The sequence below is a fragment of the Dolichospermum sp. FACHB-1250 genome (assembly GCF_014696335.1).
Lineage (GTDB): Bacteria > Cyanobacteriota > Cyanobacteriia > Cyanobacteriales > Nostocaceae > Dolichospermum > Dolichospermum planctonicum.
The window spans coordinates 57,672-115,342 of record NZ_JACJPZ010000001.1 but is presented as its reverse complement, the minus strand read 5'-3'; the positions used below and the strand labels follow the sequence as shown (position 1 = coordinate 115,342).

Below are 57,671 nucleotides of genomic sequence, written 5' to 3'. Positions count from 1 at the left end.
AAATATACCCAATGTACTAAAGATAATCAAGGTGGGAGTAGTATACATAGGCGATCGCGCAACAGGTAAGACTCACTTGGCCCTAGAGTTGGTCAACCCCAAAGGTGAATATGTCAAAGTTGCCAATCTCGATTATGACAATCTGAGGGTGCAATTGTTGGATGAGAACTCACAGCCCTACGCAACACCTCGGCAAATGCCACACCCCAGGTATTTGGAGATGGAGGTGCGGCTACCGTCTGGTAATAAGCAAATGGTGGTAGATTGGATTGATACAGCGGGGGAGGTGTGGGACAGGAATTTGCAAAAGGATGGTCCTGAAAGATGGAATCAATTTTTACAAACTCTTCGTAACAGTGAGGGCCTGTTGCTGATTTTGCCACCCCATCGGGGCATGGATTTACAACCAGGTATAGACGTGGAGCAGTTTGCCACGCAAAAACAATGGTGTAATCGTTTTGATAGGTGGGTAGAATTTTTTCATCACCAATGTCCTAATGTCAGACATTTAGCGATTTGTATCAATAAAGCTGATTTATTTTGTGATTTGACCAAGGAAGGTGGTAAACTAGCTTATAAGCCCTATGGTAGTTCCCTCAACTGGCAGCAGCGGCATATTTATGTTTTACAAAGATATTTTCGTCCGATTTATTCCCAATTAGAACAATTAAATAATGGTCTTTCCGGTGGCTCGGTGCGGTGTTTCATTACATCTATTCATCATCGAGGTTTATTAGAATTACCTTGGATTTATTTGGGTAGTTTTTTAGCGAAATAGGTGGGAATTGTGTTAAACAAATTTTTTCAGGTTTTTTCAGGGATTGAAACCAGCACCGGTCATGAGAAATCCCATCTACACAGGCAAAACCCGCCGGTACGGATTGGAAATTCATCATTTATTTAGTCCACTTTCTGCGGACTTTGTTTGTATAGCCGCGAGTTACAGCAGTTTCGGATATTGTGAAGTACAGATATTAATAATAAAACTCTTGTGGTGCGGGCATCTTGCCCGCACAAGGTGTACCTCACTCAAAGCTACTTGCTGTATATTGCTGGGACTATCTTCATCATTCTCCGTTGTTGAAATAATTAAATAATTAATTAGTTAAAAGGGTGTAACATGAGCAACATTCATATCATCGGACCACAGGCTTCTGGCAAAACTACTTATTTAGCGGCTTTGGCTTATCAACCACGAAAAGCAACATGGAAAAAGAAAAATTTTAAAGTGCAAGCATTGAATGAAGAAACCAAAGAATTAGCAGACAAAGCGGAAAACATTATTTTAGAGGGTGCATCCTTAGAACCTACTCAGAAATATGTGAAATCAATTGATGATTTGAAAGTCTATTCATTCATGATTGAAATTCAGAAAAAATGGCGAAAACTAGAGCAGCTAAACTTAGCTGTGCGAGACTATCCAGGAGAGGTTTTTAAAGAGTTAGAATCAGTCTCTACCGATCCATTACATGAAGAATTTATGAATGAGTGTTTAAGTAAAGATACTCAAGGGTGTTTAATTCTATTAACAGAGTGGAGACAAGGAACGGATAAATTTTATAAACGAGTCTTTAAAAGGTTTATAGATTTAATGGATAAACAGGGAAGATTGCATGATTTACGGTTAGCTGTAGCCATGAGTAAATGTGAACGGGGGGAACTGTGGCCTGGTCGTTTAGATCCTGAAAATGATTTATTTGCTATTCATTTCCCGGAAACTCTGTCATTTTTAAAAGACAATATTTCTCATAAAAATTTACAGTTTTATGCCATATCTACCTTTGGGGTTTTAAGAAATAAAGATCCGCGCCCCAATCGTAAGGAAGAATTAGGACAAGGGGGTAGATATTCTGTGTTACGAGAAACCGATAACTGGTCGCCCTATGGCATGATTTCACCTCTCTATTGGTTAAGTACAGGTAAGAGGATGAAAGAAGATGTTTAATTTATTTAAGAATAAAAATCAGCCCCCATTACAAAGTAGTGCAGTATTACGAATTATAGGCGATCGCACTTCTGGAAAAACCACATATATGGCCTCCTTAGCCCGATGGCCAAATGCTGATCCTGATAGTCCAGTGCAAGCTGTAACCGCAGTGGACGAAGGGGGAGAAGACCTGATCAATAAAGCTCAAAATATCTTAGAACAAGGTTTACAATTAGAACAAACTGATTTAAGTAAAAATGTGTCAGAGGTGAAAGATTGCACCTTACAAATTACGCTCAAGGAAAAAAAATTAGGTGCTAAATTACTGAATTTAAACGTCAGTTCTAAAGATTATGCTGGGGAATTTTTTACAGACTTGCTGCATAAAGTCAAAGATCCTCTATTAGATGAATATTTAGAAGACTGTTTACAGTGTAATGGTATTCTGTTTTTAGTTGATGGTAGTAGTCGGCGCAAAGACTTAGAATATGCCAATGGTTTAGATAAATTGCTGTTAGCACTAGACCGGAATGATCTGGGTGCAAGTAAGCGGCGCATTGCCTTAGTTTTGAATAAATGTGAACAATCTGATTTGTGGGTAAATCGAGATAAACCAGCATTTTTAGCATCAGCAAGGTTTCCCCAAGTTTGCAGAAAATTACAATCATGGCAACAAATGGGAGGGGGTAACATAGAATTTTTTGCAGCTTCAGCTTTTGGGATGTTGGGTAGTAAATATCCTGAACCAAATGTTAATTTATTAAGTAGAAATAGGGGAGGGGTAACAGCGGTAATTAAAAATCCCAAACTTTGGCGGCCTTTTGGTTTAGTTGCTCCCATTTATTGGCTTTGTACAGGTTCACGTCATCCAGAATTAGATAAAGGTTAAAAACATGAGTTCACCAAATATTGAAATTCACGAATTTAGTACAGGTATTCACGTTCAAGAAAGGGCTAATGGTTGGGTGTCTCTGGGTTTTACCGGACAATACATGAACGCTACTATTAACCCTATTCCTCCAGTGGTAGAAAGGTCTATTGCTAATCAGGAATTTGCTTTAACTGAAGGATCTTCTACGGAAAAGCCAGCAATTATCGGCCGAATAGTAGGAAGTGGTGATGATGTTTGGTCTGTGATGGCTGTTGTCACACGAGGACAGGATGAAGTGGGACGCAGTGCGGCTTTTTATCGTTATTTTTTGTGTCAGGGAGATCATAATTTACGGTTTATATTGGCTTGGTGGGAACAAAACCAAAAACCAACATTTAACCCCTTAGATTTTCAAGATAGTCCTTTTTTATTTATGAGAGAATCAGGTCAACCGCACCTGACAAAAGAGGATGAATCTTTACCGTTTGCACAAGATCAAGCAATAGTATTACCAGCAGAAAATCAACATGATTTATATACTCTTAACGCCCTAGCAATCACAAAATTTAACAAGTCTAAAAAAGTTTTACCTGTTGCGTGGGCTTTTAATGTAGAAGCATTGGAAAAACCAGAACGGTTTCAGGTAATTCAACCAGCATCACAAAAGGCTTATGAAGGATTAAAACGAGCTATTGCTAATGCAGGTCAGGTTGTTTCCGCAATAAATGTTGATGAAGCAGCCTTAAAATCTGCCATTCGCAGTTTAATCAATAGTTCCACTGTCAAGCCAGAAGTAGTAGAGGAAATTGTTAAAGGGTTAGAAAATAAAGAAGTTACCGCTGAATATTGGGAAAAATTATTTAATGCTCAAGGTGCGGAACAAGCCATTAGACAAAAAATTTATAGTCCCCAAATGGTGCGGTTAATAACCCTAAGAGCAATGGTAAATCCAAAAACATTACCGCAGTTTTTAGCATGGTTGAATATTCAAGGGGGTAAAAAACCTGACCAGCATCAAACTATATCTTTAGAATTGCAAAAAGCTATTCGGGGTTTATTACCTAAGGAACAACTTGCAAAAGGGATTAAATATCTACTATTAGATTTATTAAATCAGAAAATATCTGTAGATAGTCTTTGTTGGTTATTAACAACAAATGGTAGTGCTTGGGTTTATGCACAAAGACAATTTATTGCTGATATTCAGGCTGATTTACAATTAATTGATGATCATTTTTCTAGTCCTAAGACTGCATACAAAAGCAGTTCTTACCCTGATCCTAATTCAGTATTGACTACCAGTTCTTCTGTGGGTTCTGAAAATGATTCACAACTCCATCATCTTCAACCACCAATTAAAAAAGATTCATGGCAAAATAATTTTAAATGCCAAAAGCAAATTTGGGCAACTTTAATAAGTAATTGGCAAGGTATTCGACAAGGATACTACAAAGGGGAAGAATATCAACCTTTGGCTGAATTATTTAAAAAGTTCAGACAATATGATTTAGCTGCATATTTTTATCAAGTGAGTGATGGAATAGTTGACAAAGATTTATATGATGAAGTAGCTAATCAACAACATCGTCGCTCACCTGTTGTTTTTGGTTTACGTCTTGAACCGAAAAAGAATTTAATTGATCATGTCCTTGATTTTATCACCCAGGAGTATATTGTGCCAATTCAATTTGTTATTCCTCTTTCACTATTAATCTTAGTCAGTGGTTGGTTTATCGGTACGAAAAATTGGGAATCTTATACTAGTGCAACTGATATTGAAAAATCTTTGTGTAGCAAGACTTCCCAAAATGATCAAAACAAAGATATTAAAAACTGTCAGGTTATAGTTTTAAATCCAGGTTATAGTTTTAGTGAAATCAAGCAATTAATTCCAGCGGTTGTAGAGGATGTTGTTAGTGAAAAAACAAAACAAAATCCAGGAGCAGTAGAAAAAATAAAAGAAGATATAAAAAAACAATTCCTAGAAAAGTTAGAAGGTTTCACAGAAAGTACAGGACTTAAATATGAGGATTTAGACCCTGGTAAAGAACCGACAGATTTAAAGATTCAAAAGCAATGGATGACAGCAATTTATAATTATCAAATTAAAAAGAATGTAACATATAAAAAAATTATTGCAGATGCAGGTAATGGTAATAAAAGCAATGAATGTAACCCGCAAATATTCGGGAGATGTTTATGGCCATTGGGACAGAACACTACTACTAGTGATGGTGTTAATGAAAAAGATTCTGACCTTTACAAAAAATTGAAAGATGATATAAAAGCTATGAAATAAAAACAGCCAAAAGTCAATAACAAAACCAATCCGTGAGGTAGTAGAGTTAAATTACGCCACCTAGTCCCCCGGATGTATTGGTGGGAGATTGTTCCCTTTGCAAAAAGGTGGGGTAAAAACGAGATTTTGTTGTAATTCACTGTGTCCACACCGTAGCGGGGAATTAATTCCCCGTCTGACTGATTGACTGACGGGCTAAAAAAAATTACTAAAAGCTAATTTACGAAATCAATGAACTTAGAAACATCACTAAGACCAGCCATAAGGAAATTAATCCACAGTTCCCAAGTCAAACCGGAAGCGGTGGGGGTAATTGTAGCAGGGTTAGAAAATGAGAATGTCACTGCTGAAGACTGGGAAACTCTATTTAATAAAGAAGGTGCTGAAATTGCCATCAAACAAAAAATTTATAGTCCCCAATTGGTGCGGTTAATAACCCTAAGAGCAATAGTAATTCCAGAAACATTACCGGAGTTTTTGGCATGGTTGAATATGCAAGAGGTTAAGAAACCTGACCAGCATCAAACTATATCTTTAGAGTTGCAAAAAGATATTGGGCTTTTATTTCCTCGTCCTCAAGAGCAACTAACAAAAGGGATTAACTATCTAATATTAAATTTATTGAATAAGCAAATATCGGTAGATTGTGTATATTGGTTATTAACCACAGATGGTAGTGCTTGGTTTTATGCTCAAAAAGAGTTTATTACCGATGTTAAATATGATTTACAATTAATTTGTGATTATTTTGCTGGACAACTGGACCAGAAATTTTTTAACCGTCTTAAAAGTCGAAAGCAAATTTGGGCAACTTTAATAAGTAATTGGCAAGGTATTCAAAAAGGAAATCATAAAAGCGAAGAATATCAACCTTTAGCTGAATTATTGGCAAGGTTAAAAGAATATGAGTTAGCTGCATATTTCTATCAAGTGAGTCAAGGCAATGTTGCTAATGATTTATTTTATAAGATGGCTTATAAAAAATATCTCCAAATTCATCCCCATCCTACTAATGTACCTTATCAAAAATACCGCAACTCTCATATTACTGTTTACGGCTTACAGATTAAACGGAAACCGACATTGGTTGAATTTATAGATCATGTTCTTTATTTTATTACTCTGGAGGTTGATATGAAAATTCGATTTGTTGTTCCTATTTCACTATTCATCTTAGTCAGTGGTTGGTTTATCGGTACGAAAAATTGGGAATCTTATACTAGTGCAACTGATATTGAAAAATCTTTGTGTAGCAAGACTTTCCCAGATGATAAAAACTGTCAGGTTATAGTTTTAGAGCCAGAGAAAAGTTATAGTTTTAGTGAAATCAAGCAATTAATTCCAGCAGTTGTGAATGATGTTGTTAGTGAAAAAACAGGAGGTAGCACATATCAAGAATCAGGAGAATCAACAACATCATCAACAGTAGAACAAACAGAAGAAGATATAAAAAAACAAGTCCTAGAAAAGTTAGAAAGTTTAACAGGAAGTACAGCACTTCAATATGAGGCTTTAGACCCTGGTAACGAACCGACTTTAGAGATTCAAAAGCAATGGATGACAGCAATTTATAATTATCAAATTAAAAAGAATGAAACATATCAAAAAATTATTGCAGATGCAGGTAATGGTAATAAAAGCAATCAATGTAACCTGCCATTCGGGATATGTTTATGGCTATTGGGACAGAAAAATGATACTAGTAATGGTACTGATGATGTAAAAAGTTCTAACCTTTACAAAAAATTGAAAAATGATATTTCAGCAGCCATGAAACCACAACAGTCAACAGTCAAGAACAAACCCAAGCCGTGAGGTAGTAGAGTTAAATTACGCCACCTAGTCCCCCGGATGTATTGGTGGGAGATTGTTCCCTTTGCAAAAGGGTGGGGTAAAAAAGAATTTAATTGATCATGTTCTTGATTTGATTACTTTGGAGGTGGATATGAAAATTCAATTTGTTGTTCCTGTTTCACTATTAATCTTAGTCAGTGGTTCGTTTATTGATGTCAAAAATTGGCAATCTTCTACTAGTGCTATTGATATTGAAAAATCTTTGTGTAGTAAGACTTTCCACGATGATGAAAACTGTCCGGTTAGAGTTTTAGAGCCAGAGACAAGTTATGCTTTTAGTGCAATCAAGCCATTAGTTCCAGTGGTTGTAGATGATGTTATTGATGAAAAAACAAAACCAAATCAAATACCTAACAACATTAACAAAAACGGTCAAGAAATATCACGAACACAACTAAGACGAAAAAACAGAAGAACATATACGAGAAGAGGTCCTAGAAAAGTTAGAAAGAGTTTTAACAGGAAGTACAGGCCTTAAGTAGGTTGGCGTTAAAAATTGTCGTTATGACAGGGGAAGAGGTGACAGTGGACAGGTGACAGGTGACAGTGGACAGGTGACAGGGGACAGGGGAAGAGGTGACAGGTGACAGGGGACAGGTGACAGGTGACAGGGGACAGGGAAGAGGGAAGAGGGAAGAGGTAAGAGGTAAGAGGGAAGAGGTAAGAGGTAAGAGGGAAGAGGTAAGAGGGAAGAGGTAAGAGGGAAGAGGGAAGAGGTAAGAGGTAAGAGGGAAGAGGTAAGAGGGAAGAGGTAAGAGGTAAGAGGGAAGAGGTAAGAGGTAAGAGGGAAGAGGTAAGAGGGAAGAGGTAAGAGGGAAGAGGGAAGAGGTAAGAGGTAAGAGGTAAGAGGGAAGAGGGAAGAGGTAAGAGGTAAGAGGTAAGAGGGAAGAGGTAAGAGGGAAGAGGTAAGAGGCTTCGCCGTGAGCGTCAGCCGAACGGTTTTGGGTAACTTTACTTTTCGTTACTTATGTCGGTTTTTTCCGTTCACCTACTTAGTTCGTAAAAAAGTTCCGTAATTTTACCCCACGAAAGTCCCCCTCAAGGAGGGAAATAAGAAAATCTGGTTTTTTTCTATAAGGGGGGAAATCAGAAAATACTGAATTGTTGTACAATGTGGGGGGATGTTTTAAACGTGGTGTCCGGTAATTTTACTCCACGAAAGTCCCTCCCAAGGGGGGAAATAAGAAAATCTGGTTTTTTTATAAGGAGGGGAAATAAAAAATACAAAAAATACTGAATTGTTGTAAAATATAAATACTGCATTGAAAATGATAAATTGCAAAAACGCCACAGTGAAACCATCATTTCCTGGGGAATGCTACCCTAAGGAAGTTTGTAAATTTATAGGTTTCCTTTCCTTACTGACAATAAGAGGATAAAAAAATGAATACTAAATTACTTGATTCCCTGATTCAAGTTATTAACTCTTTAAATGATGAAGAAAAAAAGATCATCTCTCAAAATATAACTACATCGTTTCCTGTGCAGCAAAATAATTCTATAAATTTAGAAAATGAACCATTTATTGGCATGTGGAAAGATAGAAAAGATATGGAAGATAGTAATCAATGGTTGCGTCAGTTAAGACAAAATCAGTGGAAATAGAAGATGAATAACATTATTGTTGTAGATACCGATATTTTAATTGACTCTGCTAGAAGTATTCAAGTTGCTATTGATAAACTTGAATCATTAAATTGAGTCATGGGCTATTAATTCCTGACGCTTTTATTGCAGCAATAGCAATTAGTATTAATGGTTATTTACTAAGCAAAAATCAAAGTGATTATCGCTTTATTAACGAACTCAATTTACACCCTTATCCCTAAAAATTAATCTAAAAATTAATATTTAAGATTAATATTTAAGCAACTAAAGGATACAGCAACCATGAGAATCTACCTTTACATACTAGCCGGCATGACATCGGCTTTACTAGGCTGGAATATAGGTCAATTTTTCCTCACAGATTTGGGGTTATTTACACAATTTCCCGAAATTACCCTTTTTCCCTGTATAGCGGTTTCCCTGGCTTTTGGTATGGTAATGAATGAAATATTTGTCAGTAACCCCACCAGACCAAAACGCAGTTTTCAAACGGCACAAAAGCCCCTATTAATAGCTTTGGGTTTAGGGATACTTTCTGGTTTAATTGCTGGTATTATTTCCCAAATCCTGTTTTTACCAATTATTAGTGTACCGACTCCCATTGTGAGAACATTAGGATGGTTATTAATTGGTAGTTCTGTGGGTATTGCAGAGGGTTTAAGTTGGCGTTGGTACAGCATGGAGGCGGGGAGTAAAAAACGCTTTCAACAAAGACTAAAAACCAGCTTCATTGCTGCTAGTGGGGCAAGTCTTGCCGCAGCAATTATATTTGAGATCATTCGCGTTATGTTGGGGACAATGCCGGCACAATTCAAGGGTGTAGAAGATCCTATTGGTTTTTCTATTTTAGGTTTATTACTGGGTGGGGTTTTTAGTCTCACCAATTCCCCTAGTTATCTCGCGGCTTTGCGGGCTGGTCGTGGTTTTGAATATAGGGAGATTAAACCAGATATTAAACCAAACATTCAACTAAACATTCAACCAGACACTAAAAATCATGATCAGGACTCGGAACTACCCACCCTTAACCAATCTTATCCCTACATTAATAAATCGGTGCTTTCTTTTGTCACACCACATGATAGCTTGAATGAGGATGAAATAGAAGAAGGTTTATCTATCTCATTACCGGGAAATCAGACTATTACCATTGGTTCTAGTATTGACAGCACTATTTCTATTCCTGGTCTACCTCCCCACCTGGCCGATATTCAATTAGAAAACCGGACGGCGCTGCTTATTCCTGATAAACAGTTCTTTTATGCCATAGAAATAAATAGTGTCCGTACAAAATCTCGAAAGATGATCCCCTTGAAGCATAATTATGTATTGACCTTTTACACCATTGAGGGAGATGAGATTAATGAGGAAAAATATTATCGCTTTGTCTACTACAACCGCTTTTTGGACCCCCAGGCTTAGTCTATCCTTGTTGTTGCTTCTGACTATGGTTTGTCCTAGTTTAGCCCAGGTAAAAAAGGCAGAAATCATTGGTAGTCCCACATTCAAAGATGACAGGGTAACAATTAGAATTAAGGTTAAAGGTGGAGATGATAGGCCTGTCATGGGTTTGGAAGATACTAATTTTAAATTGACGGTTGATAAAAAGGAGGTCAAGTTAAAACCTAAAGATTGGAAAAGCCCAGAAGAGACTGTACCTCCTCCCGCTTGGATTGTAGTTCTACTAGATTTTAGTGGCAGTATGAATCAAGTAGATAGTGGTGGCACTAAAAAAATAGCGGGTGCGATTAATGCAATTCGTGAATTTACTAAAATTTCTGCTGAACGGGGTGGAAATACTCAAATTTCTATTGTTCCTTTTGGTAAAGCTGGTAGTAAGTGTCCCGAATCCCCTGTAAATAAAGAAACTCTGGATAAATTTTTGGCGGCCAATGATTTTAAACTGCAAAATAATCTGGATTATCTCAAAAGTTTGACTCCCTGTGCGTCTACAGATTTATATGAACCTTTAACCAAAGCGGTGAAGTTTTTAGGTAATTCTGAGGACTCCCGTTTTTCTTTACCAGAAAATTCTTTCCAACCACAACCTAGATTATCAATAATTCTCCTGTCTGACGGATATCACAATGTACCTAATGAGGGGGCTGATTTTGCATCTTTAACTAAGTTGCTGAAAAGACATGAAAATATTACGGTACATACTTTAGGTTATGGGTTGACACCGGAACAATTAGGTGTAAAATATAAATTAGGCAGACCTGCTACTCGTGCTGATTTGAAAAAGGGTAAGGTACCAGAGGCAGAATTTGTAGACCAAAAAAGACTGGGGGAAATTGCTAAATTAACGGGGGGAATTGCGGAGTTTTCTGGTAATGCGGAAAGGATAGCCGAGAACTTGCAATTATTTCTGAATGCGTTGTTAGGAGAGTATGAAATTACCTTTACTCAACAGGACGCAGAACGGGGTTCTAAACATCAGGTGCAGGTGGAAGTGAGTTCTCAAAAAGGTAAAGCTAAGGAGTCGCAAATCATAGAATATATTATGCCTGTCTTTGGGCGATCGCTGCCTTTGGGAGTACGTCTGATTATGGTCATATCGGTGTTATTAATAGTTATAATTGGTGGGGTAGTCCCTTTTCACTATTGGGGAAAATATCTCAAAGCAGAAGCACAAAGAGATTAATAATATGGGTGTATTTGCAAAATATGGGCGAATATGTTTATTTTCTTTGAGTCTTTATTTTCTCACTGCTTGTTCTCAAAATCAGCTAGGAAATCAAGTCATTACTTCCCAATGTCCTACTCAACCAACAGCAGTTTTAGAAACCAACAATGTTAAAGCTATTTCTCTAGGTTCTCAGGCTATTAAGGAAACAGGTATGGTGACTAATAATAAATCCCTTGGTTATACTTTTACGGCTAAATCAGGTGACAAACTGGTTTATCAAACTAATCAAGATGTTTGTATTTGGGTTTATACACCAAATAATCAATTAATTACTAATTCTATTTTACCTCTTGATGGTAAATATACTGTTCAAGTTGCTGCTATGAATGGTTCTACTACCTTTGATTTAGGATTGGAATTAGAAAACGATGCAGATAAATCATTATCATCAGTAGAACCAACACCTTTAAAAACTAGTCAAACACCTTTAGAAACCAGTCAAACTAATATAGAAAATTCACCCAGAAAAGATGCGGCTGATTTTATTAGAAATCATTATTTATCTTTAAACAACCGTGAATATAGTCAAACGAGGAATCAACTATCAAATCAGTTTAAAAATAAATATTCTGGTACTTATGCAGAATATCAACAATGGTGGGATAGTGTGAAAGAAATAAAAATTGGTGATGTTAAAATTGTCAATGATAATGGTGATAATGTTACTTTAGATGTAGAATTATGGTATTATATGAATAATGGGAAAACTGTTCAAGATTCTCGCAATCGTATTTATTTAATCTGGAATCAAAATGATAGTAAATGGTTAATTAATGATAAATCCGCACCATGATGAAAATTAATTCTTGTTTAGCAAACCTGAGATGATTTAATATGTTGAAAAATTTGGTTGTGTACTCTACCTGTTTATCAGTTATCGGTTGTCAAACAATAGAAAATCCTCTAGCCAATGTTTCCTCTAATGCTATCAGTTCCTCTGGTTGTGGGGAAAAACCCATGGTTTCCTTGAGTGGAAAAGATGTAGAGGAGGTTGTATTAAATGAAAGTACAGTTACTAAGTCTGGTCAGGTTAGCGCTAATAAAAATGTTGGTTATACCTTTACAGCAACAACAGGACAAAAGTTAAGTTATAATACAGATGCGGATGTTTGTCTTTGGGTATTTACTCCAGATAATACAATTTTCAAAGGTGGAGAGTTACCCAGAAATGGTAAATATATTATTCAAGTTGCTGCACCTCAAGGGGTAAAAACCTTTGATTTAACAATGGGTTTAGGGGTTTTAGAGACTGCTGCTAGTATCCCTACTGTATCACCCACTGATACTCCTGAAGCAACTTCTGAAAGGACTTCTGATAATAATAATTATCAATCTAGTTCAGAAAAAAATAATATCCAACCGGAAAATGATATTTCTCAAGAACAAGCATTAGAATTAGTCGAGAAATGGTATGCAGCTAAACCCCGCATATTTGCACCACCTTTTGATAGAGATTTATTAAATGAACTAGCCACAGGAAAACTTTATCAAAGGGTGGGAGGTGAAGATGGTTCAATAGACTGGTTACAAAAATATAATTATTACTATACATATAATAAATCAGCAATTACAAATATTATGGGTTTTTCTAATTCTGGAAGCAGACCATATATTAAAGTTAGAATTGTAGAGGAATTATATTTACAGGGTGAAAAAGGAATTGATCAAACAAATTCTGGTGAATATCAAACTGATTATATTTATTTCTTTGCAAAAGACAATGGTACATGGAAAATATATAATAATGAAAAAATATCTGATGCTGGTTAATAGTTTCTATTAAAAAACAATCTTTAATAAACGGTATGCTTAACCCATTTAAACGCTTAAAAAATAACAAACCCCTACTATTTGGAATATACGGTGCTAGTGGATGTCTCACAGCCGCAATTCTATTAGGAGAACCATTTTTGGACTTAACCGAAGGTAAATCAAACCCACCTGCTTCCGTCACTCCCCAAGCCATAGTTTTATTAATTGACACATCTGGAAGTATGAGTGATGGAAAATTAACAGAGGTGAAAACAGCAGCTAGTAGATTTATAGAACGTCGTGATTTACAAAAAGATCAACTAGCAGTAGTCAGTTTTGGAGGGGAAATTAAAACCGCTACCCCACTCACACAGGACGCTAACACCTTAAAAAATGCCGTTGATACTCTATCAGAAAGTGGAGGTACACCAATGGCTGAAGGTATTGACGCGGCTTTAGGAGAATTACAAACAACTGCATTAAATAAAAATATCATTTTATTTACCGATGGTGTACCAGATGACCCTAATTTGGCTTATAATTCAGCCTTAGTTACCACAAAAACAGGAGTAAAATTAATTGCAGTTGCTACTGGGGATGCGGATTTAAGTTATTTAACTCAAATTACAGGCGATTCCTACGGAGCGCTTCGCTATCGCTCCTTAGTATTTTATGCTAATTCTGGTCAATTTGAGCAAGCATTTCGCAACGCCGAAGCCGCAATTTATAAACAATTACTGGGATCTAATTCCGGCGAAAACTACAGTATCATTGCTTTAGTATTAAGCACTGGTGGTTGGACAGCATTTTTAGCCATGGGAATATCCCTGGCTTTAATTATGGGACAAAACCGCTATACGCGCTTGCCGTTATTAACAGTACGTAAAGGCATTATTAGCACCTTTGGTAGTCTAGCTGCGGGTATGATAGCAGGTGCAACCGGACAAATTGTATTTTTACCTTTCTCCAGTATAGCTGGGTTAGAAATAACTGGGTATATTGTCGCCTGGGTGATTCTGGGTGCATTAGTAGGAGGAGGGACTAGGTTTTTTGTTCCCAATTTAAAACTAAAAAATGCTTTATTAGGTGGAACAGTTGGGGGAGGAATTGGTGGTAGTGGTTTCTTAATTACACGCAGTATTTTTGGCGATGTTTTGGGGCGTTTATCCGGTACGTCTATGATCGGGTTTTTCATTGGTTTAATGATCGCCTGGATAGAACAAAAGCAGTTAGAATCACAACCTTATCTATTAGTAAATTGGACTGCAACGGAACAAACCACCTATTTATTAGGGACAAAGCCAATTTTAATTGGTAGTTTTTTAAATGTAGAAATTCCCTTAAATGCCTCCGATGGATTTACACCGATTACTGCTAAAATCTTTAAAGAAGGAGAAAACATTATTATGCAGTTTGATCAAGAGTATGCAGCTAGAAAAAATATGAAAAAAACCAGTCAAGCTCTAAAAGTTGGTGATACCCGCAAATTAGGACAAATCACTATAGAAGTTAAAGATAAGACTGTTACTGCGAATGGTTAAATATACATTTCATCTGCAACCTAAGGATTCACCAGAACAATACAGTTACACTTTAGATCTAAACCCAAGTCAAGAAGATATGCCAGAACAGATTTTTACCCCCGCTATCAAAGAAGATATCCGCGCAACCTTGCAAAAACTCAGCCTGTCAGCTATAAAAGATCATCAACTCAACAACATTATTCAAACTTGGATCAAGGATATTAGAGAAGGATATAGATTTAGTTCTCTGACTCTCAACTTGCGGTTATTAATAGAGGAAAATATTGACCAACTCCAGGAAATGGGAAATCAAGAAATCCCGAAAATAATTGACCCGGATTTATCGGATCTAGAACCTGAATTTGGGATGCTTCCCCCTTTAAATTTTATTTAATTATTCAATTAGGAAAGAAAAATGCAGAATAATATTAACATTAATATTACTCCCCACCGGGAATTTATGCCAGCAGATACAGCAGCACAAAAATTATTTGTGATGTTGAAATTACGTCCCACCAAAGATATAGCTACCAGTCGTCCCTCCACAACCTTTACCTTTGTCATTGATACTAGTGGATCAATGTATGAGCTAATATTAGGAGAGTCAAAACCAACGGGTATTATTTATGAACAGGATGGTAAAAAATATGAAAAGGTTATCGGTGGAAAATCGAAAATAGATCTAGTCATTGAATCCTTATTAGCATTAGTGCGTTCAGGAAAATTGACAACTAGCGATCGCATTGCTATAGTCCAATTTGATGATCATGCTTCCCAAATTATTGGTTTAACCAGTGCGACAGAAATCAACCACATAGAAACGGCCATTGAGAAACTTCGGGAATTTTCTGGTGGTACACGCATGGGACTAGGATTACGTACTGCTTATGATATTTTAAGTGAACAACAAATGACAGTCAGACGGACTTTGTTATTTACGGACGGACAAACATTTGATGAGGATCAATGTCGGTCAATTTCTAGTAATTTCGCCACTAATAATATCCCCATTACCGCATTGGGAGTGGGAGAATTTAATGAAGACTTACTTACCCATCTTAGCGATACTACAGGGGGAAAATTACTTTATATAGTTCCGGGAAAAGCCATAGGTACACAAATTTCTATCCTCGACTTACCCGATAAAATTATAGACGAATATAGCCAAGCCCAACAAGAGGTTATCACCAACTTAGCTCTAACAGTGAAAACAGTCAAAGGTGTGGAATTGACTCGCATAGTTCGGGCTTACCCGACCCAAGCCGAGTTTCCTATTAATCAAGATCCTCATCCTATAGGAAATGCGATCGCTAATGACGAAACCATATTTATCCTAGAATTTACCATTAATAATCGCCCCGCTGGTCGTGTGCGTATCGCCCAGGTGGGAATGACTTATGATATACCTGGACAAAAAATCCGTGGTGAACTACCACCAGAGAACCTAATTATCCAATTCATTCCTGGACAACAAAATGCAGCCCAAGTCAATCAAGAAGTCATGGATTATGTACAACAATGCAACATAGCCAACCTCGTCAACCAAGCCACAAAAATAGCGGAACAAGATCCACAAAAAGCCGAACAAATATTAGAAACAGCCCGCCGCATGACCGTAAAAATCGGCAATAAAGACATGACCGAATCCTTAAACAACGCCCAGGAAGAACTGCGAAAAACCCGAAAAATATCCGATGGAACTCGGAAAACCGTAAAAATGGGGGCAAAAGGTAAAACCGTAAAAATGGGGGATGATATTAACGAAATGCTTTCAGAAGCAGAAATGAGAAAACTCACAGGAACGTAAATATAGCAGAAGTTAGGAGTGAGACTGATTCAAATATCTAATAAGCTGTTGTGTATTTAATTTGTATAAGTCTGGCGGGCAAGATGCCCACCCCACAAGATTTAACTATTTTAGGATAAGTCTGGCGGGCAAGATGCCCACCCCACAAGATTTAACTATTTTAGGATAAGTCTGGCGGGCAAGATGCCCACCCCACAAGATTTAACTATTTTAGGATAAGTCTGGCGGGCAAGATGCCCACCCCACAAGATTTAACTATTTTAGGATAAGTCTGGCGGGCAAGATGCCCACCCCACAAGATTTAACTATTTTAGGATAAGTCTGGCGGGCAAGATGCCCACCCCACAAGATTTAACTATTTTAGGATAAGTCTGGCGGGCAAGATGCCCACCCCACAAGATTTAACTATTTTAGGATTATACAATTTAGGTGCGTAACAGCTTATCTAATAATTGTAATTGTCTGGGTGCGAAAAAAGATTAATAATTAAAAACGAGGAGAAAAACACAATGATTACCTGTACAGTTTGCGGCTATGATCAAAATTTAGACAATTCAGGATTTTGTAATGCTTGCGGTTCAGAACTACAAACCATAGCACAAATCACAATCACACCACAACCAAAAATAGAACCAACTTTAGCGCCTACAGTCATTCAACCAACCACACCACAACCCAACTATCCCCCAATTACCAACACATTTACCAAAGCCAAACTAACATCCAAACAAACAAAGGCCCCCATACCAGAATTTATCATAGATAATAACGCTATTGTGGGCATATTTGATCCAGACACAGGACCAGTAGAAATTGATTTAGAACAATTTTTCGGTGGAGAAACAGTTTCTCGCAATCATGCGGAAATTTATCAAGAATTAGGAACATGGAAAATCAAAGACTTAGGTTCTACCAACGGAGTATTTATCAAAGCACCAGGACAAACTCGCTTTAGTGCTAGAATTACCATACCCACACCCTTAAATTCGGGTGATGAAATAGCCTTTGGTAAAGTTAGATTTCTCTTTGAAGCCGGCTAAAAAAATCAAAAAGATTCTCTGGTGGAGTGGGCATACTATGGCTAACGCCACGCTACGCGAACGACAAGTGTTACAGTGAGCTTGTCGAACTGCTCAGTACAAGTCTTGCCCGCAATTCACTACTATAATTCTTATAAATCCATGAATGAACCCACAAATCAAAACCCATTAATAATTAAAGAAAACATCTGTTTTCAACTGCAAAACCTGCAAATAGAAATCATTTCCTATTTAGGACAACTCACACCTAATATTGATTATTTTCAGGTCAATATCGCATCAGAAAAACCCGGTTTACTGAGAATAGGTGCAATTGACAGCGCACTCAACCGAGAACTGGAACTGAGAAAAAAACTAGGTGATTACAAACTAATTACCGAACTACTGGCACACAGCGAAGACAATATAACTATTGATATTAAATTTGATATTAAATTTGATATTAAATTTGATATTAAACCACAAAATACACCAGAAATTGAAACTACCATTTCTCCTATTGTAGAAATAGATACAGCTTCAGAATATTTAGCAGAGGAATATTTAGCAGAGGAATATTATCCAGAAACAGCAATTAGCACCAATATATCAAATCAAAAACTGCTAATTCTTACCTACCTTCCCAGGGAAAATCAAACCTTAGAAACTTGGTTAAAAACTGAACACACTTTAGAAGAATCATTATTAATTACCGGGCAAATTTGTCAATTATTCCGCTATATATCTCAAAGAGAATGGTGTGTTATTAACATCTTACCGCAATTTATTAAAATAGGAACACCCATAGAATTTTTCGACCTGACCAATGCCTATCCTGTGAATGAAATTCTCACTTCTGGACTGGTGGGAAATTATTGTGATCCTGAATTAGCATACTGTAAAAGTCCTATTCAAGAAACAATGAGTAGTTATACAGTTGCAGCATTATTATATCAGATAATTCACAAACAAACATTACCAACAGACCAAAGGGAAGAAATAGAAATTAGTCCTATTCCTATTATCCATCAAATTCTCAAAATTTGCTTATCTACCCTACCACAAGAAAGATTTACATTAGAACAACTCCTACAAATATTAGTTAACACCCGTCAAGAAATCAGCACACCAAAGATTAACTGGGAAATAGCCAGCAGTTCTACGGTTGGCTTATCAATAAATAGGTTAAAAAATGAAGACAACTATGGCATTAAATACCAAAAAATCAGTGATACAGAAACTATGATTTTAGGGGCTATAGCTGATGGTATGGGGGGAATGTCCCAAGGAGAAATAGCTAGTAAATTGGCAATAAAAACAGTTTTAGAGACAGCAATTTTTCCCGAATATCCAAATATAGAACAATACCAGGAATGGTTAACAAACTTATTTACTCAAGCTAACGAAACAGTATCTAATCAAGTTAAGGAAGGAGGAACAACCCTAAGCGTTATTTTTGCCAGATCCCAACAATTAATAATTAGTCATGTTGGTGATAGTCGCATTTATTTACTACGTCAAGGAGAAATAAAACAACTCAGCGAAGATCATTCGCTTGTGGCTATGTTAGTAGCTAGTGGACAAATTACACCAAGCCAAAGTTTAGAACATCCAGATAGAAATGTGCTGATAAAATCCATCGGTACAAAACGCAGATTAAGTGATGGTTACGTCCAAAATCTCAAACAAACTACCCCAGAATTATCTATGCAACTAGCACATCAAGATATTCTTTTATTATGTTCTGATGGTGTTTGGGATGTTGTTTCTAAAAACGAACTAGAGGAAATTTTCACCATTGATCATGATCAAAACTTACAAACATCAGTGAATTTGACTATCAATAAAGTTTTAGAACGTGGTGCATCTGATAATGCTACCCTGTTAGCATTACAATTTTTAGTTAATACCTAGATTACTGACCATTACCCATTACCGATTATGTCTATTCAATGTCCAACCTGTCTGACTGACAACGATGATCATCAAAGTAGCTGTATCGCTTGCGGTACACCTTTAACCTCTTCTGCGACTACATCAAATCTGCATTTATCACCGGGAACATTATTAGGAAATGGCAGATATAGAATAGATAACATATTAGGACAAGGTGGGTTTGGTATTACATACACAGCCACTTATATCTCCAATTCTACCAAAGTCGCTATTAAAGAACTATGGCCAGAAAATGCTGCTAGACAAGGTAATACGGTTTTGTGGCCTATGTCCATTACTCCCGTACAGCGTCAACAACAACTACAACAGTTCCAGGTAGAGGCTAATTATTTACAAAAATGTGTTCATCCTCATATCGTCAGAATTTATGAGTGGTTTACAGAAAATGATACCGCATACATGATAATGGAATTACTTGTTGGTAAATCATTAGATAAAATCTTACTAGAAACAGGGATACTGGCGGAAAATCAAATTAAAAATTATTTTGTGCAAATTGCTGGGGCTTTAAAAGTTATTCATAGTCATAATTTACTACATCGAGACATCAAACCCGAAAATATTATTATTGTTCCCCCGGATAAAGCCGTATTAATTGATTTTGGTGCAGCTAGAGAATTTATTGCCGGTCAAACTGGGGATATGACGCGAATATTAACTCCTGGATATGCACCTTATGAACAATATATTCAAAAAAGTAAGCGTTTTCCTAGTACAGACCTTTATGCCTTATGTGCATCAATGTATGAATTATTGACTGGGAAATTACCAATAGAAGCTACGGATAGAGCTAGTGCTTTTTTACAAGGTAGTTCCGTGGATAAATTAATATCACCCCGACAACTACGCTCTGATTTAAGTTTTTTAATGGAAAAAGTTATTCTCACAGGAATGCAATTTAGGGTAGAGGATAGATTTCAAACGGCTGATGAATTAATTAATGCACTTCAAGGTAAATTTGTCACTCCTCAACATCAACGGGCTAAAGAATTAGTCAAACAAGGTCAATTAGTTGATGCTGTTCAAGCATATCAAAAATATTTGCAAGTTGCACCAGATCATGGAGAAGCAGCGGTAGAACTAGCATTATTACAAATATATGTTGATGATCAACAAGCAGAAATAGCGGCAAAAAAAGCTATTCAATTACAACCAAATGACGGTAGAGGTTATGGAGTTTTAGGGTTGATTAATTGTCGGCAAAAAAATTGGCAAGAAGCAGTTAAAAATCTAGAAAAAGGGGTTAAATTATCTCCTGAACAAGTGTGGATACAGACTAATTTGGCGTGGGCTTTAGGTAAAGCTGGTAATTTAAAAATGGCGGAAAATACAGTCAATCAAGCATTACAGTTACAGCCTGATTGTACGTTTGCGTTGGGTTTACAAGCTTGGATATATATACAGCAACAACAATGGAAATTAGCCATTCGTGCAGCCACACAAGGAATTTTTAAATCACAGCAAATCCAAAATAATAACTATAATAATAACTATGATCATTTACCTTGGCTATATCCTTATTTGATTCTAGCTTTGGAAAAAGCCGTTTTTACTAAACAGGTTAATGATGTAGATAGAAGAATTGAGGAATTTATTAATCAGGTGCCTGATAGTGCTTTAGCTTGGGGTTTAAAGGCTTGGAAACAATGTAGTCAGGATTTATGGAATGAGGCCTTAACTAGTTTTCAACAAGCCAGCAGTCACAAGTTAGTTCCTGGATGGGTGTTAATTAATTATGGCATTACTCAGGAAAATTTACAAGGTTATCAAAGTGCTATTCAAATCTATGAGAATTTTTTACAAAAGTTTACTGAACCCCAAGCCGTTCAGGCTTTTGTTTTATTTCGTCTCGGTACTTTATATGGCCAGGTAGGAGAGTTGCAGAAGGCAAGGTTATGTCTGGAAAAAGCGATTAAATATAATCCTGGTTATGCTGAAGCTTATCATAATTTAGGTTGGGTATTGCTGAATATTAAAAGTCAAGATGGACAGGTGGAAAACAGCCGAGAAATGTTATCTGCTTATGGTAAAGCGGCGGAATTATATGCAAAGGAACAAAAATTACCAATGAGTTTAAGTATTAAACAGGCTTTTCAATTCATAGGAGTGAATATTTAGTTAAAGGTTGTTGATGCGCGATCGCTTACGGTGGGTGCTTTGCGCCATCGCTCTTTTTTTGTTTCCCGCAAAGACGCTAAGGAGCAAAAGAGGAAAATAAGGGTTTTGGGAAATGATACATAACATAAATTAACTTGTGGTTTCTACTTCCCATTCTTCTGTAGAAAGTTCTGCGGTTTCGATAGCTTTAATACAAAAAGCATTAATATCCCTCGCTGATAAATTTACATTAATGAACACCCCATTTTCTAATTTTCTCGTATCCCGAAATTCTTTTCCATCTCTACTAATAAAACGGGGAAATTGTTCCATAATATCTTTAAATTTATCTGGTTCTAAATCAGCGATCGCATTTAAAGTTGTTTCTAAAACATCCCGCCAACTTTTGACAGGATATTCCTTACCAAAAATTTTTAGTTTTTTGGGAGTTATACCAGTTAATTTACTTTTGGATGAAATGATCAGATTTTCATTACCAAAGTAAGGCCAAATTTGTAAAACTATCTCAGATAAATCTAAACTTCTTTTTTCTATATCCTCTCTTTTCCAAGTTTCTTGATTTTCAAAGTATTTATTGATTTCTAAATGACTATTAATCAATATTTCTTTTTTCTCAACAAATTCCAAATTATATAATTCACCATTGTAAGCTGTAATAGTTAGATTACCCAAAGAATGAAGTAGTAAATCATGAGTTATCCCCCAATCTTCGCCTAAGTGTTGTTGCCACCATTTATTTATAGTTTGTGGCATAATATGTTCAATCTCCAGTCCATCCAAAATGACCTGTTCTTTATGATTAAAAGATTCTTCAATAGATTTTAAAATTAATTGACCTTTTTTAGAACGTCCAGTACCGTATAATTTAACATCCAATAAACCTTTCTGAAATTCTGTATCTTTGGGATAATCACGATTTTGTAAATCTAGTTTTAATCTTTCCACAAAATCAGCATGAGCTAAATTACTTGCTTTGCTAACTTGAGAATACAGTACAGAAAAGATTCTATTTAATCCCCTGGTTTGAACATTACAAACAAATCGGCGAATAATGAAATTTTCTAAAATCTGCAAAACAGAAATAAAATCTGCTTCTGAAAGTTTATTTTCTTCATAATCATGATAACAATTAAGTAAAAAAGGATAAACAGTAGCTATTTCTAAACGGTTGATTCTTTCTAGAAACCGACGAATTTTTAAATTATCCTCTTTTTCAGGATCTAAAAGTTTTGCATAATATTCTGAAAATTTATATAAATTTTGTAAATAAGAAAGAGCTTCACTTTTACTCATTCTTTCTTTAATTTCAAAATAAACTTGATCTTTCTTAATTTCCAAACCATCTTTTGTTAAGTAATGCCTGATAAACTCTGTTAAATTATCATTATCATTTAGAGTTTCTTGCATTGGTAGCCAATATTTTTTATAAGCATTGTCTTGATTATCTGTATTAATTCTCATGAAGAAATAGTTACGAATTAAATCAGCTTGTGTTAAAGGTTCACCTTTAGCATTGAGACTTTCAAAGACTAAATAAGGATTATCTTCTGTGCTTAAAACAACGCTCACAATAGATAAATAACTAGAAATTACTTGCTTTATTCTCCCAAATTCCAGATTACTTTGTCTAATTTTCCTATCAAAAAATAAATAGCATTTTTTAATAATTGGGGCATTTTTATCAATATTATGTACTGAATTATCTAATGAATTGATCAAACTATAAAATGATTCTCTGTCTACTTGAGTAGGTTGTAATTTATAAATTTCAGGATCTTGCTGATATTGATTAATAAGAAATTTATTATGTAATTCTTCTGCTAATTGCTTATTAGTATCTTTAACTTGATCTCGCAAAGCCGAAAACAGAATAAAAATAGTAGTTAATCTTTGTTGTCCATCAATTAATAAATATTTGCTGACTCCTTCTGGCAATCCAGAAACTGGTATAGTCACAATAGAACCCATAAAATGAGGACGAGGATTTTCCGTATTACATAATTCTAAAATATCATTCCATAATGCTTCCCACTGGGATTTTTTCCAACTGTACGGACGTTGAAATAAAGGTACAATATATTGTTTATCACCTTGAATAATCTCTCTGAGCTTAGTTTCTGATGCTTGCATTTTTAATGTAGCCTGATTTACTAAATAGTTATGCCTTTAGTATACAATAATCTTGTATAAATAGCACAAGATAGCGTAACAAAATTAAACATTTCTGATATCCAGGGAATAAATTAAGAGTCTAAAAGCAAAAGTCGGTGAAAACCGACTCATGAAAAATATCTTTTCTTCTTTGCGTGAGAAAATATTTTAACTTTGATTCGCTATCCAATTTACCAAATCATCAGGTTGTGAAAAATCCAAAATAGCTTCCGAAAGCTCATCTAACTTTTCACCAGATAACTCTTTAATTTGTGACTCCAATTTTGCGGAAATATCGCCAATACGACGTTTCAACAAACGGGAAATAATCTCTAACTTCCCACGGTTAATAATCTCCTGATAAATCACAGATTCTTCCATAGTTTCCTCCCGAAAATATTGTTTAATCAACTGTTTCTCAAACTTTAAACCAGCCAATAATTCCACACAAGCTGCTATAGTATTTTGTTGCGCTTGTTCTTCTATTTTATCTATTTCTAAAGCAACTTGCTGAAGTAACTTATTTGGTTCATCTGTCTTGGCTAAAACTGCCAAAGGTAATAAAGCAGGAGATTTTAAAAGTGTTTCGCTGTCTTCTTCCCATACTCTAATTACTTGATATTGATGTCGTGTATTCCCCACTATCAATCTATCAACAAAAACATCAGGTGAATTTGTTTCTTTGAGAAAAATTACCACCTGTTGTATAGGACACAAATATTTACGATAAATCCTCAACCAATAATCTAACATTCTCACAGGTAGGGGAGTATCAGATTTTGGTGTAGTTTGAATTTCCAAATGCAAAATGCGGTTTAATTTCGGTAGTCGAAACAACGCATCAGCACGAATGGGGTTAATAGGTAACTCGGTAGGTAGCACCTCAATTTCATTTATATCTTCTGCAATTAACCATTGCACAAAAGATAAAGGGTAAGTATCCGTGAGGTATCGGCAAATATTATCGTAAGCCAAAAGTTTTTACTAAATATCTAACATTGTTATATTATATAATATCATGCAATACGAATGATGATCACAAACCCATGAGTAAAGAAAATATTACATTTAGAATAGACAGCAGCAAAAAAGCGGCTATAGACGCATTAGCAAAAGGCATAAACAGAGATAGAAGTTATATTCTCAATGAAGCAGTCAACGCTTATTTAGAGATGTATCAATGGCAAATCGAAGAAATCCAAAAAGGTATTGCTGAAGCAGATGCTGGAGATTTTGCCAGTGATGAAGAAGTAAAAAGGACATTTGCAAGGCTAACAAATGCAGGTTAAATGGCTACGTCGGGCGCTGCGTAACTTAGAACAAGCGCGTAACTACGTTTTTCAAGATAATCCTACCGCAGCACAGGAATTAATATTAAAGATTCAAAATGCTGCTAATCAATTACAAAATTATCCCTTTATGGGTAAAAATGGCAGAGTTGAAGGTACAAGAGAATTGATAATTTCTAATTCACCCTATATTCTGATTTACCGAGTTAAGGAAGAATCTGTAGAAGTTCTGCGAATACTGCATACATCAAAACGCTATCCAGAATAACTAAAAGCAAAAGTCGGTTTTAACCGACTATTTTTGTTTTTTATTATCACTCTAGTTCATCAGGATTCACACCTAAAGCCTTTAATTTTTCAGCTAAAAGTTGCGTTTTTCTCCTTTCTGCGGCTAATGCTGTTTCTGCTTGTTCTAGAAGTTGGCAAATTTCCAGATATGAAGAAAATCTATTACCATCGGGACGATAAATTTGTAATTCTTCCCCTGATAAATCAAACTTAATTCCTAACCTGGGACTAACCCAATTTTCTATTTCTGAAATGACATCTAAACCATCTTCCGTTTTTAACCATCCTTTCAACTGATTGTTTTGAGGATTGTAAATATAATATTCTTCTACTCCATGTCTTTCATAAAATATCAATTTCCTCTCCATTTCGGTTTGGGAATTACTAGGAGAAAGAATTTCAAAAACCACCTGGGGGGCAATATGATTTTCTTGCCATTGTAAATAAGAACCGCGTTTACCTTTTGGTCGTCCAAATACAACCATAACATCTGGTGCATTGACTATATAATTTTTCCCTTCTATGGGATACCAAAATAAATCACCAGCCACAAAAACATCAGGGTTATCTGCAAATAACCAATCTAAATTTTGTTGAATAACTAATATCCAACGAAACTGTTCTGTATTATTAGCTATTGGTTGTCCATCACTGTCTGGGTAGATGACCTCTGATGTACTTAGCGTTAGAGGTTGAGTAACCATAACTTTAAATTAGTTAGTTGTTTACTTTACCAATATCTTAGCACTAAAGAATAGATACATTATTTCTTAATATCGGAAACTGCTGTATTTATTGAGAAACTTCTAAAAATCCTCATCATCAACAAAAAACTCGGCATCTTCATCTATTCCAGATTGGGACTCTCCCAACTCCCAAAGAGGCTGTAAAACGGCTGTAGCTAACAAACCGACGGCCACAGCAAAAGCTAACATTAACCCAAAGGGAATTTGTATTGATTGAAAAACCAAAAACTTTAAAGATACAGGAGTAGCATTTTGGACAGAAATGAGAGCGATCGCTACTACCCAAACAGCTATAATTAGTAATATTAAAAAATTGGCCAATATTTTGAATATCATAACTTAAATCTTTAAATAAATATCATCCCCCTCCTCGTTTGCGGGGAGGGGTTAGGGGTGGGGTTCTATGCTAACTTAGCGATTTCACCTTCCATGAATTTAGCAATCTGACTAAGTTTTTCTGGTGAGTTAGTTTCCATGTACACCCTCACCAAAGGTTCTGTACCAGAAGGACGCAGTAACACCCAGCTACCCTCTTCTAAATAGAGTTTAATACCATCTTTCCTTCCCACCTCTTTCACCTTAATTCCTGCCACTTCTGAGGGGGGATTTTGAGTATAACTATCAATCACAGCGATTTTATGAGCTTCTGTGAGGTGTAAATCTAAGCGATTGTTATACAAAGGACCATCCGCTTCGGCTATAGCTTCCTGTACCAACTGACTTAAAGGCTTACCTTCATAAGCGATCGCTTCAGCCACTAGCATATCTGCTAAAACCCCATCTTTTTCAGGAATATGGCCAATGATACTTAAACCACCAGATTCTTCCCCACCAATCAAAACGGCGGTTTCCCGCATTTTCTCACCAATGTATTTAAAACCCACCGCAGTTTCATAAATTTCCAGCCCATACTTAGCTGCAAAATTATCTAATAAGTGCGTAGTTGCCACAGTCCGAACGATCGCACCGCTTTTACCCTTGTTTTTAATCAAATGTCGTGCTAGGAGTAACAAAACTGTGTTGGGAGTGAGGACATTACCTTGTTCATCAACAATACCAAAGCGATCGCTATCACCATCGGTAGCCAAACCCAAATCCGCATGATCAGCCTTGACAGCGGCCACCAACTCAACTAACTGTTCCCCTTTGGGTTCAGGCATACCACCCCCAAAAAGCACATCTCGCCAGGTGTGGAAACTTTCTAATTGACAACCACACTGTTGCAGGACTTCATCTAAATAACCACGAGAGGTAGAATAAAGGGCATCATATTTGACCTTTAAATTTGCACTTTTAATTTTTTCCACATCCAACAAGGTGTAGATAAAATGCAAATAATCGGGTTTGGGATCAAAAGTAGAAATTGTACCAGATGGGTTACTTCCAGGTAATTCATCGGATGCCGTTTCTATATTGGCGACAATAGTATCAGTAATTTCTGGAGTTGCCGGACCTGCATAATCGGGTATATATTTAATCCCACAATAAGGTGCAGGATTATGACTAGCAGTAAACATCAAAGCCCCTGCAGAATTGAGGAGACGGGCATTGTAGGCAATTACTGGGGTGGGACAATCCCGGTCAGTAATTTGTACATTCCAACCCAAATCTGCTAAAACTGCGGCAGATGTTTGGGCGAACTCGTCGGCTAAAAACCTGGTATCGTAGGCGATTAAAACAGGTCTGTCCTTAGTATAGGCAGTTTCCAGATAACTAGCGATCGCCCTGGTTACTTTCCGCACATTTGGAAAAGTAAAATCATCAGCAATAATTCCGCGCCATCCATCAGTACCAAATTTTATCTTACCGGAATTACTAGGGTTGCTCATATTACCACTCTCTCCCGTGCATCATTATTACTATTTACTATCAGGAAATATGCCGCAAAGCTGTAGAACAGCCACTAAGCTGCAATTATCCCCAACGTAATTTCTCTCACTTAACAGTCCTAATGTCAACCGTTACGCAGCTAAATTGTACAATTCTAATATGGCCAAATCTTTATGGCCAAATCTTGTGGTGTGGGCATTCTGCCCGCTATAATTGTACAAATTAAATGCAGTACAGCTTACCTCCTATATTTTCCTGGATTTCCATTCCCACGCAGAGCATAAGCATAATGGCTTAGAACCTCCCGGTGGACTCCCAGTCTGGAGACTGGGAACGAGAAAAAGACCGGAAGAAAGGAAAAATAACCTTAAAAAGGCGGTAATTCTTTCAGGATTGTAAACCGAATATGGTTAATAGCTAAATCACCTAGTGAAATATCTTCTTTAGTCAAGCGAACTCCATTCTGGCTTAAAGTTTCAAAGGATATACCTTTGCCAATTTCGATATGATACCAGCATAAACCCATGAAAAAGCGTGTAGGATATGGTCCACCTTCTTCGAGATCATCAGGATTAGATTCCATGGGCAACCAACCCATACCGGGAATATAAAATTCTAACCAAACATGATTAAAATCGGGTTGGAGGGGAACTCCCTGATGTTCAGCATAAACTGGACATTTATATCTACCAACGGTGCGACAAGGAATACCATTCAAGCGACAAAGTGCCAGTAATACACCCACATATTCTCCACAGGAACCAACACCACGCTCTAAAACCACATCTGGCGAATCAATATGGGGTTTAATACCATAGGATAATTGATCATAGACGTAGTTGCGGATACTGTACATTTTCCGTAACAAGTTAGTTTCTGAACCGATAGCTGTCTTGGCCGCACGGATCACAATATCCGTATCCATTGCTAAATCATCATCATCTACCAGATAGCGAGTTTTTAATTCTGGTGGCAGTTCTGGTAACTTTTCCACGTCTCTGGGAGTAATGCGATATTTAATACTCCACACTTCCACAAGTGCTTTCCAGCCAAATATGTGGCGTTCTCCGGGGGTGAGGGTGTCAAATTTAAAAACCGCTACCCTTTGTCCGTCAATGATTTCTTCTGTGAAGGGTAAGCCAATCGCTTCAACTTGCTTAACTTTTTGCCGTTCCGTTTCTGAGGGTAGGGCAATACGCCATTCTATATCGCTTAAATAAACCTCATCAAGGGGGGAAATTTCCTCAAGATAAGACATTTCTATGAGATAACCATTAGAAAGTGCGTAGCGTTTATCCTCCTGGTAATGATATTGTAGAGCATGAATGAATGTGCGATCGCGGTATGTTAACTCATAACAGGGATCAGCATTAGGGTTATCGCGGATGTAAGGTTCTTCACTAGAGTATGCCACATACAGACGATCTTTACCTGCCTCATCCTGTCCATAAACAGCGATACCCGTTGGGGAATCAAAAGGAGTAAGAACACTGAAACGGACTTCCCCGGTTGCCCTATCCATAGAGTAAACAGTTTGTTCCGTGCGATCGCATATCCACAGAGTTTCTTTTGTCACTGCTAAATTTTCTATGCCGACACCAGGGGCGTAAAATCTAGTGATTTCCCTGCGGGTATCACGGTCAAAAATTAAAATATAGCCAAGTCTTTGACAACTGACATAAACGGTAGATTCCCAAACAGCAACCCCGTCAGCAGGGTATGGTAAAGTCACAAAATGTTCTAAACCTAAAGAGGCGAATTTGCAAGAGTAGACACTATTACCACGAGTTACCCAGAGATAACCTTGCGACATAGCTAACCCGGTAACTTCCTTAAATTCACGGACTTGGTGGGGATTGATAATTTTGCTGTTATCGCTGAGGGGGTCAATTTCTAATAAATGACCTTTAATTGTATCAATAGCAATGAGTCTATTTTCGGTAAAAGCGATACCGTACAGGGTAGCAGCAGTAATTGGCCTAATAATTCTTTGCTGTTCAAAATTTTGGTTCACTGTCAAACTGGGTAGTGGGAAACTCGTGTTATTGAGCATAGTAGTCATAAATTATTACTTTTTAACGTCAGTTGTTATTTAGGGAATAGGACTTACGCAAAATATCTCCCAAAGCCTCTCTTATTTGTGATCTTCGCTCCTCTTGGGGAGGCTTTGCTGCAGCTTTCGCTTGCTTCGATGGTTCATTATTCCCTGACCTGTGCGTAAGTCCTGGAGAACAGGGAATAGGGAACAAGGAAGAATCTTTCCTAATTACCCAATTACCCAATTACCCAATTACCCAATTACCCAATTCCACATTTTCTGACCGAAAAAAAATCGGATACAAGCCCCGTCCTTCTAGGACAGCTTTATAGTAAACTAGATATAGTCGCCACAGGGCATTGGGAGACTATAAACGGACACTCCAGACTAGATCAGACTACTCTTAGGTAGCACCAGTCAGTGAAGTGTCAAGGAATCCTCGCTCATGAAAGGAAGAGAAGGTATGTCAATAACCCCACTCTGTCAATAACCCCACTCACTAATAACTAATAACCACAAATTCCCCATTTTCGGACATTGCTAAATTATGATCGAATCTTGTAACCATTTCCTGTAACTTACACAATGTCTGCTCATTCTTTACCTGAAGCTACCAACATCTGGCATGGTTTGGCAGTTGATAAAGCCCTAGAAATGCTAGATAGTGACGCAAACAACGGCTTAACGTCCCAAGAAGTTGAACAGCGTCGTCAAAAATATGGAACGAATGAACTAGAAGAACATGGAGGTCGTAGCCCTTGGCAAATTCTCCTAGATCAGTTTACCAATATCATGTTATTGATGTTGATTGCAGTTGCCTTCATTTCTGGTTTTTTGGATTTGATGGCTTTGTCTAGGGGGGACTTAAAACCCGGTGAAGTGCCATTTAAGGATACAATTGCCATTATGGCCATCGTTATTCTTAACGGTATTTTGGGCTATGTCCAAGAAAGCCGGGCTGAAAAAGCTTTAGCAGCTTTGAAAAAACTATCTTCTCCTTCGGTGCGAATCCTGCGTGACGGTAAACTGGGGGATATAGCAGCCAAGGATCTAGTCCCAGGGGATGTGATGCTGCTGGAAGCTGGAGTGCAAATAGCCGCTGATGGTCGCTTAATAGAACAATCTAATTTACAAGTGCGTGAATCTGCTTTAACGGGTGAAGCTGAGGCTGTTAATAAGCAAGCTATAATCACATTACCAGAAGATGCACCTTTAGGCGATCGCCTCAATTCAGTTTTTCAAGGCACGGAAGTTGTCCAAGGTCGGGCTAAGGTGTTGGTAACTAACACGGGAATGGCCACGGAATTAGGTAAAATTGCTATCATGTTACAATCTGTGGACGGTGAACCTACACCCCTACAGCAACGCATGACCCAACTGGGTAATGTCCTGGTCAGCGGTTCTTTAATTCTTGTAGCCATAGTCGTTGGTGGTGGACTTATTCATGATCTAACTAAAGGAATAGGCTGGAAAAATTTACAAGAATTAGTAGAAGTTTCTTTAAGTATGGCTGTGGCGGTAGTTCCCGAAGGTTTACCGGCTGTAATTACCGTTACCCTGGCTTTGGGAACTCAGCGCATGGTCAAACATAATGCTTTAATTCGCAAACTCCCAGCAGTAGAAACACTCGGTTCTGTAACTACTATTTGTTCTGACAAAACCGGAACTCTGACTCAAAATAAAATGGTAGTCCAGTCAGTTTATACCAATAATTCCACCTTTCGTGTCTCTGGGGATGGTTATACTCCTATTGGAGATTTTCACTTACATGGTAAAAAAGCCAGTTTAGATGAATTTCCAGAAATTTCCGCCCTGCTTGTTCCCTGTGCTGTTTGTAATGATGCTGTTTTGCAACAACAACAAGGACAATGGGTAATTTTAGGCGACCCCACGGAAGGGGCTTTAGTTACTTTGGCGGGGAAAGCAGGAATTGAGCAAGACCAATGGTATAGTAAATTACCTCGTGTAGCAGAATTTCCCTTTTCCTCTGAACGGAAGCGCATGAGTGTGATTTGTCAAATAGAAGCTGTGGCTACTGGCGAATCTTCTTTAATAGCTATTGACCCTGCTATTACTGGTTTTGTCGAATCGGAAAAATATCTCATGTTCACCAAGGGTTCACCAGAATTAACTCTGGAAAGGTGTACAAAAATCCATTTAGGTGATAAGGCTGTTTTTATCAACGCCGAACAACGCAGCCAAATTCTAGTAGCTAATGACCAAATGGCCAGTCAAGGTTTGCGGGTCTTAGGTTTTGCTTATAAACCCTTGAGGGAAGTTCCTGCCGATGGTTCAGAGGACATTTCTGAGGTAGATTTAGTTTGGTTGGGACTGGTGGGAATGTTAGACGCGCCCCGGCCAGAAGTGCGGGCTGCGGTCCAAGAATGTCGCCACGCTGGTATTCGTCCGGTAATGATTACTGGCGACCATCAATTAACCGCCCAGGCGATCGCTATTGATTTAGGAATCGCCCAAAAAGGTGATAGAGTTCTTACTGGTAAGGAATTGCAACTACTAAGTGACCAGGAATTAGAAGCACAGGTAGACCTAGTGAGTATTTACGCCAGGGTCTCCCCAGAACACAAATTAAGAATTGTGCAAGCATTGCAGCGACGCGGGCGATTTGTGGCTATGACGGGCGATGGCGTGAATGATGCTCCCGCCCTCAAACAAGCTGATATAGGCATTGCCATGGGCATCACAGGTACAGATGTGAGCAAGGAAGCCAGCGACATGATCCTGCTAGATGACAATTTTGCCACCATAGTCGCTGCCACTAAGGAAGGTAGAGTTGTTTATACTAATATTCGCAGGTTTATCAAGTATATTCTTGGTAGTAATATTGGAGAAGTTCTCACCATTGCGGCCGCACCCTTGTTAAATTTGGGCGGTGTTCCTTTGAGTCCTTTGCAAATTCTCTGGATGAATTTGGTTACAGACGGTTTACCAGCTTTAGCACTGGCTGTAGAACCTCCTGAACCTGATGTGATGCAGCGTCCCCCCTTTAGTCCCCGTGAAAGTATTTTTGCGAGAGGTTTGGGTGCTTATATGATTCGCATTGGGATTGTTTTCGCCATTATTACCATTATTCTCATGCAGTGGGCTTATCAACATTCTCACGCACCTGGATATCAAGGACATGAAGATACTTGGAAAACAATGGTATTTACTTCATTATGTCTAGCACAAATGGGTCATGCGATCGCCATTCGTTCTAATAATAGACTTACCATTGAAATGAATCCTTTCTCTAATATCTTTGTATTGGGGTCAGTCATTGTGACGACAATTTTGCAATTGATGTTAATTTATGTTCCCCCCCTGCGAAGTTTCTTTGGTACTCATGCACTCAGTTTACAAGAACTAGGAATTTGTATTGCATTTAGTGCTTTAATGTTTGTCTGGATTGAAGGTGAGAAATTATTTTTCCGCTTTAGGGGACAAAAAAATGTTTAATGGGTAAATTCTCAGAATCAGGACTTGCAAATTAACAGGATTTCAGAGGGAACAGGGAACGGGCAACAGGGAACAGAAAAAACTCATGTTTAAGTTTAAAAACATGAGATTGAAATAATGACACTGTTTTTTTTCGTGCTACGCATCTTTTAAAAACATCTTTTTCTTGACTGAGCTTTAAACTCAGTAACTTTTGTTTCTTATCTGTTCCCTATTCCCTGTTACCTGTTACCTGTTACCTGTTACCTGTTATCTGTTACCTGTTACCTGTTACCTGTTACCTGTTACCTGTTACCTGTTACCTGCTTTCACAGACAACTTATTCAGCAAACCCTAATTAGGAAATAGATATCATGGGTGAATCGAAACGTAGAAAACAACAAGATCCCAATTACGGGAAAGTTAAAAATCCTGTCAAAAATCTGATGAAAGTTTTTTGCCCGTTTTTTGAAGATTACGATAATTTACCTGATCTCAATTCTGATAATATATCATTGATGATCGCCAAAGCAGGATACAACAAAACGGGCTTGAGAGGAATAATTTTAAAAGGATTTCTAGCAGAACATTTAGTCAAAGATTATCCAGAGGAATCTGAACTAATACAAGCGTTCAAACAACATGGAAATATTTATGTAACTTCAACATTAGCCTCAGCTTATTTAGAAAATGCTATCAACAAAGAGGATAATCTGAGCAAATTTGCAACCTATAACCCGGAAAATGAATTTATACGCATTGACAGCGATTCTCAAAAGTACCAATTAGATTTGGTGACAGTACCTTAAGCAGGTTGGCGTTAAAAATTGTCGTTATAACAAGGGAACAGGGAACAGGGAACAGGGAATAGGGAATAGGGAATAGGGAATAGGGAATAGGAAGGACAGAATTGATACCTACTGAGTCTTGTATGGCTACGCCACGCAAGCTATCAAAAATCAAATAGGAGTCCTATATATGTTATATATATGTATTTAAAAACTTTACACCTGAAACAATTTCGTAATTACCAAGATCAAAAAGTTGAATTTACCGCTGCTAAAACTATTTTGGTGGGTAATAATGCTCAAGGAAAATCAAATCTATTGGAAGCTGTAGAATTATTAGCAACATTGCGATCGCACCGCATGACACGAGATCATGATTTAATTAAAGAAGGTGAATCTACAGCCCAAATTAGTGCTAATTTACAAAGGATTCATAGCAATAGTGATTTAACCCTCACTCTCCGTCGTCAAGGTCGTCGCACCGTCGCTATTAATGGGGAAATAGTTCCTAAACAAATGAACTTTTTAGGTGTCCTCAATGCAGTAGAATTTTCTAGTTTAGATTTAGAATTGGTGCGGGGTAGTCCGGTCGGTCGTCGTCATTGGTTGGATACATTATTAATTCAATTAGAACCAGTTTATGCCCATATTTTACATCAATATAACCAAATTTTACGCCAACGCAATGCTTTCTTAAAACGCTATATCAATACACAAGAAAAGTCTCTACAATCAGAATTAGCTATCTGGAATGCACAATTAGTTACCGCTGGTACAAGGGTAATTTTGAGACGAGATAGAGCCATTCAAAGATTGTCTCCCCTAGCTTCTGCATGGCATAATAGTATTAGTGGAGCATCGGAAAATCTAGAGATTAAATATGCTGCTAATATTCCTTTAGAAAAAATAGAAAAAAATTCTGCCCATGAATTACAAGGTGATTTTTTTGCTAAACTACAACAAAGAGCGATTACTGAATTACATCGAGGCATAACTTTAGTTGGACCCCACCGCGATGAAATAGAATTAATTATTAATCAAACTCCGGCGCGAAAATATGGTTCTCAAGGTCAACAAAGAACATTGGTTTTAGCTTTGAAATTAGCCGAATTACAATTAATTGAAGAAGTGATTAATGAACCACCTTTGTTATTATTAGATGATGTTTTAGCTGAATTAGATCCATCCCGTCAAGGTCAATTACTTGATGCTATTCAAGACCGATTTCAAACTTTGATTACTACTACTCATTTAGGTGCTTTTGATTCTCAATGGTTAAAATCTTCCCAGATTCTATCTGTGAGTGCGGGAAAAATATCAGAAAATGGTAATGGGTAATGGGTAATGGGTAATGGGTAATTGGTAATTGGTAATGGGTAATGGGTAATTGGTAATTGGTAATTGGTAATTGGTAATGGGTAATTGACAACTAATTAAATTTTTCTAGTCTTTTAAAGATGTGTAAAATAATTACAGTTAAAATAGCGCCCATTAATCCTAATTGCCATAAACCACACCCAGCAGCAATTCCCAAAGCAGCGGATACCCAAATTGCAGCAGCAGAAGTTAATCCGTGAACTTCTGGAGATTTTGATGTTTGGGAAGATTGACGCAAAATCTCCCCAGCGCCTAAAAATCCCACTCCAGCAGCGATACCTTGCACTACACGACTAATAGCATCAGCACTAAGTTGTGTTCCACCTGTTTGGATAGTAATTAGAGTAAACACAGATGAACCCAAACTGACTAGCATATGAGTTCTTAAACCAGCCGGCTTGTTTTTAATTTGCCTTTCCAGGCCAATTATAGCCCCAATAAACAAGGCCAAACACAGACGCAGCCCGGTATTCAACCAATCACTGCTGGTAATATAATAAGGATTTGTCAAGTTCTGTAGGTGTTAAATAGTTCAACGGTGGAATATGTGGAGTTAAAAACAAATAAAAACAAAATATAGTTCATTTTTGATATTAATTGGTAGTATAGTAACAAAAAGTATTTAATCAATAATATTTAATAATTTAACTTGTCTGACTACTTACTGACTCCCCCATCAGTCATATTTAACAACTTTCAGGTAAAACAGAATTACCATATAAACGGACACCTAATGAATTGAGTGGATAAACTCTATTGGCTTGACAAAATCACACTACAAGACCGCGCTAAAGTCGGCGTTTTAGCGTTTTACTTAAGCAAAATTCAACAACGAGGCTACCCTGTTCTCCCTGGTTTTGTGGTAGCAGCGGATATTTTACAGCAATTCCTAGAAAATCTCAACAGTTCAGAGTCTTTAATTGCTGATTTACCTCATTCTTCTCTACACTTAGATGTAAATAATTGGCGACAACTTCAGCAGGTAGCTGGCCGCTTGCGTCAGGAAATTATCTCGGCCAGTGTCCCACCTCATTGGCTAAGGACAATTTTTGCAGCTGCTAAACAATGGCCAGGAAGTAGTTTAATTTTGCGCCCTAGTCTGGCAATATCAAGTAATCAAGAAATGAAAAATGTGACCGGGTTATTAGATTCGGTATTTTGTCCTTGCGAAGAAGCGGAAATTGGGGCAGCTTTAAAGTTACTTTACAGTCAATTATTCCGTGCTAGAAGTTTACTATATTGGCGGAGTATGGGTATTACTTTACCACAAATTAATTTAGGAGTATTAGTACAACCAGTTGATTCTTGCATTGCCTCTGGTGTCCTGAATATTAACCCCTTGGCTTATGATATTGAAGCTACTTGGGGCGATTGTTTAGCAATTACTAATGGTGAAGTATTACCAGATGTTTACTACATAGAACCGGAAACCGGGGTGGTTTTAGAAAGACAATTGGGGAATAAAATTTTGGCTTATGGTCTTGATAATGGCACACATTTAGCCAGTGAAGAATTACAGCTAACATCAAATCATAATTGTTTACCGACTTATCTTTTACCAGAATCTCAACAACAAGAATACGCTTTACCAGAAGCATATTTACAAGAATTAATTGTTTTAGGAAATCGCCTAGTTGGTGAACTGGGTACAACTTTAACTGTAAAATGGAAACTTGTCCCCTCATATTTAGCCTCTACCTCTAAAATCTATATTACAGAGGTTACTGTTCCCCAACCGATAAAACCGAATATCCAATTTATTCAAGGTATTGGGGCAGCTAGGGGCAGAATTATTGCTAATGCTTATATTCTCAATTCAGCGCAAAAATTGCTACAAGTTCCCAAGGATGTAATTCTGATTACATCAGTCATTACTCCTGATTATTTACCATTATTACGGGGTGTTGCTGGCATTATTACGGAACAAGGCGGATTAACTAGTCATGGTGCAATTTTAGCCAGAGAATTAAGTATTCCTGCGGTGATTAGTGCCACGGGTGCGACGACTATTTTACAATCAGGTGAAAAATTATTACTAGATGGTGACAAAGGAGAAATATATCGTCTGACAGAAGAAGAGGAAAATTTTCCGATTGCGGAGATGGAAAAAACAATGAATGATGAGAAAATATCAGATCATCAATTTACAAATTTACCAATAATTGCCACTAGGTTAATGGTAAATTTAAGTCAACCTCAATTAATTAAACAAGTACAAAGTTTACCTGTAGACGGTGTGGGATTATTACGTTCGGAATTGATGATATTAAATATCCTCAAGGGAAAACATCCTCAACAATGGTTACTAGAAGGAAGAAAAAAGGAATTATTAGAGTTATTATCTGAGCAAATTATGGAGTTTGCTCGCGCTTTTTTACCTAGACCTATTTTTTATCGTTCTTTAGATTTACCAGCCTATAATTTAACATCATTGAGTGCAGATTCCCTCTTATCACAGTCATCAATTCTCGGTGAGAGGGGTGTTTTTAATTATATGCAGTATCCGGCGATTTTTGAATTGGAATTACAAGCTTTAGCGATAGTCCAAGCATCTGGTTATAGAAATATTAATTTGCTATTACCTTTTGTCCGCACTGTGGAAGAATTTGTATTTTGTCGTGATAAAGTTGCGGAATCTGGGTTAATAAAAAACCATCAGTTTCAATTATGGATCATGGCAGAAGTTCCTAGTATACTATTTCTTTTACCTGAATATATTAAAGCTGGTGTGATGGGTATTTCCATTGGCACAAATGATTTAACTCAATTATTATTAGGAGTAGATCGAGAACAGGGAAAATTTGCAACAATATTTGATGAAAGTCATCCAGTAGTCATGAAAGCAATATCTCAATTAATTCAAATGTCTCAAGCTGGAGGTATTCCCTGTTCTATCTGTGGTCAAGCTCCGGCACTTTATCCAGAAATAATTGATAAGTTAATAGAATGGGGCATTACTTCTATTTCTGTAGAACTGGAAGCTGTAGAAAAGACTTATAAAGCGATCGCTCGTGCTGAACAAAGATTAATTTTAGCAGCAGCACGCAAGCAATTGATTGATTTATAAAGCATCAAGTACGTTCCCAGTCAGAGACTAGGAACGAGGAAAATACGACTAACTCAATATTTTATTCAGTTACTGCAGAAACACGAGTTATTACTGGGGGTTTCCAGTCGCCACTGACTACCTCATCTTGTGGCCGGTAGAGACGCATGACAACAAACATCGGTCCGGCCGGTGCTGGTAGCCAATTTGATTCTTTTCCCTCTCCTGGTGATTCGTTCTGTAGGTATAGAGTGACCTTTGTGTTATCTTCAGCATTTGGTTGCAGTGTCATTGATGAATTAATTAAGTAACGATTCAGATCGTTTGCAACCAAAAATTTCGTTAAGCCATCGTACATAGTAACAGACCAGAATGCGTTTACGGGCATTTCTTTGGGAATTACCATTTGGTAATTGCTCTTAGTAGCATCAAGCTGCTGCCCTTCACTATCCTGTAGGTAGACAGGGTATACTGCCTCCGCGTCTGAGTTTCCATAAATACCCATGAACACGCCCATTGCCCGATTGAGATAACCTGGCTCATCACCATTATTTTGATGATTATAATCTTTATGAAAATCGCTCAGGAGTTCTTTTCGCGTTCCGAATATTCCCAGAGATGTTGGAGTTTTTTCTGCTGTTTCGACAATCGTGTTCATTCCAATTGCTGAACCCTCGTTGAGCGCGTTCACCCATTCTGCACTAACACCTTCTGGCGGAAATGTTGAAAAATCCTCTCTCATTCCAATTGTCTTAAATTGCTCGCGTAGTTCTACTTCGGTCGGATGTGTGGGGCAAAATTGAAGCAAGAAATTCACATATTGAAAGAAATTCGGGTCTAATTTCTCACCATTCTCAGGACCGCTATCGTCGATCCTTGGGTAGGAGATATTCGGTGCAGACTCTGGTGCAGGTTCAGTCTTCATAAACTGACTCAAAGTTTGAACCTCATATTGATCCTGAATTTGGTTTACTTTAGCTAAATCATCTGAATCAGCAGGATCGAAAAGCTGTGTACGGAATAGCGAGAAAACCAAATTTGTTTCCGATTTAATAATTTCATCTATTATTCCTTCGGGATTTGTCTCCGATTTCAAAATGCTAGTGATTTTTTCGGATTCTTCTTCGCTCCAGTCTGGACCTGCTATTATGTATGTACCCCCCTGTTGACCTCTCCGAGTACCAAGATATTCAAAGTTGAAGGTATAGAGATCGATAAGTTGCAGGGAGTAATAACGATCCTTTCCAGTAGCAGAAGCAAAAGAAGTAATGTCAGGCATAGTTACCACTAAAGGCTCGGTACGTAGATCCATAATTAAATATGAATAAGGGGTATCCGAGTTAGGAGTAACAAACACCGTATCATCAGGAGTAGCTACATTCCTTACATGATGTATTTCGTTCATTGGTCCTTTGTAGCTAGCGTTGTTGCTGTCAATTGTCAACTTATAGATACTTCGGTAGTTTTCCACAATGGGGTAAGCCCAAATGGCAGCCTTTTTGGCAATCTCTTTTACTTTATCTAGATTTGTTTCCAGGGTCATAATTTCGGGTGTAAATCATTACGATCTGATTTGTATCACATACTTCGTCTGATTGAGTACACGGAAATTCCCACTTTTTTAATAGTTAAAATCTGGCATAATCAGGAGAATTAGAGCTTTTTATGAAAAGATCGCCGTTATGAATGGCATTGCTTTATTTTAAGCTAATTTTAACTACCAGCATCTTATTAGCTTGCTAAAAAATTCTCAAAACTATATTAAATGTTTTTGCGTAGTTAATCACTATTTTGATAAATTTTTGTGTATTTAATTTGTATAATTATCACTCGTAATACAGCAGTTCCCGGTATTTGATGAAAGTCATCCAGTAGTGATGAAAGCAATATCTCAATTAATTCAAATGTCTCAAGCTGGAGGTATTCCCTGTTCTATCTGTGGTCAAGCTCCGGCACTTTATCCAGAAATAATTGTTCAGTTAATAGAATGGGGAATTACTTCTATTTCTGTAGAACCGGAAGCTGTAGAAAAGACTTATAAAGCGATCGCTCGTGCTGAACAAAGATTAATTTTAGCAGCAGCACGCAAGCAACTAGGAAATTTGTAAATTTTTCTTAATTCTATCATCAATAACATAAAAAACAACTATTATAGATAATATAGCAATCCCCATAGTTAATTGATTTTTATATAAATGTCATTATAAATGTCATTCCCAAAATTTCAACAACATCTGACTAATTTAATAACGACAGCAGAAACTATGCTGGCTTCATCTCGGACTGGTAAACCAGAAGAAAATACAAAAGATAGTCTGATTGTCCCTTTTCTCGATGCACTAGGTTATACAACAGAATATCGGACACTTGAAGGATCAATTCGCAGCTTAATTGGCACTACTACATGGGTAGATTATTTATTACGTAATCAAGTAGGAAAACATCCAAAATTGATGTTTGAAGCTAAAAGTTTATGGGACAAAAATATCTGGGAAACCAATACACAACAAGTTTTAGATTACCTGAGAAACTATAGTTTAGATATTGGTACACAAGAACCTGTACTTTGGATTATTTTATCTAATTTTCGGGAATGGCACATTTTAAGATTACAAGATAGAAAACCTTTTTGGTCATTTACACTTGAGGATCTAAAAAATGATCCTGAACTGGTAAATAGAGTATATACTTGTCTGCATCGTGAAAATTTATCTAGTAACCGTTTAGAAGCATTTTATAGTGAAAAAACTAGAGAAGAATTAGGAACAAAATTTTTAGCAGACCTGAAAATTTGGCGCGTCATTCTTGCTAATGGTATTAAAAAATCCCAACCTGATTTAAGTTTAGATAAAATTCGTGAAGCTGCCCAAATCATTTTAAATCGTTTTCTATTAATTAGACTTTTAGAGACATTTAGCCGAGAAATGCCATTTAATTATCTGGGTAGAGTTTATTATAACTGGCAACAAACTTTTCCCAACTTGCCTTTTATCGAACAACTAAGACAGGCTTTTCGGAGTACATGGTTAGACTATAATACTGAGTTATTTCAACCTTCTTGGATTGATGAATTAACAATTGATGTTGAGTATTTAGAATCAATTATTGTCATTAATGCAGTACCACAGCCAGGTATACTTGATACAATTACTGGAACATTAGCTAATTATCGTTCAATTTATAACTATGATTTCACCACTCTAACCCAGGATATATTAGGTACTGCTTATGAACAATTTTTAGCCCATCAATTAATTCTTGTTAACGATGTTGTGCAAATTTTAGAAAATCAAAAAACTCGTAAAAAAGAAGGTATTTTCTATACTCCTAACTATATAGTGCGTCGCATTGTTTATCAATCTTTGCAACCATTAGTAAAACCTAAAATTGATCAAGCTATTGGGTTATTAGAAAGGGGTGAATTACAGCAATCTCATGTAGTCGCAAAATCAGTTTTAGAAATTACAGTTCTTGATCCTGCTTGTGGTTCAGGTTTATTTTTATTAAGTGCATTTGATTATTTATTAACAGAAATTAAACGTTATAATCTCGCTTGTCAAAATGCGAAAATACCCAAAAATTTTGATTTATTTAGTCATGTAGCACCTCAACCAATTATTAATCCTGAAGAACAAATTTTAGTCAAAATGCTACATGGAGTAGATCGAGATCCCCAAGCAGTATTATTAGCAAAATTATCACTATGGACAAGATTATTACGTGCGCGTCCTGGAGAATATGGTAGACGCAATGGTTCTATATATTCTCATTTACCAGCACTGACTTTAAATATTCGCGTTGGAGATAGTTTAATTCATAGTCCCACTAATTTAGAACTTTTTTCTCAACAATTAACAATAGTCGCAAATTTAGCTAATCTTGCTAGAGATACTAATCAAAGTGAAATAGAAAGAAATCAAGCAGTTAGTAATTTAGAAAATACAATTGCAAGTATTAATCAACAAGTTAATTCTGTTTTAACTGCTTTTTTTGCTAGTGATGAAAGTATCAATTCAGTAGTTTATTTAATTAAAAATAGAGAAGCTGAAGGATCAGAAATAGAAGCAATACGAGAATTGATTACAGAAAATATTAATTCTGAACAAACTTTAGAATCAACTTTAGAAAATTGGACATCTGCTGAATTAGCGAGAGTTAAATCTGAACTTATGAGTTTAGAAACTGCTCAAGAAGAGGTAATTATTAAACGTCCATTTAATTGGGAGATTGAATTTTCCCATATTTTTGATCCGAGATTACCAAAATCGGAACAAGGGTTTTCTGTAATCATTGGTAATCCTCCTTATTTTAATGTTGATTCAACCTTTGGTAGAGGTGCATTAGAATTAAAATGGTTAAAATTTGCCTATCCTGATATTTACACTGATAAAACTGATATTTTGTTTTATTTCTTCCGTCGGGGATTTGAAATTTTAAAAGTAGATGGTTATTTAAGTTTTATTATTTCTCGTGCTTTTATTCAAGGTGATAAATCTAGAAGTTTACGAGAATTTATCTGTAAAAATACCAAAATAGTCAATATTATTGATTTTTTAGGACATCAAGTTTTTCAAGCGGGAATTGCTACTTGTATTATTGAATTTCAAAGAAAAAAACCTCAACCAAAAGATACATTTACAACTTTCTATGTGTTGGATCTTGATGTTGTCAAAAAAACTTTTATCAGTGATGATTGTTCTTTACATTTAAGTCAAGGTGTAACTCAGGTAAATATTACTCAATCTAACTTAAATGATCATCGTTGGCAAATATCTCCATATAATGATATTTTTCATAAAATTGATTCTCAAGGTGTGAAACTCAGAGAATTACCTGAATGTGATTTAGTAGAGCAGGGTATTCAAACAGGAGAAAATAAGATTTTCGCACCTGAGCAGGGTTTTCCATCTAACTTTCCCAAAGAAAAACTATACCAAATAGTCAAAAATTCGGGAATTTTAGCCTATGGCTTTATACCCGATAATTCTCAACTATTGTATATTGAAAGTAGTGAGAAATTTGAAGATTTATCAATAGCAATTCAAAAGTATTTACTTGCAAATAGAAACAAGTTAGAAACCAGAGCAGCTTATCAGGAAGGAAGTTGTGAATGGTATGCTCTACACAGATCAAGACGTAAAGATCAACACTCTCATTTTCGACCTAAAATTTTATGTCCATATCGTGCCACTAGTAATAGATTTAGTGTTGATTTAGAAGGTAATTTAGCAGGTTTAACAGATACTACAGCTATATTCCTACGAGATATATATTGTTATGATCCAGATGATTTAAAACTTGATAAACTATACGCTTTGGTTGCTTTACTTAATTCTCAAGTCCTGGAATTTCGTTATACTGCATTAGGTGGAATTGGTAAATTGACAGGAAAAGGAATATTTGAATATTTTGAAAATCAAGTTGGTGATTTACCAATTCCTCAGTTTAATGAAGAAAATCATCATGACTATCAAGAGTTAGCTAAATTAAGTCGTGAAGCTCATGATATTTGGCAAATTCGTTATCAAATTATCACAACTTATCAAGGTAAATCTTCAGCATTTCCTAGTAAAGAAGTATCATTAAATGAATATCACAAATTATCTAGTGATTATGCTGTAGATATTGAATGGGAAAGTCCTCATGCTAATGAAGAAGGACATTTACTAGAATTGAAAATTGAACCTAGTGCAAATGGATATATAATATGGGGAGAAGTAACTGATGATGAAGATTGGAAGGAAAGTGATAGAAAATGGATAGAAATAGCTAATGTGAATATTCCTAACCCCTATTTACGGAGATATATGTTAGTAAGACTGATTTATTTAACTGAATTTGATTCATCTTTTCGTCGTAAACAAAAATTATCGCGGGAAATAGGAAACTTAGTTAATATTACTTTTGATGTTTTAAAAGTTAATAGATATGATCAAGATAGATTTAGTAATCTTAGGGCTTTAGAAATTATTGGACAGAGAGTTAAGCAGGAAGTTGGTAGATCAGATTTAGAAACAGTTTTACTTAGACAAATGGAAATCAAAAATCAAATTGACAAAAAAGCTTACCGGATGTATAAAGTAGAGGAATATGTAGATATAATTGAACAAGCTTTAAAAGTTGTTTTGTAATTTTAATCTCTAACCCCAGCGCCAGGAAGGAGGGGACTATTTTCCCATTACATACCTCTATTGGGTGTGTTGTCCACGAAAGAAAACACACCACTAGAGATTAATATCAATTAATATCAAATTAATATCGGCAAATAGCCGCTACTTTGACTCCGCTAGGCATTGCTTCTGGTTCAAGAGTATAAACTCTACCACCATTTAATATGGTGTGAATCACGGCAAAATCTAACATATCTTCATCATCTGGTGCTGGTTCTGGGTGTAATTCAACTGTGGCATTTGGTAAATCAAATTTACCCCATATATGTTGTTTTAAAGGCACAAACAAGGTATCAACTCTTTGATAATAAGCAGCAGGAATAATTGTTTTTATGTCATTAGTAATCTTGGTACTTTCTTCCCCCGCTAATTGCAGATAAACAGCCATTATATCTTCATATTCCTGTTGAAATAAAGGAGAAACAATTTCCCAAGCTGCACGATTTAATTCTTCTGTTTTCATCAATTCCACATTGCCGGTAATACCTGTTTCTAAAAAATGTGGATAGGTATTAGCCTTTTGGTAAATTGGTAATAAATAATCTACTCCTGCTAATATTAAAGGGGCTTTTTCATCTCGTAAAGTTTCATGTAATGCAGTATCAACAGCATAACAAAAATTTAAAATCTCTCGCTCATGTTTTTCCCGATCTGAACTACCCTGTCCATGGACAGAACCCGGTTGTTGAGCGGCATAACTTACACTTCTAGGTGTACCAACTCTGTGCTGTACACCTTTTTGAAATTCATCTTCTAGAAGTGTTTCCTCTAGATTTTGCGGCATATTTTCTACTGCTATTTCATCCAATTTGTAGCGCGTTCCTGAGTAAAATTTGACATGATTTTGACTCAATGCTAAAATATAGAATTTTCCATCATTATTAATCAGTTCTAGTAAAGGTTTGATATGAAAATTCTTGCCAACAATTGCCAATTGGGGAAAGGAAATTGGTAAACAATAGTAACGAAATAGATTGGGGGAACTAAAAATTACCAATCCCTGATTTTGATTTTCCCAAAAACCAATATTGTCTAATTCCATCGCTGGTTTAAGCAAATTTACCGACTCCGTAGGACGTAAACCGATTTCATCTAAGCGTTTTTCCGCTTCTCGAATTAAATTTTTAAACCGAATGGGATTTTGTCGTGTTTCTCCTCCCAATCTTTCTACAGGTAGATACAGGGAAACGCAGGGATACTGAGGATTTTGGACTAAATTTTTGAGTTCATCAAGAGAAAATATATTCATAGATTTTATCCACAAAGGATGACTAGAGAATATAAATTCTATTCAACTCTTGATATGGCAATTTTACATCTTTCTTTTGATAAGAAATTACCCGCTTTCTCTGCCTTTTTATAGATAGAATCAGATACGGGTGTACAAATACATACAGATTGTGATTATTTCCAGCAGGAATTATTGCTTTTTCAAAATACTGGGAATTGTTGTTAAGATGCGGGTGGCAATTTCTGCTGGTGTTTCGGTGGCAGTAATGGTAATATGTAAATCAGCTTGGGAATACTTATGTTGACGTTGTTCTAAAAGCAAGCTTAATTTACCTTGAGGATCGGCATTTTGTAACAGTGGTCTTGTATTATCTTCCGCCAAGCGCTCTAATATTATTTGTATTGGTACATCTAACCAAACTACCAAACCATGATGAAGATAACCCCAATTTTGCTGCTGCATGACAATACCGCCACCTGTAGCTACAATTAACTTAGTATAGGCACAGACTTGAGCTAAAACATCACTTTCCAATTGACGAAAATCAGCTTCACCATTTTCGGTAAATATTTCATTGATAGATTTACCTGCTGCTTTAACTATGATTTCATCTGTATCAACAAATCTATAACCGATTTCCTGTGCGAGTAATTTTCCTACCGTTGTTTTCCCAACTCCCATCATCCCAATTAAGTAGAGGTTAACCCCTTTTAATAAATTAGTCACCAGTCTTTTTCTCCTGTTAAATTATTAATTATTATGGCTTTTTTTGATTAATTTTGGCCATTGTAGTCGTAATCCACACCAGAAACATAAGGATTAAATCAACCGCAAAGACTCTTCATAGCATGAAGAAGGAAGAAAGGAAATCTCTTTGTAATAGTCTTAAATTAGCGTTTAGGCGGTTTATTTTCGTCCTTATCCTCAAAACCATCATCTTCAAAAAAATCCCAATCGTCATCATCTGCTTGATTTTTGCTCGGTTCTTTATAGGGAGGAATAATTACCCGATAATCAGCATCATAAATCGCCTCCGTTTTACCGACAGCAGTATTTTGTGGTGCTTGGGAACTGTAGGAATAAACGGAACTAGTTCGGGAATTACTTGTGGGAGAAGTTTTTGGTACTGATTCTAAATTTTCACCATCATCCCAATCATCTTGATCTTGATTTGTATTCCAATCATCTTGATCATTAAATTGACTCACGGGAGGTTGGGGGGGACTGCTGGGGCGTGGAGTATTTTGTTTAACACGCTGGGCAGTAGTCGGTGGCGATTTGGGTATAGATTGTTGTTCTGGTAAATTCAAATTAGTAGCAAATTTTAATAACCTGGTAATTACTAAAGATGTCAAAACACCAGCGATTATACTCAATAAAACCCACAATCCTAATGGTAATGATTGACTTCGCATTCCCAAAAATACCAGGGGCAGCGAATTCCCAAAATTTTGAACTAATATGATTATTAGTCCTAGGATTGTTGTCACCAAGATAATTAAGCGAATTACATCCATAAAAAATTTAAAGTTAAAGTAGGAGTTAAAAATACATTAGGGGAAAATCGCCATACATCAACCACTTCCATCTGAAAAATCTGATGTTTTCGGAATTAGAGTCACACCAAATAAATCATAATAAATCATAAAGTTGATCAAATTTATCTGCGGTAGTTTACTAAAAACGGAATTAAAAATTAAAAATAGAAGAACTCAATTTTTAATTTTTAATTTTTAATTTTTACTGACTACAAATGACCTTGCCATCGCTGTATAGGAATACAATCAATATCCAACTGATCTAAGGCACGAGCAACCACAAAATCCACCAAATCCTCAATAGTTTGAGGATTGTGATACCAAGCGGGAATAGCGGGAACAATTCTCACGCCTGTTTCTGCTAGGGTGGTTAAGTTACGCAGGTGAATTAAGCTAAAAGGAGTTTCTCTGGGGACAATTACCAGTTTACGTCCTTCTTTAATTTGTACGTCTGCTGCTCGTTCTAGTAAGTCGGAACTTAGTCCTCCCGCAAGTTTGGCAACTGTACTCATACTACAAGGAATAATGATCATGCCCAAGGTGCGAAAAGAACCACTGGCGATACTGGCACCAACGTCACTCCAAGGATGACAGCGGAGTTTACCTTGTCGGGGAACTTCCGCTTGTTCTCGCCAAAATTGCTCTTGTTTATCTGGTTCTCCTGGCATTCGGATTTCCTGTTCAGCTTGCCAAACTGTGTAAGTTGATTTAGAGGCTACTAATTCAATTTGATATTCTGCTGCTAAGAGGAATTTAAGAGCGCGAACGGCGTAAATTAGACCAGATGCCCCGGTTACGCCTAGGATTAAAGGTTTGGTTTTATTGGTCATTAGTTTACGGCAATGGACAACGGACTATTCCTCATCATCAAGTTCTGGCTCAAAGGATTCTGTTTGATTTGGTGGATCAATATCTGCTGCATCGTCATTGGTCGTATTTGCGCCCGTACTTTTGGGTAAACCATCAGCACCAACGGTAACTAAATCAATTTGTTGGCGGTAATAATCAACGCTCTTGACTTGCACCATACAGCTATCGCCTAATCGGTAGGAAGCGCGATTTTTCCGCCCAAATAAAGCCTGTTGTCTAGCGCGATATTCATACCAATCGTCTTTCAGGGAACTGACGTGAACCAGTCCTTCTACCCGTAAGGTATTAGCTAAGTTGTCTTCTGTGGGCGGTTCTATTGGTACTTCAATTTCTACAAAAAAGCCGTAGGATTGAACACCAGTAATCACCCCAGGAAATATTTCACCAATGCGTTGTTTCATTAATGAGGCTTTTTGTAGTCCGGCTAAATCTGCTTCAGCTTCTTGAACTTCTTTTTCCCGGTCGTTAATCTGTACTAGAACTCTGGTTAGGTCACTTTGAAGTTCTTGTTGCAGTTCTGGGGGGAGAACATTCCAATTAATTTCTTCATGACAGGAGGAGTGGCGCAGGTTAATCCGTTCTTTAACGCGGGTAGTCCGGCGATCGCGCCCATATTCCAGTAAGTTATGATACACCCGTTGCAGGAGAATATCTGGGTAACGACGCAAGGGGGCGGTAACGTGAACATATTGGGACAAAGCCAGTCCAAAATGAGAACTTTTAGTAGTGCTGTAGACAGAGGGTTTGAGTGTGTCCTGTAATAAATAGGTGAGAACTTGCTCCGAAGGAGAATCAGCAAAAGCGGCCGTTAAGTGTTGATAATCTAGGGGTTGGATTTCCAATTCTGGATCTAGTCCTAATTCCACACCCAAATTAACGGCCAGTTTGAGCATTTCCTGCACATCTTCGGGGTCAGGTGTGCCTTGGACTCGCCAAAGACAAGGAACTCCCAGAGCGCTCAGGTGATCGGCCATCAGTTGATTAACTAATATTACCAACTCTGTTATTAGCGATCGCCCAGGTAAGTCATTAACCACCACAGACCCCAAAGCCCCTTCATCATAGTAAGGATTATGACTGGGTGGGAGATTCAACTGTAAGCTACCACGATTTAGGCGCGTCTGTTTAATAGCAACAGCTAAAGTTTGCAAATCTTGTAATTGCTCTTGTACTTGGGCAGATACTTTAGTAACTTCATCGCAGAAAATGCTATGTAATTCTACTTGATTAATCTCGTAGTCTACATTGATTACACTCTCGTGAATTTCCCATTCCACCACTGCTCCCGATTGGGGGTTAATGGTAATTATGAGAGTCATACTCAAGCGATCGCTACCAGGGACTAAAGAACACCGTTCCATTACCATGGGCGGCAACATTGGTAATAATAATTCTCCCAAATACACCGATTTACCGCGCTTGAGTGCTTCCCTGTCTAGGGCTTCATCTGGTTGAATATAGTGAGAAACATCCGTAATGTGAAATAGTAATCGCCAATTATCGGTGCTAGTTTTTTCCACACTGAAGGCATTTTCAAATACAGACTCATCACCGTTGACAGTTTTGATAGTGAAAGTAAAAACATCACGTAAATCCAGACGATTTTTCAGGTCTGCCTTGAGGAGTTTCTTGGGTAACTTGGATGCTGCATCGAGGACATGATCGGGGAAAGTGCGGGATAAATCATGTTTACAAGTTACCAAATCTATATCGGCTGCGGCTTCGGCATCACTACCCAGGATTTGCACCACTCTCCCCAAGGGGGGATATTGTGCTAAGGGGTAGCGAAGAATTTCCACGTGAGCTAAATGATCAATTGCTGCTTCCAACTTCATGCTGTTGAGTTGTAATTTCAGTTCAAACAGCAATCTGTCATCTAAAGGAACAGCCCGAAAACCACCATCTACCTGTTTAATTCTGGCTAGTAAAGTGTGATTAGATCGTTCCATGATCAACTTAACTTCGCCCTCTGGTGAGCGCCGACGACTACCTTCCTTGAGGACCCTTACTAAAACGCGATCGCCATTCCAGGCATTACTCAAATGACTTTCGCGGATGTAAATATCCTCCGAGCCTTCGCTATCTTGAATTGCAAAGCAAAAGCCCTTACTGGAACAACGCAGTTTCGCCTCAATCAAGCCCTCCTCGGTGATGCGGCGGTATTTCCCCCGTTCCTTAACCAAAAGCCCAATTTTTTCCAGGACATCCAAAGTAATTTGTAGTTTTTCTAGACTTTCTTCATCCTCACAACCTAGTTTCTTTTCTAGAACCTTACGAGCCACCAATTTATCATCTGTGAAATTGGCAAGAAGTGTAGCGATTGAAAATTCCATGCAGTGAACCGACCTTTGGTCAAAACATCATTTTTTAGGGAATAGGGAATAGGGAACAGCATGATTGCCTCTTGCCTCCTCTTGGGTTACATCATGCCAGTCCGCCCTCATCTGTGACACGAATTACCCCTACTTCGCGCGTAGTGTTTTGTAGAGAAAGTAAGGCTGCCGATAGCGCAGCATGGACTTAACCCTAGTTGCGGTTACGCTAGGAGAAATCTCCCCTTGTGACTTCTCACAGCACAACAATTTCAGAGTTTGCTGGCGTGACCCCTAGTTTTATCTAAACAATACCCATCATGCACTCCTGATACTCAATGATTAACCACTCGGTAACTTAGATTATGGGTTAGTGAGAGACTTAGTTTGAAGAACTCAAGGTTAGCATCCAAAAACTATACACAGCTTTAACCACAGGTGTTTAGTCCTTGAGAATGAAGGTAATTTCACGCCATCAGATACTGATAGCATAGCGTGGCGTTAGCCATATCTTCACCCTAAGAAACTGCCGAAAACCCCCAATTTTGCCTTATGTAGAATTGATAACAATCAGGTAAGCAGTAAAACACCAGGAGCGAGGGCGAACCCGATCTTTATTATTGTAGATTTCGGGCGCACTTGGTGAGAAAATACTTCTAGATATCTAATTGGGTATTTAGTATAGCATTTAAGGGTAGAGGAAAATTTATCTAGTCAGTTGACGGTTGACAGTTATGAGTTTTCAATTGTCTATTGTGCATTTTTCCATAAGTGGCAAGGTGTGTTATTTTTGAAAATTCAGATAAAAATGATTGAAAGTATGATGTTGGCGCAATTCCATAACTTGTACCCCAACGGCTGTATAATATCAGAGCTAATAGAAATTTTTCAAGGGAAATATATCGTCCGTGTTAGTATACAACTCGAAGGTATCACCCGTGCGACGGCGATCGCCGGAGCAGAAACAGTAGAAGCGGCGGAAGATCATGCCATAAACCGAGCTTTGACGGTGTTGGGGATCAAAAATGTAGCGACAGAAGTGACAAAATCTATCTCATCATTGGTTGCTCCACCACCAATAAAATCTAACTTAGAAGAATCAAAACCTGTTCCTTCTGTCAGTAACACACAGATACATACACCCCCCTTACTAGAAGATAAAATTGATACTAAAGTTGCAAAACCAGAAATATTTTCGAGATTTTCGAGTGCAGAACCAGAGTATCAACCCTTGTCAGAAGTCTCTCCTAGTGATCCTAGTCATGTCACTCCTTTTACCCCTCGTAGTTATACCCCTGACGAGGATACTGGTGTACAGTCAACCCTTGGTAAAAAGAAGAGACAAAAAGAACCAGTAAATTTATCTGATGTCATCGCCCAAACAGATGTAGAAATCGAGCGGTTAGGCTGGACACCAGAACAGGGAAAAGATTATCTGGTGAAAACCTACAGTAAACGAGGGCGTTCTCTGCTCAGTGAAGAAGAATTAAGGAGTTTTCTCACTTACCTCAAATCTCAACCAGATCCAATTGCGGGATTTTAGTTGGTGTCAGTGGTCAGTGGTCAGTTGTTAGTTAACCAATGACCACTAACTAATAACTAATAACTAAACCAGAGCTACAGGACGACTACCGGCGGCGTGACGGTCAATTACTTGGTCAATTAAGCCATATTCCCTGGCTTCATGGGGAGACATAAAGAAATCACGTTCAGTATCTTCAGAAATCCGCTTATAAGGTTGACCAGTATGTTCAGCTAGATACTGATTGAGCCGTTGCTTGTGATACAAAATTTCTCTAGCTTGAATAGCGATGTCGGTAGCTTGTCCTTGAGCGCCACCCAGAGGTTGGTGAATCATAATCCGTGAATGGGGTAAACTCATGCGCTTACCCTTTGTACCAGCACTGAGGAGAAAAGCGCCCATACTGGCTGCTAATCCAGTACAAATTGTACAGACATCGGGGCGGATATGCTTCATAGTGTCAAAAATACCCATTCCCGCTGTCACCGAACCACCAGGAGAATTAATGTACATATATATGTCCTTCTCCGCGTCCTCGGAATCTAAAAACAGGAGTTGGGCAACAATCAAGTTAGCCAGATTGCTATCAACCTGTTCTCCCAAAAAAATAATCCGCTCACGCAACAGCCGTGAATAGATATCAAAGGCGCGTTCGCCTCTACCCGATTGTTCAATAACGATAGGAATCATTTAGCGTGTTTTTAGCTATTTTCCATTTATTCTATCGGTGACAAGGGGTGATTGTGTTGAAGTTGTTAAGAGGATGCTTTAAAAGTATTTTTCTGGTAAATATTAACACCAAAATCTTCAGAATCTAACCCTCCGGTTTCAAAATATCGGAAACTGCTGTAAGAAGGGAAAAGATGACAATGTATTTTATAGATTTTATATAAATATCAGTATTTTTACGGATTTTCAGAGTTGGGTAACTAGAGTAAAACAGTTGGTTAATGGCATAAACTTAAAAATAAATTTATATTTTCAGGACACTTTTTCAGGAAAACAAACGTCTAAGTTGTTAGGTAAATATAAAAAGAGAGCTAGATCACATTTGAGAACATTTTTCTCAAATGTTCTCAAATGATATTTACCTAATCCGATAGATCGAAAATACAAATTGTATTAAGAATAACAATTTCCAGAAGAAATTCCATCCATATATCCATATAAATAAAGAGAGGTACTATGCTAGAAAGACTTATACAAGCAGCCTTTATTACATTTTTGTTGCAACTGATAGCAGTATTGAGTAATACTACTCACCTTCCGCGACCCAAAGCCATCTCACATATTTCTCAAAAGCCAGTACCTATAATTAGTTCGACTTTTCAGGGTTCGGACTAGAATCTAGGGAACTCTTAACTCTTAACTCTTAACTCTTAACTCTTAACTCTTAACTGGGAACAGTTTTAACTGTCTGGATATCCTCAATTTTCCAAATCCGACAAAGAAAAATGCAATTCATTTAATTCTTGTGTCATTTGCATTAGGCTCCAATTTAGCTATATTAATTTAGCTATATTTTAGTTTTAATTCCGCTCTGGAGTGCTAGTGACGATTTTACTTTTGATCTTCTGATTATTTCCACCTGTAATGCTGTGGAAATATAGACCACCAATAGTGACGAGAAATAGTAAATATCCCACAAATTGAACAATATAAATTTTATCTCGATAACCAAATAAAGATTTAAGCATGATACCGGGAAAATGTTCATCAGAGAGGATTTTTTCGGTATTCCAGACTATTGGACCTAAGATACAGGAGTGAATTTTGGTAAAGTGTTCGTAATAGAAACAAAGATTTTCTGAAGAACGACTACTCAAAGCTAAATTAGCTATAGCTTCATCAAAATGATGCAACCCAGAAACCACTAAACCAGAAACAATTAATATTAATAAAACGCCCATAATTTGGAAGAATTGGCGGATATTAATTTTCACACCCCATTTAAATAATAAGACACCAATGGCTGCGGCGGCGGCTAAACCTGCAAGGGCGCCTAAAGTTGGTAATAAACCTTGTTGAAAATTAGCTGCAACAAATAAAACGGTTTCAAATCCTTCGCGGACAATGGCGACTAAAATTAAACTAAAAACTCCCCAAGCTGCATTTGTATTTTTACCTAATGCGTCGTTTACTGCTCCCTCAACTTGGGCTTTCATGAATCTGGCTTGTTTTGTCATCCAAATCAGCATCCAACTGAGCATAATTATTGCTAATATGCTAAATACACCTTCTAATGTTGGCTCAACTACAGAGGTATATTCAGGATTAATAGATGCTAGGAATTTAATGATCCCGGTAAATAAAATACCGATTAAACCACTAACAATAATACCTACGACCACACCAGCATACACCCAAAGATTGAGTTGAGATTGTTTGGCTTTTTTCAATAATGCGAGGACAATACCCACAACTAGAGCGGCTTCTACACCTTCTCGGAGGGTAATTACAAAAGTAGGTAAGGCGGTACTAAAATTCATTTTATTAGTTAGTTATCATTTATCATTTGTCATTTTTCAGTTGTCAGTGGTCAGTTGTAGATTTTGCTGCTCCTGACTTCTGACTCCTGACTCCTGCTGTATTAGCTGAAATCCCGTAACATTTTTTTGAGTTCGAGATTGTGCATTTCTTCTTGTCCGATCATACCACGGGTAAATTCTTCTAGATAGATACTAGCATTAGTGACTGTTTCTAGAAGACTTTTGTACATATCCAAAGCTTTCTTTTCATGGGATAAACTTTCTTGTAAGATGTCTTTAACGTTATGTTTGAAAGTTTCTTCTATGGGAGCGATTCTTAATGTAGGATGTCCTTCTAAACCTGTGAGAATTTCTCCTACTTGTTGAGCATGAAGTAAAGATTCAGCGGCTTGGGCTTTGAAAAATGCCACAATAGGAATACGATTAGGTCCTGTCACCATTAAGGAATAATGGGTGTAGCGAACTACCCCTGCTAGTTCAAATTCCATAATGGAATTGAGAATATCAATGGTTTTTTGGTGGTTAAGTTCTTGCATGAGTTGTTAAGTTGAGCAAAATTACATGAGCAGAGTTTTTAGATACTAATTATGAGTGAGAAGTTATACTTTTTTCTGGTTGGGAAAAATAAAAGAAAAATAAAAATATTCTCACTCTTAGCTATCAATTATTTTCTCTCTTATTTATGATTTTAAACTGTTTATTCTGGACTTATAATAGTGTGAAAATACTAACTCATGCTTTGACTGTGAGTTTTTTCTCGCACTTTTCGAGTATTTTCCTCGATGGTTTTTACTAGTTTGGTAACATCTTCTGGAGTTTTGACTGCTTGCGCTGGGGGAATAGCAGCAGGCCAAACTTTGACTAATTCTCCAAAAGCTGTATCTATGGCTTTGTGTGCTTCGGGATTTTCTTGGATCATTTGGTTAGAAATACTTTTATATATTTCTTGAGAATAGATTACAAAGCCACGAGAGTCTTGATATTCAATGGGGGCGGTAATTTTACCTTTTGCTACCGCTGCACCATATTCTGAGTTAGCGGCATCTAATAAACTGTTGATTACTGGTAGAATAAATTCCGGTTGGCTACGTTGTTCGGTTGGTAAAACAGCGATCGCATTATCAACAGCTTGCATAGCAGTGGTAAAATTAGTTTTTATTTTAGCATCCTTGGGATTAGATTTGACTAAATCTGTTAAACTGACTAAGTTGCTTTTAAATTCTTTAACTTTACGTTCTTCTAATTGTTCTTCAATATCAATATAAATCTCTTCTACTGGGTGTCCAATATGGGGTTGAGCTTGTTTGGGTTGATTTTGATCTAACAGTTCTTGGGCTACCAAAAGATGTCCTTTCATTAATCCCAATTTTGTCATATAGTCAATATCTTTGGCTTCACCTGTTAACACCACTTCCTCCACTGTCACCATATCTTTGATTTGGTCAAACTGTGGTTGAGTAATTACTTTTTTGCTGACTAAGTCTTCGGAACTAGCGTAAGGACGGTTAGCCTGAATTTTATTTGATAAAGCCGGAATTCCTAATGTGGCCTCCAATTTATCTAACTGCGACAAAATTGCATTATTGATATTAATTTTAGCTTTACCACTATGACCGCTATGGGTGCTAGTTTCTGTCGCTTGGGCTACAGTTGGTGTTGATTTAATATCTGATTTTACTTTATTGCCGGTACAAGAACTCAAGGAAATTAAGGTACAAGCAGCAATAGACAAGAATAAATAACGGAATTTAATCATTTTTACTCCAAAATAGGGATTTAAGTCAAAGTTTTGGCTATTTTTCTGATATCCAGTCAAAAACCAATAAATATTCGCAATAGCTATCTATGGTAATTTACCATAAATAAAAGTTTTTATCAACTAGTTTAGAGAAATTGAGTATAATTTGAATATTTTATTTTTATTTTCTCTTAATGCTCCGACTTCAAGGTATTAAAGCTTATAATCTAATTGGGTACTCATTCCCAGGTGGCCGCCTGGAAATGAGAAACTAAAAACAAGAAAACCTAGTTAGACTCCATTGCAAATGCTTGTGTCAAAGCTGCATGGGGTCTTTACTTTGCAGAATCGGAGTAATATTTGCTTTCAGCGGGTAAGGACTTAATATAAAAGCCCTTAAACTTTTCTTTCTGGCTAACGCGCATCATAGATGTAGGATAAGTAACAGTCAAGAGAGAAAAAACCCCAACTAAAAGCCAGATATATTTGTGTAAATCTCTCCCTGATATCTTTTCTTTGCTAGTATTCTCTGTTGTTTGTGTTTGCATAATTCAGTCCTTTGATTTTTTGCTTGATTTAGGTTAATGGTAAATAGGGAAAAAGAGGATGCCAACTCATTGCTGTAGCAGCAACCATTAAGGCAAACAGCCAAAAAAATATCGTTCTCGATTTAATCTTTTTGTTGTTCCAAAGTAGGGAAAGAATAGCCCAACTCACCAACCAACTAATAAGTAAGATTGTTTCTTTCCCAGAATAACTGCCAATATTACCCCACATTTTACTGGGGTTATGGCTGCCTGGTATCCAACTTCCCAATGACCAAATCATTTTCTCTATGTTTTTATTAGTATCAGAAAAATGATGTGCCACCATCATTGTAAAACATCCAATTGCTGCACTAATTAAAGCTGCCGCTGCCGGTCCAGAAACCGTTGGTGGATGATTTGAACCTGCTGCTAAAAATCGGGGAAATTGTTTACATGACTGCCAAAATCTACCATATATAGGTTTTGGTTCTGGTGCGATTTCAGAAAATTGAGATTGTTTATTCATCAAATAATCCTCAAGAATTTAATTACAAAGCTAATTACAAAGCGTGAATTTTAGCGACACCAATTCCAGTTACTAAACCACCCATGGCAAAAAACATCATGGCTATTAAAGCCACACAAGTAGCTGTGAGAACGGGACGGTTTTGTTTTTCTAAAATTGAGTCGCCATATTGCCATAAAATCCAGCTACAAGCTACCCCTAATGGCAAGGTAAATAAAACGCTAAATTCGTGGTATTCCATAAGTACATATTGGACTAAAGGGGAGTTTTCTTTTAGCCAAGCTCTTGCACCACCAAATTCTATTCCAGCCCGATAACGCATATATGCTAAATTGCC

45 protein-coding genes and 1 pseudogene (1 of these 46 only partly in view) are annotated in these 57,671 nt (G+C 37.1%); 27 read left to right on the top strand and 19 right to left on the bottom strand.

The features are described 5' to 3' along the window. Positions 1-31: 31 nt before the first annotated feature. The 18 genes from H6F39_RS00465 to H6F39_RS00385 all read left to right on the top strand — a co-directional run bounded on the left by H6F39_RS00465 (position 32) and on the right by H6F39_RS00385 (position 21,423). Positions 32-778, top strand: a complete 747-nt coding sequence (locus tag H6F39_RS00465) for a hypothetical protein (protein WP_190396031.1) — start codon at positions 32-34, stop codon at positions 776-778. 342 nt (positions 779-1,120) lie between these two features. After that, complete coding sequence (locus tag H6F39_RS00460; RefSeq protein WP_137908027.1) at positions 1,121-1,945, top strand: hypothetical protein; 825 nt, start codon at positions 1,121-1,123, stop codon at positions 1,943-1,945. Then, positions 1,938-2,816 carry a GTPase domain-containing protein gene (locus tag H6F39_RS00455; RefSeq protein ID WP_190396030.1) on the top strand — a complete coding sequence of 293 codons (879 nt, stop codon included), beginning with the start codon at positions 1,938-1,940 and terminating at the stop codon, positions 2,814-2,816. Before H6F39_RS00460 ends, H6F39_RS00455 begins: the two co-directional genes overlap by 8 nt. Before the next feature lie 4 nt (positions 2,817-2,820). After that, entirely contained in the window at positions 2,821-5,097 is a 2,277-nt protein-coding gene (locus tag H6F39_RS00450) for a hypothetical protein (protein WP_190396029.1), read from the top strand. Positions 5,098-5,328: 231 nt separating this feature from the next. Further along, positions 5,329-6,912, top strand: a complete 1,584-nt coding sequence (locus H6F39_RS00445; RefSeq protein WP_190396028.1) for a hypothetical protein — start codon at positions 5,329-5,331, stop codon at positions 6,910-6,912. A gap of 61 nt (positions 6,913-6,973) precedes the next feature. Then, positions 6,974-7,429 (top strand): hypothetical protein, encoded by a 456-nt coding sequence (locus tag H6F39_RS00440; protein WP_137908031.1) that lies wholly within the window; start codon positions 6,974-6,976, stop codon positions 7,427-7,429. A 905-nt stretch (positions 7,430-8,334) separates the two neighbouring features. Continuing rightward, complete coding sequence (locus tag H6F39_RS00435; protein WP_190371389.1) at positions 8,335-8,556, top strand: hypothetical protein; 222 nt, start codon at positions 8,335-8,337, stop codon at positions 8,554-8,556. A 92-nt stretch (positions 8,557-8,648) separates the two neighbouring features. Then, positions 8,649-8,780, top strand: a complete 132-nt coding sequence (locus tag H6F39_RS20925; RefSeq protein WP_255501485.1) for a hypothetical protein — start codon at positions 8,649-8,651, stop codon at positions 8,778-8,780. 61 nt (positions 8,781-8,841) lie between these two features. Further along, complete coding sequence (locus H6F39_RS00430) at positions 8,842-9,981, top strand: hypothetical protein (protein ID WP_190396027.1); 1,140 nt, start codon at positions 8,842-8,844, stop codon at positions 9,979-9,981. Further along, positions 9,923-11,203, top strand: coding sequence for a vWA domain-containing protein (locus H6F39_RS00425; protein WP_242028588.1), 1,281 nt, complete (start codon positions 9,923-9,925; stop codon positions 11,201-11,203). The genes H6F39_RS00430 and H6F39_RS00425 overlap by 59 nt, the downstream gene beginning before the upstream one ends. A 4-nt stretch (positions 11,204-11,207) precedes the next feature. Next, positions 11,208-12,041: a hypothetical protein gene (locus tag H6F39_RS00420; RefSeq protein ID WP_190396025.1), complete on the top strand. Its 834-nt coding sequence runs from the start codon at positions 11,208-11,210 to the stop codon at positions 12,039-12,041. 41 nt (positions 12,042-12,082) lie between these two features. Continuing rightward, positions 12,083-13,018, top strand: coding sequence for an ARC6/PARC6 family protein (locus H6F39_RS00415; protein ID WP_242028587.1), 936 nt, complete (start codon positions 12,083-12,085; stop codon positions 13,016-13,018). Positions 13,019-13,053: 35 nt separating this feature from the next. Then, a complete protein-coding gene (locus H6F39_RS00410; RefSeq protein WP_190396024.1) occupies positions 13,054-14,541 on the top strand; it encodes a VWA domain-containing protein in 1,488 nt (495 codons plus the stop codon). Next, on the top strand, positions 14,534-14,917 hold the full coding sequence (locus H6F39_RS00405) for a hypothetical protein (protein ID WP_190396023.1): 384 nt from the start codon (positions 14,534-14,536) through the stop codon (positions 14,915-14,917). The genes H6F39_RS00410 and H6F39_RS00405 overlap by 8 nt, the downstream gene beginning before the upstream one ends. Positions 14,918-14,938: 21 nt before the next feature. Beyond that, positions 14,939-16,330, top strand: coding sequence for a VWA domain-containing protein (locus H6F39_RS00400; RefSeq protein WP_137908038.1), 1,392 nt, complete (start codon positions 14,939-14,941; stop codon positions 16,328-16,330). Positions 16,331-16,839: 509 nt separating this feature from the next. Then, positions 16,840-17,370, top strand: coding sequence for an FHA domain-containing protein (locus H6F39_RS00395; protein ID WP_137907737.1), 531 nt, complete (start codon positions 16,840-16,842; stop codon positions 17,368-17,370). A 141-nt stretch (positions 17,371-17,511) separates the two neighbouring features. Next, entirely contained in the window at positions 17,512-19,263 is a 1,752-nt protein-coding gene (locus H6F39_RS00390) for a PP2C family serine/threonine-protein phosphatase (RefSeq protein WP_190396022.1), read from the top strand. A 27-nt stretch (positions 19,264-19,290) separates the two neighbouring features. Next, on the top strand, positions 19,291-21,423 hold the full coding sequence (locus tag H6F39_RS00385; protein WP_190396021.1) for a protein kinase: 2,133 nt from the start codon (positions 19,291-19,293) through the stop codon (positions 21,421-21,423). A 129-nt stretch (positions 21,424-21,552) separates the two neighbouring features. Here the strand turns inward: H6F39_RS00385 and H6F39_RS00380 are convergent, their stop codons facing one another. Continuing rightward, a complete protein-coding gene (locus H6F39_RS00380; protein WP_190396020.1) occupies positions 21,553-23,553 on the bottom strand; it encodes a DUF262 domain-containing protein in 2,001 nt (666 codons plus the stop codon). A 189-nt stretch (positions 23,554-23,742) separates the two neighbouring features. Beyond that, the gene (locus tag H6F39_RS00375) at positions 23,743-24,549 is read right to left on the bottom strand and encodes a DUF4351 domain-containing protein (RefSeq protein WP_190371379.1); all 807 of its coding nucleotides are present in this window, start codon (positions 24,547-24,549) and stop codon (positions 23,743-23,745) included. A gap of 71 nt (positions 24,550-24,620) precedes the next feature. On the opposite strand from H6F39_RS00375, the gene H6F39_RS00370 reads away from it, so the two are divergent. Both H6F39_RS00370 and H6F39_RS00365 read left to right on the top strand, forming a co-directional pair. Next, positions 24,621-24,863, top strand: a complete 243-nt coding sequence (locus tag H6F39_RS00370) for a CopG family ribbon-helix-helix protein (RefSeq protein WP_190396019.1) — start codon at positions 24,621-24,623, stop codon at positions 24,861-24,863. Continuing rightward, positions 24,853-25,131, top strand: coding sequence for a type II toxin-antitoxin system RelE/ParE family toxin (locus tag H6F39_RS00365; protein WP_190396018.1), 279 nt, complete (start codon positions 24,853-24,855; stop codon positions 25,129-25,131). Before H6F39_RS00370 ends, H6F39_RS00365 begins: the two co-directional genes overlap by 11 nt. Positions 25,132-25,177: 46 nt before the next feature. On the opposite strand, the gene H6F39_RS00360 is transcribed toward H6F39_RS00365, so the two are convergent. From H6F39_RS00360 to H6F39_RS00345, 4 genes are all read right to left on the bottom strand, one after another. After that, entirely contained in the window at positions 25,178-25,855 is a 678-nt protein-coding gene (locus H6F39_RS00360; RefSeq protein WP_137907742.1) for a Uma2 family endonuclease, read from the bottom strand. A gap of 102 nt (positions 25,856-25,957) precedes the next feature. Further along, a complete protein-coding gene (locus tag H6F39_RS00355; RefSeq protein WP_137907743.1) occupies positions 25,958-26,233 on the bottom strand; it encodes a lipopolysaccharide assembly protein LapA domain-containing protein in 276 nt (91 codons plus the stop codon). Positions 26,234-26,298: 65 nt separating this feature from the next. Next, entirely contained in the window at positions 26,299-27,726 is a 1,428-nt protein-coding gene (locus tag H6F39_RS00350) for a phosphoglucomutase/phosphomannomutase family protein (RefSeq protein ID WP_137907744.1), read from the bottom strand. A 368-nt stretch (positions 27,727-28,094) separates the two neighbouring features. Then, positions 28,095-29,780, bottom strand: coding sequence for a transglutaminase domain-containing protein (locus H6F39_RS00345; RefSeq protein ID WP_190371407.1), 1,686 nt, complete (start codon positions 29,778-29,780; stop codon positions 28,095-28,097). A gap of 570 nt (positions 29,781-30,350) precedes the next feature. Between H6F39_RS00345 and H6F39_RS00340 the strand changes: the two genes are divergently transcribed. The 3 genes from H6F39_RS00340 (at position 30,351) to recF (ending at position 35,326) form a co-directional block, all read left to right on the top strand. After that, on the top strand, positions 30,351-33,221 hold the full coding sequence (locus H6F39_RS00340; RefSeq protein ID WP_137907745.1) for a cation-translocating P-type ATPase: 2,871 nt from the start codon (positions 30,351-30,353) through the stop codon (positions 33,219-33,221). A gap of 353 nt (positions 33,222-33,574) precedes the next feature. Then, positions 33,575-34,009 carry a hypothetical protein gene (locus H6F39_RS00335; protein WP_137907746.1) on the top strand — a complete coding sequence of 145 codons (435 nt, stop codon included), beginning with the start codon at positions 33,575-33,577 and terminating at the stop codon, positions 34,007-34,009. 180 nt (positions 34,010-34,189) lie between these two features. After that, positions 34,190-35,326 carry a DNA replication/repair protein RecF gene (gene recF / locus H6F39_RS00330; RefSeq protein ID WP_137907747.1) on the top strand — a complete coding sequence of 379 codons (1,137 nt, stop codon included), beginning with the start codon at positions 34,190-34,192 and terminating at the stop codon, positions 35,324-35,326. Positions 35,327-35,417: 91 nt separating this feature from the next. Here the strand turns inward: recF and H6F39_RS00325 are convergent, their stop codons facing one another. Next, positions 35,418-35,876, bottom strand: a complete 459-nt coding sequence (locus tag H6F39_RS00325) for an MgtC/SapB family protein (protein ID WP_137907748.1) — start codon at positions 35,874-35,876, stop codon at positions 35,418-35,420. Positions 35,877-36,107: 231 nt separating this feature from the next. Between H6F39_RS00325 and H6F39_RS00320 the strand changes: the two genes are divergently transcribed. Further along, positions 36,108-38,432, top strand: a complete 2,325-nt coding sequence (locus H6F39_RS00320; protein WP_190396017.1) for a putative PEP-binding protein — start codon at positions 36,108-36,110, stop codon at positions 38,430-38,432. 61 nt (positions 38,433-38,493) lie between these two features. Here H6F39_RS00320 and H6F39_RS00315 read toward each other — a convergent pair whose 3' ends face one another. Then, positions 38,494-39,954 carry a DUF1254 domain-containing protein gene (locus tag H6F39_RS00315; protein ID WP_190396016.1) on the bottom strand — a complete coding sequence of 487 codons (1,461 nt, stop codon included), beginning with the start codon at positions 39,952-39,954 and terminating at the stop codon, positions 38,494-38,496. Between the two features lie 307 nt (positions 39,955-40,261). On the opposite strand from H6F39_RS00315, the pseudogene H6F39_RS00310 reads away from it, so the two are divergent. Together H6F39_RS00310 and H6F39_RS00305 are read left to right on the top strand one after the other, a co-directional pair. Then, positions 40,262-40,519 (top strand): annotated as a pseudogene (locus H6F39_RS00310) (putative PEP-binding protein); the annotation flags it as partial. A gap of 99 nt (positions 40,520-40,618) precedes the next feature. Beyond that, positions 40,619-44,542, top strand: a complete 3,924-nt coding sequence (locus H6F39_RS00305) for an Eco57I restriction-modification methylase domain-containing protein (RefSeq protein WP_190396015.1) — start codon at positions 40,619-40,621, stop codon at positions 44,540-44,542. A 121-nt stretch (positions 44,543-44,663) separates the two neighbouring features. On the opposite strand, the gene H6F39_RS00300 is transcribed toward H6F39_RS00305, so the two are convergent. From H6F39_RS00300 to H6F39_RS00280, 5 genes are all read right to left on the bottom strand, one after another. Continuing rightward, positions 44,664-45,830: a hypothetical protein gene (locus H6F39_RS00300; RefSeq protein WP_137907751.1), complete on the bottom strand. Its 1,167-nt coding sequence runs from the start codon at positions 45,828-45,830 to the stop codon at positions 44,664-44,666. A 171-nt stretch (positions 45,831-46,001) separates the two neighbouring features. Beyond that, positions 46,002-46,538: a shikimate kinase gene (locus tag H6F39_RS00295; RefSeq protein WP_190371375.1), complete on the bottom strand. Its 537-nt coding sequence runs from the start codon at positions 46,536-46,538 to the stop codon at positions 46,002-46,004. 164 nt (positions 46,539-46,702) lie between these two features. Beyond that, positions 46,703-47,227, bottom strand: coding sequence for a LapA family protein (locus H6F39_RS00290; RefSeq protein ID WP_370539353.1), 525 nt, complete (start codon positions 47,225-47,227; stop codon positions 46,703-46,705). Positions 47,228-47,559: 332 nt separating this feature from the next. Next, the gene (locus H6F39_RS00285; RefSeq protein ID WP_190371373.1) at positions 47,560-48,180 is read right to left on the bottom strand and encodes a flavin prenyltransferase UbiX; all 621 of its coding nucleotides are present in this window, start codon (positions 48,178-48,180) and stop codon (positions 47,560-47,562) included. A gap of 24 nt (positions 48,181-48,204) precedes the next feature. Then, positions 48,205-50,553 carry a ribonuclease R family protein gene (locus tag H6F39_RS00280; protein WP_190371372.1) on the bottom strand — a complete coding sequence of 783 codons (2,349 nt, stop codon included), beginning with the start codon at positions 50,551-50,553 and terminating at the stop codon, positions 48,205-48,207. An 802-nt stretch (positions 50,554-51,355) separates the two neighbouring features. On the opposite strand from H6F39_RS00280, the gene H6F39_RS00275 reads away from it, so the two are divergent. Continuing rightward, positions 51,356-52,075 (top strand): hypothetical protein, encoded by a 720-nt coding sequence (locus H6F39_RS00275; protein WP_190396041.1) that lies wholly within the window; start codon positions 51,356-51,358, stop codon positions 52,073-52,075. A 63-nt stretch (positions 52,076-52,138) separates the two neighbouring features. On the opposite strand, the gene clpP is transcribed toward H6F39_RS00275, so the two are convergent. From clpP to H6F39_RS00245, 6 genes are all read right to left on the bottom strand, one after another. After that, positions 52,139-52,744, bottom strand: coding sequence for an ATP-dependent Clp endopeptidase proteolytic subunit ClpP (clpP, locus tag H6F39_RS00270; protein ID WP_190396013.1), 606 nt, complete (start codon positions 52,742-52,744; stop codon positions 52,139-52,141). Between the two features lie 839 nt (positions 52,745-53,583). Further along, positions 53,584-54,543 carry an FTR1 family protein gene (locus H6F39_RS00265; RefSeq protein ID WP_137907757.1) on the bottom strand — a complete coding sequence of 320 codons (960 nt, stop codon included), beginning with the start codon at positions 54,541-54,543 and terminating at the stop codon, positions 53,584-53,586. Between the two features lie 101 nt (positions 54,544-54,644). Further along, positions 54,645-55,079, bottom strand: coding sequence for a bacterioferritin (locus H6F39_RS00260; RefSeq protein WP_028090216.1), 435 nt, complete (start codon positions 55,077-55,079; stop codon positions 54,645-54,647). A gap of 191 nt (positions 55,080-55,270) precedes the next feature. Next, positions 55,271-56,299, bottom strand: a complete 1,029-nt coding sequence (locus tag H6F39_RS00255) for a helix-hairpin-helix domain-containing protein (RefSeq protein WP_137907758.1) — start codon at positions 56,297-56,299, stop codon at positions 55,271-55,273. 558 nt (positions 56,300-56,857) lie between these two features. After that, a complete protein-coding gene (locus H6F39_RS00250; RefSeq protein WP_137907760.1) occupies positions 56,858-57,334 on the bottom strand; it encodes a hypothetical protein in 477 nt (158 codons plus the stop codon). A 34-nt stretch (positions 57,335-57,368) separates the two neighbouring features. Beyond that, on the bottom strand, positions 57,369-57,671 hold the 3' portion of the coding sequence (locus tag H6F39_RS00245) for a hypothetical protein (RefSeq protein WP_051347542.1). 357 nt of this gene lie beyond the right edge of the window; the window shows 303 of its 660 coding nt (coding positions 358-660); the start codon falls outside the window, past its right edge; its stop codon occupies positions 57,369-57,371.

Bases quoted from the DNA above. Each gene is read 5' to 3' on its own strand.
- H6F39_RS00460 (WP_137908027.1), top strand. From the start codon at position 1,121: ATGAGCAACATTCATATCATCGGACCACAGGCTTCTGGCAAAACTACT.
- H6F39_RS00455 (WP_190396030.1), top strand. From the start codon at position 1,938: ATGTTTAATTTATTTAAGAATAAAAATCAGCCCCCATTACAAAGTAGT.
- H6F39_RS00450 (WP_190396029.1), top strand. From the start codon at position 2,821: ATGAGTTCACCAAATATTGAAATTCACGAATTTAGTACAGGTATTCAC.
- H6F39_RS00445 (WP_190396028.1), top strand. From the start codon at position 5,329: ATGAACTTAGAAACATCACTAAGACCAGCCATAAGGAAATTAATCCAC.
- H6F39_RS00435 (WP_190371389.1), top strand. From the start codon at position 8,335: ATGAATACTAAATTACTTGATTCCCTGATTCAAGTTATTAACTCTTTA.
- H6F39_RS00430 (WP_190396027.1), top strand. From the start codon at position 8,842: ATGAGAATCTACCTTTACATACTAGCCGGCATGACATCGGCTTTACTA.
- H6F39_RS00425 (WP_242028588.1), top strand. From the start codon at position 9,923: ATGAGGAAAAATATTATCGCTTTGTCTACTACAACCGCTTTTTGGACC.
- H6F39_RS00420 (WP_190396025.1), top strand. From the start codon at position 11,208: ATGGGTGTATTTGCAAAATATGGGCGAATATGTTTATTTTCTTTGAGT.
- H6F39_RS00415 (WP_242028587.1), top strand. From the start codon at position 12,083: ATGTTGAAAAATTTGGTTGTGTACTCTACCTGTTTATCAGTTATCGGT.
- H6F39_RS00410 (WP_190396024.1), top strand. From the start codon at position 13,054: ATGCTTAACCCATTTAAACGCTTAAAAAATAACAAACCCCTACTATTT.
- H6F39_RS00405 (WP_190396023.1), top strand. From the start codon at position 14,534: ATGGTTAAATATACATTTCATCTGCAACCTAAGGATTCACCAGAACAA.
- H6F39_RS00400 (WP_137908038.1), top strand. From the start codon at position 14,939: ATGCAGAATAATATTAACATTAATATTACTCCCCACCGGGAATTTATG.
- H6F39_RS00395 (WP_137907737.1), top strand. From the start codon at position 16,840: ATGATTACCTGTACAGTTTGCGGCTATGATCAAAATTTAGACAATTCA.
- H6F39_RS00390 (WP_190396022.1), top strand. From the start codon at position 17,512: ATGAATGAACCCACAAATCAAAACCCATTAATAATTAAAGAAAACATC.
- H6F39_RS00385 (WP_190396021.1), top strand. From the start codon at position 19,291: ATGTCTATTCAATGTCCAACCTGTCTGACTGACAACGATGATCATCAA.
- H6F39_RS00380 (WP_190396020.1), bottom strand. From the start codon at position 23,553: ATGCAAGCATCAGAAACTAAGCTCAGAGAGATTATTCAAGGTGATAAA.
- H6F39_RS00370 (WP_190396019.1), top strand. From the start codon at position 24,621: ATGAGTAAAGAAAATATTACATTTAGAATAGACAGCAGCAAAAAAGCG.
- H6F39_RS00365 (WP_190396018.1), top strand. From the start codon at position 24,853: ATGCAGGTTAAATGGCTACGTCGGGCGCTGCGTAACTTAGAACAAGCG.
- H6F39_RS00360 (WP_137907742.1), bottom strand. From the start codon at position 25,855: ATGGTTACTCAACCTCTAACGCTAAGTACATCAGAGGTCATCTACCCA.
- H6F39_RS00355 (WP_137907743.1), bottom strand. From the start codon at position 26,233: ATGATATTCAAAATATTGGCCAATTTTTTAATATTACTAATTATAGCT.
- H6F39_RS00350 (WP_137907744.1), bottom strand. From the start codon at position 27,726: ATGAGCAACCCTAGTAATTCCGGTAAGATAAAATTTGGTACTGATGGA.
- H6F39_RS00345 (WP_190371407.1), bottom strand. From the start codon at position 29,780: ATGCTCAATAACACGAGTTTCCCACTACCCAGTTTGACAGTGAACCAA.
- H6F39_RS00340 (WP_137907745.1), top strand. From the start codon at position 30,351: ATGTCTGCTCATTCTTTACCTGAAGCTACCAACATCTGGCATGGTTTG.
- H6F39_RS00335 (WP_137907746.1), top strand. From the start codon at position 33,575: ATGGGTGAATCGAAACGTAGAAAACAACAAGATCCCAATTACGGGAAA.
- recF (WP_137907747.1), top strand. From the start codon at position 34,190: ATGTATTTAAAAACTTTACACCTGAAACAATTTCGTAATTACCAAGAT.
- H6F39_RS00315 (WP_190396016.1), bottom strand. From the start codon at position 39,954: ATGACCCTGGAAACAAATCTAGATAAAGTAAAAGAGATTGCCAAAAAG.
- H6F39_RS00305 (WP_190396015.1), top strand. From the start codon at position 40,619: ATGTCATTCCCAAAATTTCAACAACATCTGACTAATTTAATAACGACA.
- H6F39_RS00300 (WP_137907751.1), bottom strand. From the start codon at position 45,830: ATGAATATATTTTCTCTTGATGAACTCAAAAATTTAGTCCAAAATCCT.
- H6F39_RS00290 (WP_370539353.1), bottom strand. From the start codon at position 47,227: ATGCGAAGTCAATCATTACCATTAGGATTGTGGGTTTTATTGAGTATA.
- H6F39_RS00285 (WP_190371373.1), bottom strand. From the start codon at position 48,180: ATGACCAATAAAACCAAACCTTTAATCCTAGGCGTAACCGGGGCATCT.
- H6F39_RS00280 (WP_190371372.1), bottom strand. From the start codon at position 50,553: ATGGAATTTTCAATCGCTACACTTCTTGCCAATTTCACAGATGATAAA.
- H6F39_RS00275 (WP_190396041.1), top strand. From the start codon at position 51,356: ATGTTGGCGCAATTCCATAACTTGTACCCCAACGGCTGTATAATATCA.
- clpP (WP_190396013.1), bottom strand. From the start codon at position 52,744: ATGATTCCTATCGTTATTGAACAATCGGGTAGAGGCGAACGCGCCTTT.
- H6F39_RS00265 (WP_137907757.1), bottom strand. From the start codon at position 54,543: ATGAATTTTAGTACCGCCTTACCTACTTTTGTAATTACCCTCCGAGAA.
- H6F39_RS00260 (WP_028090216.1), bottom strand. From the start codon at position 55,079: ATGCAAGAACTTAACCACCAAAAAACCATTGATATTCTCAATTCCATT.
- H6F39_RS00255 (WP_137907758.1), bottom strand. From the start codon at position 56,299: ATGATTAAATTCCGTTATTTATTCTTGTCTATTGCTGCTTGTACCTTA.
- H6F39_RS00250 (WP_137907760.1), bottom strand. From the start codon at position 57,334: ATGAATAAACAATCTCAATTTTCTGAAATCGCACCAGAACCAAAACCT.